This window comes from Tepidiphilus margaritifer DSM 15129 (assembly GCF_000425565.1).
Classification (GTDB): Bacteria; Pseudomonadota; Gammaproteobacteria; order Burkholderiales; family Rhodocyclaceae; genus Tepidiphilus; species Tepidiphilus margaritifer.
Window position 1 is genome coordinate 113140 of record NZ_AUDR01000015.1, and the last position, 55043, is coordinate 168182.

Consider the following 55043-nt stretch of genomic DNA (forward strand, 5'->3'; position numbering starts at 1 on the left):
CATAGTCCTTGTTCGGCCCACAGCCGCGCCCCTCGTTGATCTCGGTGACCATGGCACGGGCAACGACGTCGCGCGAGGCCAGATCCTTGAGGTTGGGCGCGTAGCGCTCCATGAAGCGCTCGCCGTTGCAATTGCGCAGGATGCCGCCTTCGCCGCGCACCCCTTCGGTGATGAGCACGCCGGCGCCGGCAACGCCCGTGGGGTGGAATTGCCAGAACTCCATGTCTTCGAGCGGAATTCCCGCGCGAGCGGCCATCCCCAACCCGTCACCGGTATTGATGAAGGCGTTGGTGGAGGAATGATAGATGCGCCCCGCCCCGCCGGTGGCGAAGATGGTGGCCTTGGCGTGGAAAATCGCCACTTCGCCCGTCTCGAGTTCGAGCGCCGTAACGCCGAGCACATGCCCCTCGCTGTCGCGGATGAGGTCGAGCGCCATCCATTCGACGAAGAAGTGGGTGCGCGCGCGCACGTTGCGCTGGTAGAGCGCATGCAGCATCGCGTGCCCGGTGCGGTCGGCCGCGGCACAGGAGCGCATCACCGGCGCCTCACCGTAGTTCATGGAATGCCCGCCGAAGGGACGCTGATAAATCTTGCCCTCGTCGGTACGGTCGAACGGCATGCCGAAGTGCTCGAGCTCGATCACGACCTCGTTGGCCTTGCGCACCATGAACTCGATCGCGTCCTGGTCACCCAGCCAGTCGGACCCCTTGACGGTGTCGTACATGTGCCAGTGCCAATGATCCGGCGTGGAGTTGCCCAGCGAGGCGGCCACTCCGCCCTGCGCCGCCACGGTGTGCGAGCGCGTGGGGAACACCTTGGTGAGCACCGCCGTGCGCAACCCCGCCTCGGCCAGTTGCAGCGCTGCGCGCAGGCCGGCGCCACCGGCACCGACGATCACGGCATCGAAGGTATGCTTCGCGACTTTCACGGTCAGAGTCTCCACAGGATTTTGGCCGCCCAGCCGGCATAACCGACGAGCAGGAAGAGCGTGACGAGATGCAGCGCCAGGCGCAGACCCAGCGGCTTGACGTAATCCATCCAGATGTCACGCACGCCGACCCACGCGTGATAGGCGAGCGACATGAAGAAAAGGAAGGTGAGGAAGCGCATCAGGCCGCCCGAAAAGAGCGCCGACCAATGCGCATAATCCATCTTCGGCAGCGTGAGCGCCGCGAAGGCGAACACGATGGTGTAGAGCGCCATGTAGGTGGCGGTGGCACGCTGGGCGAGCCAGTCGCGCAGACCGTAGTGGGCGCCGACGACGAGACGTTTCACCATAGCCAGACTCCCAGGATCACGGTGAGGGTGAGGCTGACGATCAGCACCAGCCGCGCACTCTGACGCGCCTGCTCGAGCTCGATCCCCTTGTGCAGATCGAGCAGCAGGAAGCGGATGCCGGCGCAGAAGTGGTGCAGGTAGGCCCACAGCAGGCCGAAGAGGATCAGCTTCACCAGCGGATGGCCGACGATCGCCTTGTACGTGGCGAAGGTCTCGGGTGAAGACACGCTCAAGTCGAACAGATACAACAGGAACGGCAACAGCAGGAACAACCCGGCCCCGCTGATCCGATGCAGGATCGAGACGATCCCCGGCAACGGCAGCCGAATTTCCCGCACGTCGAGAAACTTGGGCCGCGCCTTTCGTGCCACGCTTGCTTCGCTCATCGCGCTTGCTCCCTTGGTCACACATACGCGCCCGCCCCGGCGGACGCACCCTCGAAAAAACGGCGCTCGCCGACCCGACTCAGGTCAGCTCGTTGTGGTAATGGTATTGCGTGGTGAGATAGCGCCCCCGGCGCCATTCCACCGGCCGATCGTTGTAAGTATAAGTCACGCGTTCCACCGATAAAAGCGGCGTCCCCTCCTTTACGCCCAGGGTTTCGGCGGCCATGCGGTCGGCGGCCACGGCACGGATGCGCTCCTCGGCCCGCAGCATGCGCACGCCGAAACGCGTCTCGAAGAAACTGTAGAGCGAGCCTTTCCACTCCTTGAGCGTATCGAGCGTGAGCCCCTCGAACACCTCGCCCGGAAGATAGATTTCGTCGAGCACCACGGGCTTGCCCGAAAATTTCAATACCCGCCTGAGGATGATGATAGGATCGCCCACGGGGATTTGTAGCACACGCGCCGCCTCTTGCCCCGCCTTGGCGCGCCAGCAGTCGAGCGGCACGCTCTGCGGCTGGGTCAGGCTGCCGTCGTCGGGCACGAGCCGGAGGAAGCGGAAGAACTGGCGCGGATCGTGGTGCGAGACCACGAAAGTACCTTTGCCCTGCTTGCGCACGAGCACGTTCTCCGCGGCCAGCTCATCGACCGCCTTGCGCACGGTGCCTTGGGAAACACCGAAACGGGCCGCCAACTCCTGCTCGCTGGGAATGGCCTCGCCCGGTCGCCATTCGCCGGATTCCAGCGCCTGGACGATCAACGATTTGATCTGCCGATACAACGGACTGAAGGTGGGTGCATTCGAGGCCATGTTTGTTATTTCAGCACAAAAAAGATAGGACGTCTACCATGTCCACCGTCTTATATAAGATATAAGACATGGATTGACAAGCATTGATCACCAGACTAGGATTCCAAGGTTATCGTCCACCACGGAGAGCACCGATGAGCAAAGCCCCCGTTCGCGTCGCCGTCACCGGCGCCGCCGGTCAGATCGGCTACAGCCTGCTGTTCCGCATCGCCAGCGGAGAAATGCTGGGCAAAGATCAACCCGTCATTCTACAGCTGCTCGACCTGCCCCAGGCGCAAAAAGCGGTCAAGGGCGTGATGATGGAACTCGAAGACTGCGCCTTTCCGCTGCTCGCTGGCATGATCGCCACCGACGATCCCAACGTTGCATTCAAGGATGCCCAGATCGCCCTGCTCGTGGGCGCACGCCCGCGCGGTCCCGGTATGGAGCGCAAGGATCTGCTCTCCGAGAACGCCAAGATCTTCACCGTGCAGGGCAAGGCGATCGCCGAACACGCCAATCCCGACTGCAAGGTGCTGGTGGTCGGCAACCCCTGCAATACCAACGCCTACATCGCGATGAAGACCGCCGAGAAAGTCGGTCGCATCCCCTCCAAGAACTTCACCGCCATGCTGCGGCTGGACCACAACCGGGCGCTCGCCCAGCTGGCAATCAAGACCGGCCGGCCGGTGTCGAGCTTCGAGCACATCGTCGTCTGGGGCAACCACTCCCCCACCATGTACCCCGACTATCGCTTCTGCACCTCCAACGGCGAGTCGGTCAAGGATCTCATCAACGACGAAACCTGGTACCGCGAAGTCTTCATCCCCACGGTCGGCAAGCGCGGCGCCGCCATCATCGAGGCGCGCGGTCTCTCTTCGGCCGCCTCCGCCGCCAACGCTGCCATCGACCACATCCGTGACTGGTGGCTGGGCACGAACGGCCGCTGGGTGACGATGGGCGTGCCCTCCGATGGTTCCTACGGCATCCCCGAAGGCATCATTTTCGGTTTCCCCTGTGTGTGCGAGAACGGCGAATACCGCATCGTCCAAGGGCTGCCGATCGACGACTTCTCCCGCGAGCGCATCCTCGTCACGCTCAACGAGCTCCTCGAAGAGCGTGAAGGCGTCAAGGATCTCCTCGGCTGAGGCAAACCCCGCCCAAAGCGTGTATCATGAAGGCACGGGCCGCCCGTCGCGGCCACGTGCCTTTTTCCATCTCCGCGTTCATCTCCGCGCCATGACCCAATCCAAGTTGCTGCGCCCCGCCCAGGTCCTTTTCGAACACGAACGCGAACTGCCCGACATCCCGGCCGTGGATCACTACGCAGGAAGCGAGAAGTTCATGCGCCGAGCGCTGGCCTTGCAGGCCGACATGGGGCCCGTGTTCGACGTCACGCTCGATTGTGAAGACGGCGCACCTGCCGGCAACGAAAAGGCCCACGCAAAGATGTGCGCCGAGCTCGTCGCCTCGAACGAAAACCGCCACGGCCGCGTCGGTGTACGCATCCACGACCTCACCCACCCGCATTGGCTGCGTGATCTGGAAACCATCCTGCCGATCGCCGCCTCTCGCCTTGCCTACCTCACCGTGCCCAAAGTGCGTTCAGCGCGCGACGTGCGCACCGTCCGCGAGGCGATGCGTCCGCTCCTGCCACCCGGCACTCGCCCCCCGCCGCTGCACGTGCTCATCGAGACGCCGGAAGCCTTGGCCGAGGTCATGCGCATTGCCCGTGAGCCGGGCGTGGAATGCCTCGACTTCGGTCTGATGGATTTCGTCTCCTCACACCGCGGCGCCATCGGAGCAGAGGCGATGCGCTCGCCCATGCAATTCGAGCACCCCCTGATTCGCCGCGCCAAGGCCGAGATCTCGGCCGCCGCCCATGCCGCGGCCATCGTGCCAGCGCACAACGTGTGCACCGAGCTCGAGGATGTTTCCCTCGTCTATGCCGACGCCCATCGCGCCCGCACCGAATTCGCCTTCCTGCGCATGTGGAGCATCCACCCCAACCAGATCCGCCCCATCCTCGAAGCGATGCAGCCCAGCGCCACGGAGATCGAAGACGCGGTGCGTATCCTCGGCGCCGCCCAAGACGCCGCCTGGGGCCCGATCCGTGACCAAGGTCGGCTTCACGATCGCGCCTCCTACCGCTATTATTGGTCGGTGCTGCAACGCGCCCGTCGTACCGGCATCGCACTCACCAACGACGTCCTGCATCGCTTTTTCGGATCCGACTCGTGAATCGCCCAACCCCCTTCGCGCAACGGCGCTTTCCCCGCTGGATCGTTCCCTTGCTCCTGTCGCTGCCGATGGCAGGCGCCAACGCCCAATCCTATTATCCGCAGCTTTCCGAGGATGAATTCCGCGCCTGCCTCGAGCGCCTCGCCCCCGAAGCCGAGCAACGCGGCATTCCTGCCGACCGATTCCTCTCCCTCACCGCCGCACTCAGCCCCGACCCGAGCGTAATCGCCCGTCTGGATCGTCAGCCAGAATTCGTCACGCCCATCTGGCAGTATCTCGCCAATCTCGTCGATGGCCGACGCATCCAAACGGCCCAGGACAAGCTGCGCGAGAATGAAGGCTTGCTGCGCTACGTCGAAGCCACCTACGACGTCGACGCTGAGCTCCTCGTCGCTTTCTGGGCGGTGGAGAGCAATTTCGGACAAAATCTCGGTCGCGACGACCTGCTGCAATCGCTCGCCACCCTGTCGTGCTTCGGCAGACGCCAAAACTACTTTCGCCCCGAATTCCTCACGGCGGTCAATATCCTGGAGCGGGGCGACACGGGGCAGGCGCGACTGCGCGGTTCATGGGCCGGCGCCTTCGGACAGACGCAATTCATGCCCAGCACCTTCGAGCGCTATGCCGTCGATTTCGACGGCGACGGCAAGCGTGATCTCTATCACTCCCTGCCCGACATCTTCGCTTCCACCGCCAATTTCCTGAAACAGGCCGGCTGGCGCCGCGGAGAACCCTGGGCGATCGAAGTCGTACTGCCGCCCTCGTTCAATGCCCAGCTCGCCGGCCGCACGAAAAAACGCCCGACGAACGAATGGCTCGCCATGGGCCTTACCCGCGCCGATGGCAAGCCCTGGCCGCGCGCTTTGCCGGAAAAAGCCGCACTGCTTTTGCCTGCCGGCCGCCAAGGTCCGGCGCTGCTGGCTTTTCCCAACTACGACGCGATCTTTCGCTACAACGCGGCCGAATCCTACGCCCTGGCGATCGGCCTCCTCTACGACGCGCTGAAAGATCCCCTGAAAGCCGCCCGGTTCGATCCCAAGCAGCCGTTCGTCCAGCCCTGGCCCACCGACGATCCGCCGCTCACCCGTTCGGAAACGCTGGAGTTGCAAGAACGACTCTCCGCCCTGGGCTATGATCCGGGCAACATCGATGGCGTGGCCGGCTCCCAGACGCGGGAGGCACTGAGCCGTTTCCAACAGGAATGCGGCGGCCAAACCCTCGAAGCCGACGGCTGGCCCGGCACGAAGGCGCTGGAACAACTGCGGCGCTTCGAGGGCGGTTGCAACAAAACGCATTGACACCAAAGCAGGCCCATTGCGCTTCGCTTCGTTCGCCGTGATCGACTCACGAAAGGACTTTCACCTCCAAGAGTGCGCCCGTGCCGGGCGCACCAAAAAAAAGAAGCCACCCCGTGGGGTGGCTTCTCTGCTGCCAGGCGGTCCAACGTCCCGCCGCGGCGGGGCAGACGTCAGGCCTTCTGAATGTTCGACGCTTGCTTGCCTTTCGGCCCTTGCGTGACTTCGAAGCTGACTTTCTCGCCTTCCTTCAGGGTTTTGAAGCCGGGCATGTTGATCGCGGAGAAATGCGCGAACAGATCCTCACCGCCATCATCGGGGGTGATGAAGCCGAACCCTTTGGAATCGTTGAACCACTTGACAGTACCAGTTGCCATGATGAAGCTTCCTTCGTTACTACTCTATTGAAACGGGCCGGATGACCCACGGTGTGCCGAGCAGGAATCGCGAATCTCCGCAAGCGGTGAAGACGATGCGCGCTTCGAACACTGTCGCTACGATACGCGCCTTTTACCCCCACGTCAATACATTTTTCAGCGTGCGCGCAATTTTTTTACGTCAGCGCGCGCAGCAGCTTCACTGTGGCGAAACCGCCTGCCGTGGCCAGGAGCGATCCGCCCACATGCAGCACCATCGCAACGAGCGCGAGCACGAATCGTCCGTGCTGCAGCAGGGCGAAGACTTCGGCGCTGAAGGTGGAGAACGTGGTCAGACCGCCACAGAATCCCGTGGTCAGGAAAAGGCGCCACGCCGCCGGGATTCCCGGCCAGGTCGAGAATACCGCGATCGCCGCCCCGATCACGAACCCGCCGATCAGGTTCGCCGCGAGCGTCCCCGGGGGCAGTTCGGGAAACCAGGCATTGAGCCGCACACCCAGCTGCCAGCGCAACAAAGCTCCCAAGGCCGCGCCCAGGGCGATTGCCGCGGCTTGCGTCAGCACGCCCCCACCGTTCATCATGTTCTCCTGATGCCACAGGCTTGATCTTGCCGCGCGTCGATAGCCCCTGTTATCATTCCCCGCATGAGACTCACCCCTGCCCAAATCGAACGCATCCGCTCCCTCGTGACCGAACTCGCCGGAGCTCAGGCCACCGTGCGGCTCTTCGGCTCCCGGCTCGATGACTCAGCCCGCGGCGGCGATGTCGACCTGCTCGTCGAAGTCGTGGAACCGGTTGCCGAACCGGCCCTGCTCGCCGCCCGCATCGCAGGCCGGATAAGCCGCCTGCTCGATGGCCGCAAGGTGGACGTCGTGCTCGCTGCGCCGAACCTGAAAGAGCTTCCGATCCATCACGTCGCCCGCCGCGAAGGAATCATCCTGTGATCGCCGATCGCCGCGCCGCCGAACGCTTGCAGCAGTTGCTGCAACTGGCCGAACGTGAGCTCGCCCATCTTCTCCTCACCGACCAGCGCCTCTTCTCCAAGCCCTTTACCACCGCCAGGGCGCTGCAGCTGGAAACCGATCCCGACCTCGCCGAACGCGTCGATGCGTTCGTCGCCCGCTTCGGGCGCCTACAAGATACGTTGGGCGACAAAGCTCTGCCTGCCTATCTGGTCGCACACGGAGAGCGCATCGCCACCTTCATCGACAACCTCGACCGCGCCGAACGACTCGGTCTGATCCGCGATGCCCAACAGTGGATGGACATGCGCAAGTTGCGCAATCTCATGATTCACGAATACGTCGAGGATCCGGCGATGCTCGCCTCGGCGCTGCAAGCCGCCCACGATTTCGTGGCCGAGCTTGCCGCCGTGGTCGAACGTTTGCGCTTGGCCACTTCCTAATCCCCGCCCTCCTTCTCCCGCCGGCGCCAACGTCGGCGAAGCGGCGTTCCCTCTCCGGCGGCGGCGTGGATTTCGGCCATGCGGCGCAGCTGCGCCGCCACGGCCTCATTGACCGTGCGTGGCCGGCCGGTGGGAATACGCCCGTCGGGAGCACCGGCGGGCATACCGGTGAGCAAGGCCATTGCCTCGTCTACCGTGTCTACCGCCCAGATCGCGAATTTCCCTGCCCGTACGGCTTCGACCACTTCCTCGCGCAGCATCAGGTGGCGCACGTTGCCCCGCGGGATGATCACCCCTTGCTCGCCGGTCAGCCCTCGGCGAGCGCACAGGGTGAAGAACCCTTCGATCTTCTCGTTCACCCCGCCGATCACCTGGACTTCGCCGAACTGATTGACCGAACCGGTCACTGCCATCCCCTGCGCGAGCGGCAGCCCGGAGATGGCCGACAGCAATGCACACAGCTCGGCGAGCGAGGCCGAATCGCCCTCGACGAAGGCATAGGATTGCTCCATCACCAGGCTCGCCGACAGCGACAGCGGCTGATGGCGTCCGAAGCGCCCGGCAAGGAAGGAGGCGAGGATCATCACCCCCTTGGAGTGAATGGCACCGCCGAGTTCGGTCTCGCGCTCGATGTCGACCACCTCGCCCTCACCGCCCAAGCGCACCGTGGCGGTGATGCGCACCGGATAGCCGTAGCTTTGATGCGCGACGTCGACCACCACCAGGCCATTGATCTGCCCGGCCCTCGCGCCCTCGGTGGAAATGAGGAGTTCCCCCTCGAGCATCGCCTCGATCGTCTCCTCGGCGTGGCGCGCAAGGCGCCGCTCACGCGCCGCCACCGCCGCGCGCACGGCTTCCACTGTAATCTCCTGCGCTGCGTCGGCGTGCGACAGGGCGTCGGCCTCCCGCAGCAGATCCACCAGAGTCCGCGTGCGCAAGGTGAGCCGATGGGCATGCTCGGCCTCGCGGGCAGCCTGATCGAGCACGGCCGCGAGTGCCGCGGCCGACGGCGGACGCAAGGCATTCTCGCGCGCCAGATGCAGCAGCAATCGCGCCATGCTCGCCTCGGTTTCGAGCGTGCGCGGCACGTCGTCGGCCGCCTCGGCCGGAATCTTGAAGAGATCCTGGAAATCGTCGTCCAAATCGAACAAGGCATGGAAGGTCTCGGCCGAGCCGATGAGCACCACCTTGAGCGGACAATCGATCGGCTCGGGCTCCAGCATGCGCACGCTGCCCCAACCGGCCGCCTCGGGCGGCGGTTCGATACGCACCTCGCGCCGCTGAAGGGCTCGCTTCAAGGCGTCCCACGCCGCCGGCTGGGCCAGCAGCCGCTCGGCATCGAGCAGAAGAAAGCCGCCCCGCGCACGCGCGAGCGCCCCGGCGCGAATCAACTGGAAATGCGTGATGCGCTCACCGAGCTGCTGCAGCGTCTCGACCCAACCCACGAGATTGGCGTAGCTCGGGTTGTCTTCGAACACCACCGGGGCGCCCTCACCGGCCTCGTGCGCCACCAGCACGTGGATCTGGTAGCGGATGAGGGGAGAAAATGCGGCATTGCGCCCGCCCTCTTCGTCGTCCTCCAGCCACTCGCGCTCACCATCGAGGATGTCGCGCTCGATTTCGTCGAGCAGGCCGATCACCGCGGACAAACCGGCGTATTTCTCCCGCAAAGGGGTGAGCAGATGCCGTACCACCGGCTCGAGCGCTTCCCGTTCCGCTCGCCGGATCGCGCTGTAGAGCGCTTCTCGCCAGGCGGGGAATTCGTCGAGTACCTCGAGCAAACGCTGGCGCCAGCGCTCCACCGCCTGCTCGATGCGCGCCTTCTCCTTAGCCGAGAGAGCCTCGTAGCGCTCGGGCGCGAGCGGCTCGCCCGCCTCGTCCACCGGGACGAAGGCCCAGCCATCGCCGGTCTGCAGCAGTTTGAGCCGATCCTCGGCGCACGCCTGCACGATCGCTTCGATCGCCCGGCTCTCGCGCTCCTTGTGCGCCGATTCCAGCGCATCGATCCGCTCCTGATGGGCTTTCGCCTCGAAGGCCGCGTTTACCGCCGGCTCGAGCTGGCGCGTGAAATTCTGCAAGTCGTCGGCAAGCCTGCGCGCCGTGCCCGCGGGAAGTTTGAGCAGGCGCGGCCGTTGCGGATCGGAGAAATCGTAACGATAGGCGAGATCTTCCGGCGCCGGCAGGCGGCGAGCCGCCTCTCCGATGTGGTGCAAGGCGATCGCGTGCCGCCCCGTGCCCGGCAGGCCGAAGAGAAACACGTGATAGCCGCCCACGTGATTCATCGCCAGAGCAAAGCGCAGCGCCTCCTCGGCCCGTTCCTGCCCCAGTCCCACGGGCACCGCCTCGCCCGGCTCGGCCAGCACCGCCGCGATCACGGCCGGATCCGTTACCCGGCGTAAAGACTGCGCCGGCAAGCGATGATGCGCCCGCCGCATTTCCCCTGCGAATTCGTCCATCGCGCGCCGTCAATCCGCGAGCGGTTCGATGCGCAGCCGCGTGACGGCCCCCTGCACCGCCGACAGCGCCTCGATCGCCGCGATCGCCCGGTTCATCGCGGCTTCGCTCGCCTCGTGCGTGGTCATCACGATCTCCGCCCGACCACAGGCCGGCGCTTTCTGGATCATGGCCGCGATGGAGATCTCCTCGGCGGCGAGCACGCGCGTGATCTCGGCGAGCACTCCCGGGCGATCGGTCACCGCGAGCCGCAGATAAGAAGCGGTACGGCATTCCTCGATCGGCAAGGCGGCCACTTCGCGCACCTGATCGGGCTGAAAGGCGAGGTGCGGCACGCGGTGCTCGGGATCGGCCGTGTGCAGGCGCGTGACATCGACCAGGTCGGCGATCACCGCGCTCGCCGTGGGCTCCGCCCCCGCCCCTTTGCCGTAGAACATCGTCTGCCCGACCGCGTCACCCTTGACCAGGACGGCGTTCATGGCGCCGTTGACGTTGGCGAGCAGGTGATCTACCGGCACCAGCGTGGGATGCACCCTCAGCTCGAACCCGCCTTCGCGGCGCTTGGCGATCCCCAGCAGTTTCAGGCGATAGCCGAGTTCCTCGGCATAGGCCACGTCGCGCGGCTCGATCTTGGTGATCCCCTCCACGTAGGCGCGCTCGAACTGGATCGGCACGCCGAAGGCGATCGAGGCCATGAGCGTGGCCTTGTGCGCCGCGTCGATCCCTTCCACGTCGAAGGTGGGATCGGCCTCGGCATAGCCGAGCTGCTGCGCCTCGGTGAGCGCCTGGGCAAACGTCACGCCGCGCTCGCGCATCTGCGTGAGGATGTAATTGGTCGTACCGTTGATGATGCCGGCCACCCACTCGATGCGGTTGGCGGTGAGCCCCTCGCGCAGCGCCTTGATGATGGGGATACCGCCGGCCACCGCCGCCTCGAACGCCACCATCACGCCTTTCTCCTGAGCCCGGGCGAAGATCTCGTTGCCGTGCACGGCGAGCAGCGCCTTGTTGGCAGTGACCACGTGCTTGCCCGCCTCGATCGCCGCGAGCACGAGATCCCTGGCGATGGTGTAGCCGCCGATGAGCTCGACCACGATGTCGATGTCCGGCGCGCGCACCACCGCGAAGGCATCGTCCGTCACCTCCGCCGCCCCTGCGGTGAGCGCCCGGGCGCGCTCCACGTCGCGGTCGGCCACCCGCGTGATGCGGATCGGCCGCCCGGCACGGCGCGTGATCTCCTCGGCGTTGCGCTGCAGCACGCGCCACGTTCCGCCACCGACCGTCCCGATCCCCAACAGCCCTACCTGCATCGCCTTCATCGTCATTTGTCATCGATCCTTTTTCGCTGAACCCATCACCACCTGATGCCGTCGCCGGTAACGCTCCAGAAACCGCTCGATGCGGCCGATCGCCTCGTGCAGATCATCGACGTGCGGCAAGAACACGATACGGAAATGATCCGGCTGCGGCCAGTTGAACCCCGTGCCCTGCACCAGCAACACCTTTTCCTCCTCCAGCAAATGAAGGATGAACTCCTGGTCGTCGGCGATCGGATACACCTTCGGGTCCAGCCGCGGGAACATGTAGAGCGTCGCCTTCGCCTTCATCACCGATACGCCCGGAATGCGGCTCAAGAGCGCATGCGCCGTATCGCGCTGGCGCGTGAGCCGCCCCTGCGGCGCCACCAGATCCTGGATGCTCTGATACCCTCCCAGGGCCGTCTGGATCGCCATCTGCCCCGGCACGTTCGAGCACAGGCGCATCGAGGCGAGCATGTTGAGCCCCTCGATGTAGTCGGCCGCGTGCCGCTTCTCGCCCGAGATCACCATCCACCCGGCGCGATAGCCGCATGCGCGGTAGTTCTTCGAAAGGCCATTCATCGTGATGAAGAGCACGTCGTCGGCGAGCGAGGCAATCGAGGTGTGCGTGTTGCCGTCGTAGAGCATCTTGTCGTAGATCTCGTCGGCGAACACGATCAGCTGATGCTCGCGCGCGATCTGCACGATGCCTTCCAGGATCTCGCGCGGGTAGAGCGCGCCGGTGGGGTTGTTGGGGTTGATGACCACGATCGCCTTGGTATGCGGCGAAACCTTCTTGCGGATGTCGGCCAGATCCGGCAGCCAGTCGGATGCCTCGTCGCACAGGTAATGCCGCGGCTTGCCGCCCGCCAGGCTCACCGCCGCCGTCCACAACGGATAATCCGGCGCCGGCACCAAGACCTCGTCACCGTGTTCGAGCAGCGCCTGCAGACTCATCACGATGAGCTCGGAGACGCCGTTGCCCAGGATCACGTCCTCCACGTCCACCCCGGCGATGCCTTTTTGCTGCGTATAGTGCACCACCGCCTTGCGTGCCGAGAAGAGCCCCTTCGAATCGGAATAGCCCCCCGCCTCGCGCAGGTTGCGGATCACGTCGACCACGATCTCCTCGGGCGGTTCGAAACCGAAGGGCGCGAGGTTGCCGATGTTGAGCTTGATGATCTTGTGGCCGTCTTCCTCCATCTGCTTGGCACGCGCCAGCACCGGCCCCCGGATGTCATAGCAGACGTCGTCGAGCTTCGACGATTTGAGGATACGGCGTAAAGACGGTGGCGCTGCCTCGACCACCGCCTCCGGCGTCTCTTGCTCCGTCTGCCCCTGCCGTACCGGCACCACGTTCCCGCTGCGCATTCCCATGTTTGCGTCCTCGCACGAAAGCGCCCGCCTTGCCCGGCCGGGCGCGAAACGGTAATCTTAGCCAAAAATTACCGCATTGCGGCAACTTCCCCGGGAAAAACGCATGGAATTGCGCCTCGAACACCCCCAAGACATCCGGCTCGTCACCGCCCACGGCCCCGGCTGGGTCGAGATCGACCGCGAGCGCCATGAAACCAACCTCATCCTCACCCCCGAGACCGTCGCCCCCTGGTTCGCCGGCGGGTTCGACGCGCTCGACGAAACGGCGCTCGATGCCCTCTTCTCCTCCCGGCCCGAGCTCGTGCTGATTTCCACCGGCGCCACGCTGCGCCGCCCGCCCGTGGCGCTGCTGCGCCGGCTCGCCGCCGCGGGCATCGGTTTCGAATTCATGACGCTCTCGGCCACCTGCCGCACCTATAATGTCACCGCCAGCGAAGGCCGCCGCGTCGTCGCCGGCCTCATCCTCACCTGATACGGCAGGAGACGATCATGCTCGAACCCGGAACCCTCGCCCCCGACTTCACCCTGCCCGCCACCGGCGGCCAAGAAATCACCCTCTCGGCGCTACGCGGCCGCCCCGTCGTCCTCTACTTCTACCCCAAGGACAACACCCCCGGCTGCACCAACGAAGCCATCGCCTTTCGCGACCTCTACCCCGAGTTCTCCGCACTCGGCGCCGTGATCCTGGGCGTGTCGCGCGACAGCGTCAAATCCCACGAGAACTTCAAGGCCAAGTACCAGCTCCCCTTCGAGCTCGTCTCGGATACCGAGGAGCTCGCCTGCACCGCCTACGACGTCATCAAGAACAAGACCATGTACGGCAAACCCGTGCGCGGCATCGAACGCTCCACTTTCCTCATCGGCCCCGACGGGCGCATCCTGCACCTGTGGCGCGGCGTCAAGGTCGATGGCCACGCCCAGGAAGTACTCGCCGCCCTGCGCCAGGCCCTCTCCTGACCCTTCCGAGGAACGCCGATGCCCCGCCGCCGCCCGAACGCCGCCGAGCGCAAGCTCTACGTCATCGACACCAACGTGCTCATGCACGACCCCACGGCGCTCTTCCGTTTCGAGGAACACGACCTCTTCCTCCCCATGGTGGCGCTCGAAGAGCTCGACACACACAAGAAAGGGCTCTCGGAAGTCGCGCGCAATGCCCGGCAGGCGAGCCGCGAACTGGAAGCCATCGTCAGCGGCCAGGAATCCGCGCTTGCCGAAGGGTTCGACCTCTCCGCCCCCTCCGGCGGGCAGGCCACCGGCCGGCTCTACCTCCAGACCGAAGCCCTGGAAGCCGAACTCCCCACCAGCCTGCCGCTGTCGCGCGCTGACAACCAGATCCTCGCCGTGGTCAAGGCGCTCGCCCAGCGCCTCGCCCCGCGCCCGGTGATCCTCGTCTCCAAGGACATCAACCTGCGCATCAAGGCCCGCGCGCTGGGGCTCGCCGCCCAGGATTACCGCAACGACAAAATCCTCGAAGACACCGACCTCGTCTATCCCGGCGTGCGGGCGCTGCCGCCCGACTTTTGGGAGACGCACGCCAAAGGGCTCGAATCCTGGCGCGACGCCGGCCACGACTGGTACCGCATCCAGGGGCCGATCGTGCCCGAGCTCCTGCTCAACGAGTTCGTCTACCTCGAAGGGCCGCAGCCGCTCGAAGCCCGCGTCGTCGCCCTGGAGGGCAAGCGCGCCGTGCTGCGCACCCTCACCGACCGCCGCCACGAGAAAAACGCCGTCTGGGGCATCACCGCGCGCAACCGCGAGCAAAACTTCGCCCTCGACCTGCTGCTCGACCCCGAAATCGACTTCGTCACCCTGCTCGGGCAGGCCGGCACCGGCAAGACGCTCCTCACGCTCGCCGCCGCGCTCGCGCAAACCTTCGAGCAGAAACGCTACACCGAAGTCATCTTCACCCGCACCACCGTACCGATTGGCGAAGACATCGGCTTTCTTCCCGGCAGCGAAGAAGAAAAGATGACCCCCTGGATGGGCGCCCTCGAAGACAACCTCGAAGTGCTCCTGGGCGGCGCCCACGAAGGCGGCGACTGGGGCCGCGCCACCACCGGGGACCTGGTGCGCAGCAAGGTCAAGGTGAAGAGCCTCAACTTCATGCGCGGACGCACCTTCGTGCGCAAGTTCCTCGTGCTCGACGAAGCGCAAAACCTCACGCCCAAGCAGATGCGCACGCTCATCACCCGCGCCGGCCCTGGCAGCAAGGTGGTATGCATGGGCAACCTCGCCCAGATCGACACCCCCTACCTCACCGAAGGCAGCTCCGGGCTCACCTACGTGGTGGAGCGCATGAAAGGCTGGCCCCACGGCGGCCACGTGCTGCTGTCGCGCGGCGAACGCTCCCGGCTCGCCGATTACGCCGCCGAGGTGCTGTAGGCGTCAAGCCCAGGAAAACGGCAGGCATAACACGACCCTTCGTGCTCCTTGCATTCTTCGTCCGACAGCGTCATAATATCTGCCACGTATCGGCAAGGAGCACGGCAATGCGCCAACCCGCCCGCCGCGGCGCGGGGTTCAGCCTCGTCGAACTGATGGTCACGATCGCAGTGCTGGCGATCCTGCTGGCAATTGGCATTCCCAGCTTCGCCTCCCTCATCGCCGCCAACCGCCTCACCTCCGCCACCAACGAACTCGTCGCCTCCCTGCAAACGGCGCGCACCGAAGCCATCCGCCGCAACGCCCGCATCACCGTCTGCCCCGCCGCCCCCACCGCCACCGCGTGCTCCGGCAACTGGCGAGACGGCTGGATGGTCTTCCTCGACCAAACGCCCGGCAATGCACCCGCCCCCGAGAGCGCCAACGACATCCTCTTTCGCGGCGGTCCACTGCCGGCCGGCATCGTGGCGGTCGCCAACGCCCCCCTTTCCTCCTACGCCTCCTTCACTGCCGACGGCGCGAGCAAACAACTCAACGGCGCCTTTCTCGCCGGCACCCTGCGCGTGTGCTCCATCAGCACCGCGCTCACCAACGATCGCCGCGCGCGCGATCTGGTGCTGATCGCCTCCGGGCGCATCGTCCTCACCACCCCGACGGGCGTTGCTTCAACCTGCCCGTCGCCTTGAGACTCCATGCCATGCCTTTCCGCGCTCACCCATTCCGACAACGCGGCTTCAGCCTCCTCGAAGTGCTGATCGCCGCCCTCATTTTCGCCATCGGCCTGCTGGGCCTGGCGGGACTGCAGGCTCGCATGCTCGCCGCGGCCAACTCCAGCTACGAACGCTCCGCCGCCGTCATGTCCGCCTATACCATCCTCGATGCCATGCGCGCCGCGGTGATGAGCACGACGGACCCAGGAACCCGCTCTACCCTCGCTGCTGCCTACGTCTCATCGGATTGGCGCTGCTCTTCCCCCAGTGGCTCGACGCTCCCTCTCGCCGACCTCAAAACCTGGATCGACAGCATGCGCGGCACCTCGACTAATCCCCCATTGGTACACCCTTCCGCCTGCGGCCGTGTCACCGCCATCGACGCCAACACCTTCACCTACCGCGCCGAAGTCTGCTGGAACGACAGCGCCGGCGGCGACAATACCGACGGCGGAAACTGTCTCGGCGGCAAACCGGCTACCATCATCTCGGTCACGAGTCGTGTATGGAGTCGTCTATGAAAATCCCCTCCCATGCTTCCCGGCGTCAACTCGGCCTGACCCTCGTCGAGCTCATGGTCGCCCTCGTGCTCGGCCTTGTCGTCATCGGTGCGGTCGTCAATCTCTTCCTCACCAACCGGCAAACCTACCGTACCACCGAGAACCTCGCCCGCATGCAGGAAAACCTGCGCATCGCTTTCGAACTGATGGCCCGCGACGTGCGCGAAGCCGGGGCTACAGCGTGCGGCATAGTCTACGATACGAACAAGAAGTACGTCGTAGCCAACGTCTTTAACGGAGCCTCCTTCACTTGGGTTTGGCAAGAATCTCCTCTCTTTGCTTATGAGCCTGGGGCTACCATTCCTTCACCCCCAGACAAAGTCGCCGCCGGCAGCCCCGTGCTCTCCATTGTCAAGGCCAGCGATCCAGCCAATGAAGTCCACGTCGTTAAACATGATGAATCTTCAGACCTTCTGACCCTCTCCTCTACCGCCAACCTTGAAGCCGGTGATATCGTTTTCGTGTGTAAAGCTCCTTATGCTGCCATTTTTCAAGTGACCAACGATCCAAATCCAAGTCGCCGGACCGTCTCTCATGCTACTCCAGCAAATTGTATTGACTATTTCGTCTCATACTCTTTTACTTGTAAAAATAAAGCAAGTGATAATGCTAAAGTTTCTTTTTCCGACGGGACTATCGTGAAACTCCAACGGATCTTTTGGTATGTCGGCACCAACGACCGTGGCGGCACCTCCCTCTATCGCAAAGTCGTCAATAACGACCTCGATAAAAACGCCCCCGTGGAAATGGTCCCCGACATCGACCAGCTCACCCTGAGTTTTCTCTCCACCGGCGGCACGACCTACCAACCCATCGCTAGCGTCGCCGATTGGACCCAAGTTGTAGCCGTTCGCATTCTGGTACGCAGCGTCTCCACGGACAATATCGGCACCGACAGTCAGCCCCTACGCCGTGAATACCCCTTCACCATCGCCCTGCGCAACCGCGAGAGTCTGAACCGATAAAGGTTTTCGCCATGGCACCCTCATCCCTTCGTCCCCCGTCGCCCGAAGCGCCCCCCGGACAACGCGGAGCCGCGCTCGCCACCACCCTCATCCTGCTGGTGATTGCCACCCTCCTCGTCCTTGGCGCTACCCGATTCGCCGCCCAGGAAGAAAAAATGGCCGGCGCCATCCTCGATCGCGCCATCGCTTTCCAATCGGCCGAAGCCGGATTGCGCCGCGCCGAAGAGCTTGCGCTACGAAGCACCCCGCCCACGGAACAGCCGGATAATACAGACGGAATATGCAAACAAACTTCATGCAGTGGTGGCCTATGTGCCCCTCCCGACGCCGATTGCCCGCCCCGGTGGCAAGATCCCTCTTTCACTGGCTGGATTCCCATTCTCAGCCCACCGGAGGTTCCCCTACCGGTTGAAGGTTTCTATGAATACCTCACCAAGTTCCCCTTAAATCCTGGTGAAAGTGATCCCACTATCGACGTTTTCCGCTACCGCGTCACTGTCCGCGCCGTCCGTACTCCAGGCTCTACCGTGATTCTCGAAAGCCAATACCAAGTGTTCTAAGAAGGAAACGGACATGTCCTGCATCTACCGCCTCGCCTTCGCCGCCACCCTCGTCCTCCTCTCCACGGTCGCGGTTGGCAGCCCACTAGACATCCCCAACGTCCCTCCGGAGACGAGCTCGAGCGTCGACCCCAACATCATGTTACTGCTCGACGATTCGGGATCGATGCAGTTCGAAATCCTTCCCGATTCTTTGACTGAGCTTACTTCACCGGCGACCTACTTCCTCTTTCCCCGCCCTACCGATCCCTATGGGGGATCTACTTACAATAAAGCCTACCTCGACTTGGACGACAAAGAAGACACTAACGTTACCCTTCGTTCCTCTAAGCGAAACGCACTCTTCTACAATCCTAGCGTCACCTACCAGCCCTGGCGTAAAGCAGATGGCAGTTCCTATCCTACTATCAATCCTGAAAGCGCTTCTTACGACCCGGCAGGAAGAAACAACTGCAAAATCAACCTGAAAACAGGGGACATGACGGGAAGTGACTGTTCGAAAACCACTTTATCTTACCCCATCACATTCTATGTCTATGTCGGCAGCGGCGATGACACCAACCGGACGAACTACATCCGCTATCAATACCGTTCCGGTGTCATGTATCAATGGAGAGTCGGAACCACGCGCAGAGAATGTACAACATGGTGGAATTGCCAAAATGTACCAGATGAGAAACGTGCCCCCGATCCCCTGCCCTGGGGCCGCTCCGTCGCCGACGAAGTGCAGAATTTCGCCAACTGGTTCAGCTACCACCGCTCGCGTATCCTTGCGACCCAGGCAGGGGTGACCCGCGCCTTCGCCGAGCTCGGTGAAAACTACCGCGTCGGGTTCTGTACCATCAACACGTGCAAGAGCTCGAGCGCCACCCCCACCGTGCCGATACCCCACGACAAATTTACCGGTTCGACCAAAGCAACTTTCTTTGACAAAGTCATCAACGTGCCAATACCCGCCCAGGGAACCCCCCTGCGTGGCGCCCTCGATTGGGCTGGCCAATATTACAAAAAGACGGAAGATAGTGGCCCCTGGGGCCCCAAAGTCACGGTTCAAGGCAAGCAGAAACAACTCTCCTGCCGCCAATCCTTCACCATCCTCACCACCGATGGGTACTGGGACAATACTGACAATTTCTCCGGCGCAGGAAACGTCGACAATGAATCGGGATCGAAAATCGAATCATCTGACGGCAAGAAGACTTATACCTACCAAGCCAAGGCCCCCTTCAAAGACGACTATTCCAATACCCTAGCCGACGTGGCGATGAAGTACTGGAAAGAAGATCTGCGCACCGACCTTCCCAACGATGTTCCCGCCGCCTCGTCCAACTTGGATGTGTGCAACGCCAACTCTCTGGATCCCACCTTCCCCGATCCTGCCTTCTGGCAACACATGACCACGTTCACCCTCTCTCTCGGCGTAAGCGGTACGCTGCCCCGCACGCCCGAGACCGTGGCAAAGCTGTGCAATGGCACGCAATCCTGGACCGACCCCACCAGTGCCAACGAAAAAAAGATCGACGACCTGTGGCACGCCGCCGTCAATGGCCACGGCAAGTTTTTCGCCGCCCAGAACCCGGACGAATTCGCTACAGGGCTCAAGGAAGCGCTGGGGGCCATCTCCACCCTGGTAAGTTCGGCCAGTAACGTGGCGGTCAATTCCAACCGTATCGATGGCAATACACTCACATTCTATGCCCGCTACTACCCCGGTGACTGGTACGGCGAGCTCCTCGCCTACCCTGTCACCGCCACGGGCATCGGCGATACCCCGAAATGGTTTACCAGCATCCCCGCCGTCGGTTCGCGCAAAATTTTCACCTCGAACGGCAGCAACGGTGGTATTTCCTTCGAGTGGAGCTCCCTTACTGCGGCGCAAAAAACTGCCCTCGGTTCCCAGACCGACGCCGTCAAGCAAGACATCGTCAACTACCTGCGTGGCGATCAAAGCAAGGAAATGCAAAACGGAGGGACATTGCGCAGCCGCAAGAGCCTGCTCGGCGACATCATCCACTCCTCTCCGGTGTTCGTCGACAACCAGCAAAGCGGGACGGCGCGCGCGCAGACCGTCTTCGTCGGCGCCAACGACGGCATGCTGCACGCCTTCGACGCCACCAACGGTCAAGAGATTTTCGCCTATGTCCCAAATCTCCTCATCGGTTCCAACCTCGCCACGCTTTCTGATCCGGCCTACACCCACCGCTATTTCGTCGATGGGCCGATCTACGTTTCCAATTCCACACTCACACCCAACAAGCAAATCCTGGTCGCCAGCCTCGGCTATGGCGGCAAAGGGCTTTTCGCGCTCGACGTGACCAATCCAAAATCTTTCTCCGCCACCAACGTCAAATGGGAATTCGGCAACGATGCCGACTTGGGTCTCGTAATCGGCGACATGCTGCTCACCAAGACCAATGACGGACGCACCGCGGTGATTTTTGGCAATGGCTACAACAGCACCAACGAACATGCCGTGCTCTTCGTCGTCGACCTCGACACGGGCGCACTCATCCGGAAAATAGATACCGGCGTGGGTCCTTCGAATGGGCTTTCTGCCGTCCGCGGTTGGGATAGCAACGGCAACGGTACTTTTGACTACATCTATGCCGGTGACTTGCAGGGCAACCTGTGGAAGTTCGATCTCTCGAACAAGGATCCCAGTAAATGGGATGTCGCCCTCAAGCAGGGCAACCAAAAACAGGCGCTTTTCCAGGCCCAAGACAAGAACGGCAAGGCGCAGCCCATTACCGGCCGCGCTTCGATCGGCCTCAATCCAGCCGACGGCAGTCTCTGGGTTTTCTTCGGCACGGGGCGCTATCTGACGACGACCGACGTCTCCGACACGTCGACCCAAAGTTGGTACGGCATCATCGACGATGGAAAGAATGCCGTGACCCGCAGTCAACTCAAGGAACGCAAGATCGTGGCGCGGGGAACGGACCCCACGACGGGCAACCCGGTTCGGGCTTTTGAACTCGCCACCAGCGGCGATATGGCCAATGAAAAAGGCTGGTACGTCGACCTCGACCCCGGCGAGCGCATCATCAGCTCGTCCCAGTTCTACGGTTCTGTCCTTATTGCCAGCAGCATCATCCCGAGTGACGACCCCTGTACGCCTGGGGGGACGGGCTACCTCAACGCGATCGATCCCTTCACGGGCTCGGCGACTGGATTCTTCACGGATTATGGCACCGTGGGTGACAAGAAAATCCCCGTAGGGTCTATCAATCCCAGGATAGGCATGCTCAGTCAGCCGGTGGTCGTAGCGAATCCTGATAATGGTGGCGTCACCGTGCTTACAGGTGGTAGTGATAATCAACCATCTATATCTGGCAATCCACCACCTATAAACGACACTAGTGGCAACCTAAACATCCGAATCGGCCGCATCAACTGGCGCGAACTCATCCGGGAGTAATCCACCATGCTCCGTATTCCACGCCGCAGCCGCGGCTTCACCCTGATCGAGCTGATGATCGTGGTTGCCATCATCGCCATCTTGGCCGGAATCGCCTACCCCAGCTACCAGCGCCACGTGCTGCAGACCCGCCGCACGGCGGCGCAGGGGTGTCTGATGGAATTGGCCCAATGGATGGAGCGCTATTACACCACCAAAATGACGTACAAGAATGCGAAGCTACCGGATCTCTCGTGTACGACCGAGTTGAGCAGCTTCTATACCTTTGCCTTGGACGGGACACCGTCCGACACGAGCTATAAACTGAAGGCCACGGCCAAAGGAGCACAGACGCGGGACACCGACTGCACGCCGCTCACCCTGGATAGCGCCGGCACCAAGGGCCCGGCCGGCTGCTGGCGCTGACCCCACACGATGGAGTGCGCTTTACAGGGCCAGGCTCGAGGGGCGGTACGGGGTACAATGGCACGGCCACATTCGACGAGTCGAGCATGACCCCATCCCTGCCATCCCGCGCGCTTTTCCTCGCCGCCACCCTTGCTGTGGCGGCGCTGCTCTCTTTCGGCCTCTACCTGCAGCACGGCCTCGGGCTCGAGCCCTGCCCGCTGTGCATCCTGCAGCGCATCGCCTTCTTCGGGGTAGGATTCTTCGCGCTCCTGGGCACGATGTTCGGCACCCGCAAGCTCGCGGCCCGGGCCTGCGCCGGTGCCATGCTGCTGTGCGCCCTGGCCGGGCTGGGCACGGCGCTGTGGCAGAGCTGGCTGCAGCGGCACCCGCCCAGCGACCCGTTCGCCTGCGGTCCCGGGCTCGATTACCTAATGGAGACGCTGCCGCTCGCCGAGTGGCTGCCCAAGGTGTTCGCCGGCGAGGGGCAATGCACGGCCATCGATTGGACCTTCCTCGGGCTTACCATCGCCAACTGGTCGGCGCTGTGGTTCGCGCTCTTCGCCGGGTTCGCGGCGTGGCTCGCGCTGCGCCGCGGCTGAATCAAGAGAGAACCTCCACGATCCGCCCGCCCAGCTCGCAGCGCCAGGAGCCGCCTTCGAGTCCGAGGCAGCGGCGCACTTCCAGGCGTACGCGCAGCGGGCGCGCCGGCATGCCATGCACCCCGCCGGGCTGCTCGAGCTGGACGGCAAGGATTTCCTCGGCGGAGGGGACATAGTTGGTACGTAGCGCCATGCCACCGACCGAAAGATCGAAACAAATGGCGTCGTGCACTTCCCCCTGCGGGGAGAGCACCCGGGCAGGAATGCCGCCGGGCAGAGGGATGCGGCGCTCGCAGCGCCGTTCGATGAACTGGCCTACCATGAAGAAAACCTCCCAAGCCAACGAGATGCAGTTTAGCTTGGGATGCGGGGGAAGGCAATGCGGAACAAAGGAAAAAAGGCTTACGCGAGCGATCACGTAAGCCTTTCGAATTCTTGGTCGGGGCGGCGGGATTTGAACTCGCGACCCCTTGCACCCCATGCAAGTGCGCTACCAGGCTGCGCTACGCCCCGACGAGTTCGCCATTATACCCGAGTCGGCGAAAAATACAACAAGGCCAGAATTCCTGCTGCAGCGCACAGAGACGGCATGTTATCCTTGCACGCATCCAATGCGACGCTCGAACAAGGAAAGCAGTAATGGCACTTTATGCCTTGGGCGACAAACGCCCGCAGCTCGGGCCAGATTGCTGGGTGGCCGATAGCGCCGAAGTGATCGGCGACGTGCGGCTGGGGCACGAAGTCTCGATCTGGTTCAATGCCGTGCTGCGCGGCGACAACGAACCGATCATCATCGGTAACGGCACGAACGTGCAAGACGGCGTGATCCTGCACGACGACGAAGGAATCCCGCTCACCATCGGCGCCGGCGTGAGCATCGGCCACATGGCCATGCTGCACGGGTGCACCGTGGGGGACGGCTGCCTCATCGGCATCAACGCGGTGATCCTCAACCGGGCAGTGATCGGGGCGCAGTGCATCATCGGCGCGAATGCACTCATCCCCGAAGGCAAAGTCATTCCTGATCGCAGCCTGGTGGTGGGCTCGCCGGGACGGGTGATCCGCACCCTGACCGACGAAGAAGTCGCGCGGCTACAGGCCAACGCGGCGCACTACCGCGAGGCGGCGCAGCGCTACCGCACGGCGCTCACACGCATCGGCTGAAGTTCAGGGAGTCGTCGCCTTGGACGGCAGGGTGAGGAGCACTTCGTCGGGGCGCAGGTAGTTGAGCGAGCCGCGCGCCACCGCTTCGAGCGCCTCACCACCGTTTTTCAGCTCTTCGATTTCGGCCGCGGCGGCGGCGTTGCGCGCCGCGAGCGCTTCGTTGCGCTGGATGATCTCATTGAGGCGGGCGTCGAGCCGCTGTCGGTGCAGCAGACCGTCGCGGCCGAGCCACAGCTGATACTGCACGACCGCAAGCAGTACGACGAGGATCAGCCGCACCCACAGGCTCACGCCCCCTCCCGCCTCATCGAGTGCGCAGGTTGTAGAACGCCGCCAGCCCCGGGTAGCGGGCGGTATCGCCGAGGTCTTCCTCGATGCGCAGCAGCTGGTTGTACTTCGCCAGGCGGTCGGAGCGCGACAGCGACCCGGTCTTGATCTGGCCGGTGGAAAGCCCCACGGCGATGTCGGCGATGGTCGAATCTTCCGTTTCGCCGGAGCGGTGCGAGATCACGGCGGTGTAGCCGGCGCGCTTGGCGAGTTCCACGGCGGCGAAGGTCTCGGTGAGCGTGCCGATCTGGTTGATCTTGATGAGGATGGAATTGGCCACACCCTCGCGGATGCCGCGCTCGAGCAGTTGCGTGTTGGTGACGAAGAGATCGTCGCCCACGAGCTGCACTTTCTTGCCCAGGCGCTCGGTAAGGATCTTCCACCCCGTCCAGTCGCCCTCGGCCATGCCGTCCTCGATCGAGACGATGGGGAATTTGTCGACCAGCGCCGCGAGATAGTCGGCAAAGCCCTCGGCGGAGAGCTTGAGCCCTTCACCGGCGAGCACGTATTCGCCGTTTTTGTAGAATTCGGAGCTGGCGCAGTCGAGCGCGAGCAGCACGTCGCGCCCCGGCTCGTAGCCGGCGGCGGAGACGGCTTCCAGGATGAGTGAGAGCGCCTCTTCGGTATTTTTCACGTTCGGCGCGAAGCCGCCTTCGTCGCCCACGGTGGTGGGGTGCCCCTTGCGATCGACGAGTTTCTTCAGATGCTGGAAGACTTCGGCGCCGCAGCGAAGCGCCTCGCGGAAAGATTCCATGCCCACCGGCATGATCATGCACTCTTGGATGTCGAGGCTGTTGTTGGCGTGCGCCCCGCCGTTGATGACGTTCATCATCGGCACCGGCATCTGCTTGGGCCCGGAACCGCCGAAGTAACGGTAGAGCGGCAGCCCCGCCTCCTCGGCTGCGGCCTTGGCCACCGCCATCGACACGGCGAGCATCGCGTTCGCCCCGAGGCGGGATTTGTTCTCGGTGCCGTCGAGCTCGATGAGGGTCTGGTCGATGAAGGTTTGCTCTTCGGCATCGAGCCCCAGCAGCGCTTCACAGATCTCGGTGTTGACGTTCTCCACGGCGCGCAGTACGCCCTTGCCGAGGTAGCGGGCGGGGTCGCCGTCGCGCAGCTCGATGGCCTCGCGCGAACCGGTGGAGGCGCCGGAAGGGACGGCGGCGCGCCCCATGATTCCGGATTCGAGCAACACGTCCGCTTCGACGGTGGGATTGCCGCGGGAATCGAGAATCTCCCTCGCGACGATATCGACGATCGCACTCATTGCATGGGCTCCAAGGAAGAAAGAAAACTCAACGCATTAGTTCGTGTTCGACGAAACCGCGCGCCTTGACGATCCGATCGAGCGCGACGAGGGTCTCGAGCAGTTCGGCCATGCGCGGGATGGGCCAGGCGTTGGGGCCGTCGGAGAGGGCCTTGTCGGGATCGGGGTGCGATTCCATGAAAAGCCCGGCGATGCCGGCGGCCACCGCCGCCCGGGCGAGCACGGGCACGAATTCGCGCTGACCGCCCGAGACTTGCCCTTGCCCGCCAGGCAGCTGCACCGAGTGAGTGGCATCGAACACCACGGGACAGCCGGTGGACCGCATGATGGCGAGCCCCCGCATGTCGACCACGAGGTTGTGGTAGCCGAAGCTCACGCCGCGCTCGCACACGAGAATGGTGTCGGCTCCGCCGTTGGCTTCCCTGGCCTTGGCCACGACATTGACCATGTCTTCGGGGGCGAGGAACTGCCCTTTCTTGATGTTGACCGGCTTGCCGCTCGCGGCCACGGCCTGGATGAAGTCGGTCTGGCGGCAGAGGAAGGCCGGCGTTTGCAGGACGTCCGCCACTTCGGCCACCGGCGCCACTTCGGCTTCGGTGTGCACGTCGGTGAGCACCGGCACGCCCACGCGCTCGCGCACTTCGGCGAGGATCTCCAGCCCCTTGGCTAGCCCCAAGCCACGGAAAGACTTGCTGGAAGTGCGGTTGGCCTTGTCGTAGCTCGACTTGTAGATGAAGGGCACGCCGAGCGCGGCGGTGATTTCCTTGAGCGCCTGCGCCGATTCGAGCGCGAGGGTGCGCGATTCGATCACACAGGGGCCGGCGATGAGAAAGAAGGGGCGGTCGAGCCCGACTTCGAATCCGCAAAGTTTCATGCCGTCTCCTTGGCCGATGCGATCGCCGTGGGACGCCCGGCGCGGCGGCGCGCTTCCAGCGCCGCCTGCACGTAGGCGATGAAGAGCGGATGGCCTTCGCGCGGGTTGGACGTGAATTCGGGGTGGAACTGGCAGCCGACGAACCAGGGGTGCACATCCTGCGGCAGCTCGATCATCTCGCACAGATCGGTACCGGGCGCGCGGCCCGAGACCACGAGCCCTTTCTCCTGCAGCAACGGCAGCAGACGGTTATTCACCTCGTAGCGGTGGCGGTGGCGCTCCACCACCTGCGGCGCGCCATAGATGCGACGGGCGAGCGTTCCTTCGGCGAGCAGGCACACCTGGCCGCCCAAACGCATGGTACCGCCCAGGTCGGATTCCTCGGTACGCCGCTCGATCTTGCCGCTGCGATCTTGCCATTCGGTGATGAGGCCGACCACGGGATACGGCGTTTCGGGGTCGAACTCGGTGGAGTGCGCGCCTTCGAGCCCGGCGACGTGGCGGGCAAATTCGACCACGGCGAGCTGCATGCCGAGGCAGATGCCGAGGAAGGGGATGTGATGCTCGCGCGCGTACTGGATGGCGAGGATCTTGCCCTCGGTGCCGCGCCGCCCGAAACCGCCCGGCACGAGGATGGCGTCCATGTTCGCGAGCGCCGCGCAGCCTTCGTCTTCCAGCACTTCCGAATCGATGTAGTGGATGTTCACGCGGCAGCGGGTGTGCAGCCCGGCGTGGGTGAGCGCTTCCACCAGCGACTTGTACGACTCGGTGAGATCGACGTACTTGCCGACGAAGGCGATGTCGACCTCGGTGCGCGGGTGTTCCCAGGCGTCGACGATGCGCTGCCACACGGAGAGATCCGCCGGGCGGGCGAGGATGTCGAGCTTGTGGCAGACGATCTCGTCGAGCATCTGCTCGTGCAGCAGCAGGGGGATGCGGTAGATGGTGTCGGCGTCGCGCGACTCGATCACCGCTTCGGGGCGAACGTTACAGAAAAGCGCAATCTTGCGCCGCTCTTCCGCGGGAATGGGCCGGTCGGCGCGGCACAACAGGATGTCGGGCTGGATGCCGATCTCGCGCAATTCCTTCACCGAGTGCTGCGTGGGCTTGGTCTTGAGCTCGCCGGCGGCGGCGATGTAGGGCAGCAGCGTGAGATGGATGTAGCACACGCCGTGCGGCCCCAGCTCGATGCCCATCTGCCGGATGGCCTCGAGGAAAGGCAGCGATTCGATGTCACCCACCGTGCCGCCCACCTCGACGATGGCCACGTCCGCCCCTTCGGCGCCGCGCTCGATGAATCGCTTGATCTCGTCGGTGATGTGCGGGATCACCTGCACGGTCTTGCCGAGGTATTCGCCACGGCGCTCCTTGCGGATGACGGATTCGTAGATCTGGCCGGTGGTGAAGTTGTTGCGCCGGCTCATCTTGGCGTGGGTGAAACGCTCGTAGTGACCGAGGTCGAGGTCGGTCTCGGCGCCGTCTTCGGTGACGAAGACTTCACCGTGCTGGAACGGGCTCATGGTGCCCGGATCGACGTTGATGTAAGGATCGAGCTTGATGTGGGTGATGCGGATGCCACGCGACTCGAGAATGGCCCCGAGCGAGGCGGCGGCGATCCCCTTGCCGAGCGAGGAGACCACGCCGCCGGTCACGAACACGTACTTGGTCATGGGAACGCGGATTGGCTGGAAAAGCGAATGATAGCCGATCCCGGCCGCTTCGCGAACGCTCCGCGCCTCAGCGGATCAGGGTGCGCAGCACGTCGCGGAAGACGTCCGTGCCGCCGCGCTCGAGCCATTCGAAGGCCACCATCTCGCGGCAGACCACCACGGCCCCGGCCTGACGCATCCGCTCGAGCGCGAGCAGACGATCCGCGGCGCGGCGCGAGCCGACCACCTCGGCCACCACGAAAACCTGCTTGCCCGCCTCGAGCAGATCGAGCACCGTCTGCAAGACGCACACGTGGGCCTCGGTGCCGGCCACGACCACCTGCCCGGCACGCTCCACGGCGGTGCCCTCGAGCACCCCGTCGCGCACTGCCGAAAAGGCGGTCTTGCGCACCCGCTCGGCCGCGGGCGGCAGCGCTTCGAGCAATTCCGGCACCGTCTCGCCGATCTTGTCGGGAAAATGCTCGCTCACCACCACCGGCACCTGCAGCTTGCCGGCGAGCCGCAGCAGCCAGGCGGCGGCCTCCTGCACCCGCTCTTTTTGCTCGATCACCGGCAGCAGGCCGCTCTGGATGTCGACCACGAGCAGGGCGCTTTCCCTGACATGCATCTTCATCCTCGCCCCCTCAATCGCGCAGTTCGGGACGATCGCGGAAGTGCTCGAGCGCCTCGGGATTGGCGAGCGCCTCGACGTTTTTCACCGGCTGACCGTGCACCACCTGGCGCACCGCGAGCTCGACGATCTTGCCGCTCTTGGTGCGCGGGATGTCGGGCACCTGCACGATCTTGGCCGGAACGTGGCGCGGCGTGGTGTTGTCGCGGATCACGCGGCGGATCTTTTCCTGCAGCGCCTCGTCGAGCACCAAGCCTTCGCGCAGGCGCACGAAGAGCACCACGCGCACGTCGCCCTGCCAGTCCTGACCGATGACGATGGATTCCTCCACCTCGGGCAGTTTCTCCACCTGGCGGTAGATCTCGGCCGTGCCGATGCGCACCCCGCCGGGGTTGAGCGTGGCGTCCGAGCGGCCGTAGATGATGAAGCCGCCGTGGATCGTTTCCTCGCAGTAATCGCCGTGGCACCACACGCCGGGGAAGCGCTCGAAGTAGGCGGCGCGGTACTTGCTGCCGTCCGGGTCGTTCCAGAATCCCAGAGGCATCACCGGGAAGGGACGGGTGCACACGAGCTCGCCTTTCTGCCCGACGACGGGGTTGCCGTTCTCGTCGAACACCTGCACCGCCATCCCCAGCCCCTTGCACTGGATCTCGCCGCGCCACACGGGCAGCGTCGGGTTGCCCAGCACGAAACAGGAAACGATGTCGGTGCCGCCGGAGATCGACGACAGGCAGAGGTCGCGCTTGATGCGGGTGTAGACGTAATCGAAGCCCTCGGGCATGAGGGGGCTGCCGGTGCTGAACATCGTGCGCACCGTGTCGAGTCGGTGCGTTTCGATGGGTGCGAGCCCTTTCTTCGCCGCCGCATCGAGGAATTTCGCCGACGTACCGAAATGCGTCATGCGCTCGGCGTCGGCGTAGTCGAAAAGGATGGTGCCGTCCTTGACGAAGGGCGAGCCGTCGTAGAGGAGCAGCGTCGCCTCCGAGGCCAGGCCCGAGACGAGCCAGTTCCACATCATCCAGCCGCAGGTGGTGAAGTAGAAGAGCCGGTCGTCGGGCTTGACGTCGCCGTGCAGCTTGTGCTCCTTGAGATGCTGCAGCAGCACCCCGCCGGCGCAGTGCACGATGCACTTGGGCAGCCCCGTGGTGCCGGAGGAATAGAGGATGTAGAGGGGATGATCGAACGGCAGGCGCACGAAGTCTATCTCGGTCGCGTCGCGGTGCGGCGCGGTGAACTCGGCCCAGCCCTGCGCGCGGTCGATCATCGAGAGATCGGGCAGCGCCTCCAGATACGGCGTGACCACCACCCGGCGCACCGAAGGCAGACCAGCCACCACCTCGGCCACCTTGCCGCGGATGTCGACCACCTTGCCGTTGTACCAGTAGCCGTCGACGGTGAAGAGCACCTTGGGCTCGGTCTGGCCGAAGCGATCGAGCACCCCTTGCACGCCGAAATCGGGGGAAGCGGAGGTGAAGATCGCCCCCAGACTCGCCGTGGCGAGCATGGCGATGATCGTGTGCGGCATGTTGGGCATGTAGGCCGCGACCCGGTCGCCGCGCGTCACCCCCGCTTCGGCCAGGGCCCGGGCCACACGGGCCACTTCGAGATACAGCTCTTCCCAGCTCCAGCGCTGCTTGACCCGGTCCTCGCCCCAGAACACCATCGCCTCGCGCCCGTCGCGCCGGCGCAGCAGGTTCTCGGCGAAATTGAGCCGCGCCTGCGCAAACCAGCGCGCCCCAGGCATCTTGTGGCCATCGACGAGCACCACCTCGCCGCGCTCGCCGATCACGCCGCATTCGTCCCACACCGAAACCCAAAATTCTTCGGGATGTTCGATGCTCCAGCGGTGCAAGGCCGCATACTCGGGAAAACTCCGGTTCCAGCGCGCTTCGGCGCGGCGGGTAAACGCCGTGATCGTGGCGCTCGCCACCCGTTCGGCCGAAGGGACCCAGATGGGGTTCGTCTCGCTCATGTCCTTCCTCCTCTTTCGTGAATTTATTATGATTTTTTGCCAGCTGCCTCAGCCGGGAATACTCGTCAACGCCCGGCGCAGGTCGTCGGGCAAGGGCGTGGAGCGGCCGGTGGCGGCGTCCACCCACACCATCTTACCGGAACCCGTGGCGTAGAGGGTCTCGTCGCCCACCAGGCGCAGCTCGTACCAACTCGTCACGCTGGAGCGTCCCGGCTCGCCGGCATACACCGTGACCTCGCACACGGCCGGATAGGTGACCGGCTTGAGGAAATTGCAGTCTGCATGCACCAGTACCGGCGAGGGCGACACGCCGGCCACCACCCGATAGCCCAGCGCCTCGAGCCATTCCACGCGCGCCTGTTCGAAATAACGAAAATAGATCGTATTATTCACATGGCCGAAGGCGTCCATGTCGCCCCAGCGCACGGGGATGGTGGTCGTCAAAACTTTCCGGGCATGGACCGGGCGGTGTGTCATGATCGCTCCTCCTCGAACGTGTGATTGATCGTCGGCCCTTTTTCTGCCAACATACGGCAGCGTATGGCCTCTCATCCTATTGTAGCGCGAGGACTCCCGAAGATGGAACGAGAAGCGATGGAATTCGACGTGGTGATCGTCGGCGGCGGCCCGGCCGGGCTCGCGGCAGCGATCCGCCTCAAGCAGCTCTGTGCCGAGAAAGGACAGGATTTCTCGGTATGCGTGATCGAGAAAGGGGCGGAATTGGGGGCGCACACGATGTCGGGCGCCGTGCTCGATCCGCGCTCGCTCACCGAGCTCATCCCCGACTGGAAGGAACGCGGCGCGCCGGTAAAAACCGCGGTGCGCGAGGATCGCTTCCTCTTCCTCAAGGAAGGCGGAGCGATGAAAGTGCCCAACGCCCTGTTGCCACCGTGTTTCCAAAACCACGGCAATTACATCATCCGCGCCGGATTTCTCGTCAAGTGGCTGGGCGAGCAGGCCGAAGCCATGGGCATCGACGTCTATCCCGGTTTTGCCGCCGCCGACGTGCTCTACGATGACGCAGGTCGCGTGCTCGGCGTGGTCACCGGCGACATGGGCCTGCAAAAAGACGGCACTCCGGGGCCCAACTACCAGCCGGGCATGGAGCTGCGCGCGCGCTACACGCTCTTTGCCGAAGGCTGCCGCGGGCATCTGGGCAAACGGCTCGAGCAGCGCTTCAAGCTGCGCGAAGGGCGCGATCCGCAAGCCTACGGCATCGGCATCAAGGAGCTGTGGGAAATCGACCCGGCCAAGCACGAACCGGGCTTGGTGATGCACACCGCCGGCTGGCCGCTCGATCCCGACACCTACGGCGGCTCCTTCTGCTACCACCTCGACGACGGCCCTCTGGTGGCGATCGGCTTCGTCGTCGGGCTCGACTACCGCAATCCCTATCTCTCGCCCTTCGAGGAATTCCAGCGGCTCAAGACCCACCCTGCCATCCGCTCCATGCTCGAAGGCGGCAAACGCATCGCCTACGGCGCGCGGGCGCTAGTGGCCGGCGGCCTGCAGGCGCTGCCCAAGACGGTCTTCCCCGGCGGCGCGCTCATCGGCGACGACGCGGGCTATCTCAACGCCTCGCGCATCAAGGGAATCCACGCCGCGATCAAATCCGGCATGCTCGCGGCGGAAGCCGCTTTCACCGCGCTCGCCGCCGGCCGGGCCCACGACGAGCTCACCGAGTACCCGCAGGCTTTCGAGCGCAGCTGGCTGCACGAGGAGCTCTACCGCGCCCGCAACTTCAAGCCGCTCATGAAAAAGGGCCTATGGGTCGGGTCCCTGCTCTTTGGCATCGACCAAATGGTCTTCCGCGGCAAGGCGCCCTGGACGCTGCACCGCGACACGCCCGATCACGCCCTGCTCAAGCCCGCCGCCGAATGCACGCCCATCGCCTATCCCAAGCCCGACGGCGTGCTCACCTTCGATCGGCTCTCCTCGGTCTTCCTCTCCAACACCAACCACGACGAAGACCAACCCTGCCACCTCGTGCTGCGCGATCCCAAAGTGGCGATCGACGTCAATTTCAAGATCTACGATTCCCCCGAGCAGCGCTACTGCCCGGCCGGAGTCTATGAGATCGTGCGCGAGGACGGCACGCCCCGCCTGCAGATCAACGCACAGAACTGCGTGCACTGCAAAACCTGCGACATCAAGGACCCGACGCAGAACATCGACTGGGTCCCCCCACAAGGGGGCGAAGGGCCGATCTACGTCGGCATGTGAGTCACGAGGCGCCGCACCCTTGCGGCGTCCTCGGCCTCATTCGAACACGCGCCGCGCGTTCAGCGGTTGAACGGGGCGGTTGTTGCGACCGGTGAGCGACAAGAAGGCGCGCAGCTGTTCTTCGCTCGCCTCGGCCGTTTCCGACATCACGTACCAGCGCACCCCTTCGGTACAGGGGGGCGTGGTAAGCGAGCCGTTGTAGCGGTAGAAATCAGTGGTGGGCGGCAGGAGCTTACCCGGATCGAGCGACACGCTCGCCCCACCTTTCTTCTGCGCGGCAGAGAGGATCTCGTCGAGCACCGGATTGGCCTCGCCGCGGCGGAACCAGATCGCCACCACCGCGACGTTGCCCTCCTTGTCCTGATGCAGCAGCTGCGCTTCCAGGGGATAGCGATTGCCGCCGTCGGTGTGCTCGCTGGGGGAATGGAACTGGATCGAGGTCAGCACGAAGCGGTGCTGTTCGTCCGTGATCGACGCCTTGCCGGAGACGACTTGCAGCGTCAGCACGCCGTTGTCACGCCTCGGCCGAACGGTTACCGGCCCGTAGGCGAAGTCGATCGCCCTCAGGTCGGTGGTGAGCACGTCCTCGCGCCGGATGTCGATCGGCGACTGGTTCTTGCCGATGCCGCACCAAAAATACTCCCGCGACAGCTTTGCCCACTGGGAAGGACCGTTGTTCGGGCCATACCCCCAGGCGGCGGACGAACGGGCCGATCGCTTGCTCTGCGCTGCCCCCGGCACGGCGGCCGGTTTCGTCGCCACGGGCGAGGACGATTTTTCCCCTTCGGGTGTCGCCGGCGCCTCGGTTTTGTGCTCCCCCCCGGACACGTCCGCTGCCGTCTCCTGGGCCTGCAACGGCAGCGCCGCTGCGAGGCAGACGATCCCCCACATCCACCGCTTCATACGGGAAGCCCCCAATGCCATGAGAAATTCTCCTGATCGAATGTGCCGTACGCGCAGGGGTACTGCCCCCCGCTCCATCTGGCGGCGAATTATCACCCATCCGCAGGGCGATTGTACCTCCCGCCCCCCTGAGCGGCCGATCCGGTAAAATAGGGCGATTGGCTCAAGGAACGACGATGACTTCCTCCCCCTATCCCCATCCGCTGATCGCCCGAGAGGGCTGGCCCTTCATTGCCGGGGCGATCCTGCTCGCCCTCCTCGTCCATGCCACGGCCGGCCTCTGCTGGGCTTGGCCCCTGTGGCTGCTCGCGCTCTTCGTGCTGCAGTTCTTCCGCGACCCCCCGCGCCCCATCCCTGCCGATCCGCTGGCGGTGCTCTCGCCGGCCGACGGACGCGTCGTCGCCATCGAACCCGCCCGCGACCCCTGGCGCGACTGCGACGCGCTCAAGATCAGCGTGTTCATGAACGTGTTCAACGTGCACTCCAACCGCAGCCCGGTCGACGGCACGGTGCTCGCGCGTTGGTACCACCCCGGAAAATTCCTCAACGCCGCGCTCGACAAAGCGTCCAGTGAAAACGAGCGCAACGCGCTGCACCTGCGCAGTGACACGGGGCACGAGCTCACCTGCGTGCAGGTCGCCGGGCTCGTGGCGCGCCGCATCCTCTGTTACGTCGAACCGGGCGATCGGCTCACTCGCGGACAGCGCTACGGCTTCATCCGCTTCGGCTCGCGCGTCGACCTCTACCTGCCGCCGGGCAGCCGCCCGCGGGTCGTCTTCGGCGAGAAAGTCAAGGCGACGAGCACGATTCTCGCCGAATTCCCCGCGGCAGAACACGAGGCCAGCCGATGACCGAAGCACACGAAACACACGAATGTGCCACGCCGCCCAAGCGCCGCGGCATCTACCTCCTGCCCAACCTCTTCACCACGGCGGCGCTCTTTGCCGGTTTCTGTGCCGTGGTGCAGGCCCTCGATGGGCAATTCCAGACGGCGGCGGTCGCCATCTTCGCCGCCATCGTGCTCGACGGGCTCGACGGGCGCATCGCGCGCCTCACCCACACCCAGAGCGAATTCGGCGCGCAATACGATTCCCTCTCCGACATGGTCTCTTTCGGCGTCGCCCCCGCCGTGCTGAGCTACACCTGGGGGCTGCACACGCTGGGCAAGATCGGCTGGATCGTCGCCTTCCTCTATTGCGCCGGCGCCGCCCTGCGCCTGGCGCGCTTCAACACCAACCTCGGCGTGATCGACAAGCGCTACTTCCAGGGCCTGCCCAGCCCGGCCGCCGCCGCCCTGGTGGCAGGATTCGTGTGGGTGGCCCACGACCTGGGCTGGGACGGAACCGAGCTGCGCTGGCCCGCCGCGCTCCTCACGGCCTTTGCCGGCATCACCATGGTCACCAACATCCTCTACTGGAGCGGCAAGAGCATCGACCTGCGCCGCTCCTTCCCCTTCTTCGCCGCCGCCAGCGTGGTGCTCGCATTCGCCCTCGTGTCGATCTACCCGGGGCTTCTCTTCCTCCTCTTCCTTGGCTACGCCCTCTCCGGCTACGTGCTCGCCTTCTGGCGCTGGCGCCACAAACGTCGCCCCAACGCGGACGTCTCATGAAAACGCTTGCTTCGCCGCAAATTTCCGTGTAGATTTTGCTGCATGAAGATGCAAAGCGCCCTCCTTCGCTCATTCCTCCTCACGGCCGGCCTACTGCTGGGCCCGCTGCTGCGCCTCGCGCGCTAAATACACACTCCCCTCTCCCCTGCCGTTTCCGTTCCTCGCCACGACCCGCCGGTCGCGGCCAAGGCCCCGTTTCGTCCTTTTTTCGTCCTTTTATCTCAGGAGCCGCACGATGAAAGACTCATTGATCATCTTCGACACCACTTTGCGCGATGGCGAACAAAGCCCCGGCGCCTCCATGACCAAGGAAGAAAAACTCCGCATCGCGCGCCAGCTCGAGCGCATGCGTGTAGACGTGATCGAAGCCGGCTTCGCCGCCGCCTCCCCCGGCGACTTCGAAGCGGTACGGGCCGTGGCCGAAGCGATCAAGGAATCGACCGTCTGCTCGCTCGCCCGCGCCAACGAAGCCGACATCGAGCGCGCCGCCGAGGCCATCCGCCCGGCCAAGCGCCAGCGCATCCACACCTTCATCGCCACCAGCCCCATCCACATGGAGAAAAAGCTGCGCATGGCGCCCGACCAGGTCGTCGCGCAGGCGGTCGAAGCGGTCCGTTTCGCCCGCCGCTTCACCGACGACGTCGAATTCTCGGCCGAAGACGCCGGTCGCTCCGAACTCGACTTCCTGTGCCGCATCTTCGAGGCGGTGATCGAAGCCGGCGCCACCACGCTCAACGTCCCCGACACCGTCGGCTACACCCTGCCGCACGAATACGCCGAGAAAATCCGCCGCCTCATCGAACGCGTACCCAACTCCGACAAAGTGATCTGGTCGGTGCACTGCCACAACGACCTCGGATTGGCGGTGGCGAACTCGCTCGCGGCCGTGCTCGCCGGCGCGCGCCAGGTGGAATGCACCATCAACGGCTTGGGCGAGCGGGCCGGCAACGCCGCGCTCGAGGAAATCGTGATGGCGGTGCGCACGCGCCAGGACGCCTTCCCTTGCGACACGCGCATCGACACCACGCAGATCGTGCCCACCTCCAAGCTCGTGTCCACCATCACGGGTTTCCCGGTGCAGCCGAACAAGGCCATCGTCGGCGCGAACGCCTTCGCGCACGAATCGGGCATCCACCAAGATGGCGTACTCAAGCACCGCGAAACCTACGAGATCATGCGCGCCGAGGACGTGGGCTGGACGGCCAACAAGATCGTGCTCGGCAAACACTCCGGCCGCCGCGCCTTCCGCGCCCGGCTCGAAGAGCTCGGCATCGAGATCGGCTCGGAAGAACAGCTCAACCAGGCCTTTGCCCGCTTCAAGGAGCTGGCCGACAAGAAACACGAGATCTTCGACGAAGACCTCTTCGCCCTCATGGCCGAAGAACCCGCACCGAGCGAAGGCGAGCGCATCCGGCTCGTCGCGACCGTGATCCATTCCGAAACGGGAGAAGCGCCGCACGCCAAGCTCACGCTCGCGATCGACGGCAAGGAATACGTCACCGAATCCGACGGCTCGGGGCCAGTGGATGCCGCCTTCAAGGCGATCGAATCCCTGGTGCATAGCGGCGCCGAGCTGGTGCTCTATTCCGTCAATGCCATCACGCAAGGGACCGACGCCCAGGGCGAAGTCACGGTGCGACTGAGCAAAGGCGGACGCATCGTCAATGGCCTGGGCGCCGACACCGACATCATCGTCGCTTCGATCAAGGCCTACATCAACGCGCTCAACAAGCTGCAGCACGACGCCGTGCGCATCAACCCGCAGCTGTGAGCCTTACGCTGCCTCGTCTTCCTGCCGCCGCCCCGCGCGGCGGGCGAAGACGAGCAGCACCGCGAAGAGCAGCAAGGCAAGGAACGTCTCCCCTTTGGCGAAGAACCCCACCCCCTGCGAATCGCCCCAGCGCATCACGCCCTCCGCGACGTAGAAAATCGTCACGAGCGAAGCCCACTGCGCCGTGTAACGCCGAGCGCGCCACAACCCCGGCAGGGCCGCGGCGATCGGCAACGCCTTGAGCGTGAGCCACGAACCACCGGGGCGCAGCGGCGCGAGCCACCCCTCCCACACCACGCACCACAGCGCCAGAACCAGCGCCAGCACGAAGGCCGCTCGTGCCCAGCATCGGATTTTTCCCCTACAATTGCCGTCCATTCCGTCCTCTTTCCAGTCCGCCGGAGCGGATGTGCCGATACACCCCATCTCTTTGCCCTCGCGCCACCGCATCGCGCGCTTCGCTCGCCTCTTCCTGGGCGTACTGCGCCGTGCCGACTGTCTGACGGTGGCCGCCGCGCTCACCTATACCACCCTGCTCGCGCTCGTGCCGCTGCTCACCATCACCGTGCTCGTCTTTCGCAATTTTCCCGCCTTCGAAGAAATCGGCCTCGCGCTGCGCGACTTCCTCAGCGCCAACCTGCTACCCGAAGCCGCCGCCAAACTCGTCACCTTCTACACCCGCGAATTCGTCGACAATGCCGCCCGCCTGTCGGTGATCGGCACCCTGATGCTCATCGTCACGGCACTGCTGCTGCTCGCGACCATCGAATCGGCCTTCGACCGCATCTGGCGCCTGCGCCGCCCGCGCCCGATCGCGGCACGGCTCGTCACCTACTGGTTCGTCCTCACCGCCGGCCCGCTGCTCTTCGGCTCCGGCGTCTATCTCACCACCCGGCTCGCCCGCGAATCGCTGCGCCTGGCCGGGCTCGGGGCGCTGGCCATGCCCCTCGTCTCTTTCTTGCTGATCTGGTCCTTCCTCTGGGCGCTCTACCAGCTCGTGCCGCGCCACCCGGTGCGTTCCCGCCACGCCGGCACCGCCGCCTTTCTCGCCACCCTTGCCTTCCTTCTGGTACAGCGTGGATTCACCGCCTTCGTCTCCCGCTTCGCCACCTACGACCTCGTCTATGGCGCCTTCGCCGCCATCCCCATCTTTCTCGTGTGGATCTACGTTCTGTGGGCCGTCATCCTCGCAGGCGCCGCCTTCGGCGCCACCCTCGCCCTCCTGCCGGATCAATCCTCGGGGAAGGGATCGACCTCGTACTGAAACACCTCCACGCAGCGCGTCTGCGCCTCGAAGCGGATGAATCGCACCTGGCTCAAGAGCCACTGCCCTGCCGCCGGCTCGCTCGCGATCGCCAACCGAGAGCTGGCAATCGTCCCCGTGGGGCAGATCAACGCCGGCTGCACCCGCAGCGGCGGCGTTTTGCGTACCGCCAGCGCCATCTGCGGCGGGAATCCGGGAGGAGCGGGTTTTTCATGGGTGAGCGCCACCACCTCCGGCTCGAATCCCAACGCCAGAATCCCCATTTGCAAGCCATTGGGATGCTGCCTGAGCGAGCGCACCAACGCCAGCACCCAGCGCAGGTCGCCCCCCACGCGTATCGCCACCACCTGCCCCGGAAAGAACAGGGACTGCTCTCGATCAATCCAACGCAGTTCATAGCCGCTCACACTGGCGTCGGTGACGCGCACGGGACGGATGTTGGCCGGAAATCCCATGCGATGCGCCAGCACGTCTTCCCAGCCCACCAGCAATTCGGCCATCGCATCGAACGGCTTACGCGGCAGGCGCCGCTGCCAGCCGTAGCGCCAGCGGTCGAGCAATTCGCGCAACAAGGCCACCCGCCCGTCGGCCGTCACCCCGCCTTCCACGCGGCGGCGCATGGTCCAGTCTACGCCGTCTAGCTGCCGTATCTCCTCCTCCGCCCGCTTGGCGAGCTCCTCCAGCGAGAAGAAACAGCTCGGTTCAGGCCCATTTGCCCGCTTGAAGAACCATTCCTTGGGTTCGGGCGGCTCGTCGAGAACCAAAGACATCACGAAGCCGTCGTTCTTTTCAACGCCAGGGCGATGCAGCTCGATCACCGGATCGGTCGACTGCACCCAGCGCAAGGCCCACAGCAGCTCGCGTGCGTCCATGAAACGGGGATCGGCCGCTGCGAGCGCGAGCAGCCAGGCAAGCTCACCCTTGATACCCTTATCCTCCCCTTGCAGGCGAGAAAGGCAAAATCCCGTCAAGGTGCGCCAGAAACCGGCCGGCAGGTCGATACGCGTCACCAACGCGAGCAGATAGATGCGTAACGCAAAAGCAGCAAAAATGCTCGCCACCCGCGGGTTGCGCCGCGCCTCATCCGCACCGTTCTCCAGCCGATCCATGGCCGTGGAAAAAAAGCGCTGCAGCGCCACTATGAGACCGGAAGACAGCGGAAAGGACAAATCCCTTGCACGATGCAAGGTCTCGTCGATGGAAGCGAGCAAGGGGCGCGCCTCTTCGGCCATCCAGGCCGGATCGTCCCGGATCACGACGCGCGCCATCCGCGCCCGTAATTCCTCGATCTGCTGTTCGTCGATCATGACAAAACCACATTACAGGGGATGCGACCGATTGTACCCCGAGCGTAATTTTTCGCTACAATCGCCGAGCGCACCGCCAGGGTGGTGAAATCGGTAAACACAGCAGACTTAAAATCTGCCGCCGAGAGGCTTGGGGGTTCGAATCCCCTCCCTGGCACCAAGGATTCGAAAAAACGAACCGATCCAAGCGAAGTGCAGTCAAATTTACAATCGAGTAAACGCCAACTCCATGGACCTCCTCACCCAAGCCCTCGACTTCGTCCTGCACCTCGACCGGCATCTCGCCGCGCTCGTCGCCCTCTACGGCCCCTGGATCTACGCCATCCTCTTTGCCATCGTCTTCGCCGAGACCGGCTTCGTCGTCACTCCTTTTCTTCCGGGTGACTCGCTCCTCTTCGTGGCCGGGGCGCTCGCTGCCGCCGGGGGCATGGACTTGGGCGCGCTCATCGTCACCCTCACCCTCGCCGCGGTGCTCGGCAACACGCTCAACTACCACATCGGCCGCTTCCTCGGCCCCCGCGTCTTCCACTGGGAACAATCGCGCTTCTTCAACAAGGAAGCGCTCCTCAAGACCCACGCCTTCTACGAGCGCCACGGCGGCAAGACCCTGGTGCTGTCGCGTTTCCTGCCGCTCATCCGTACTTTTGCGCCTTTCGTGGCCGGCATCGCCGCCATGTCCTACGCCCGTTTCACCTTCTACAACCTTGCCGGCGCGCTCGCCTGGGTGCTCTCACTCACCTTCGCCGGCTACCAGTTCGGCAACCTCCCCTGGATCCAGCGCAACCTCTCCGCCGTCATTCTCGGCATCATCGTCGTCTCGCTCCTGCCCGCCGCCATCGCCTGGTTGCGCCAGCGGCGCGCCGCAGCGGTGCAGGGTTGACAGCAAAATTTGATGTGCACCGCCCCCATGCGTCCAAGCTCGTTTTTTCTCCCATCGCGCCGCCAACGCAACTCATTGAAAAACAATAAATAAAAAATTTACTCTCACCCCCTTTACATCCCCGCCACCACCGCGCTACGCTCCACCTGCCGACGCACCCGTCGTGCGCATTCTTCTCACCGCAACAAGGAGATCCACCATGAAACGCATGCAACAAGGCTTCACCCTCATCGAGCTGATGATCGTCGTGGCGATCATCGGGATTCTGGCGGCCATCGCGCTGCCGGCGTATCAGGATTACACCATCCGTGCGCGGGTATCCGAAGCGCTGACTCTGGCTTCAGAAGCCAAAACCACCGTCAGTGAAAATATTGCTAATCTCAATAAAATTGACACTGGAGCCTGTAACGGGGTTAACACTTTTACTGCTGGCACAACTAATGTTGCTTCTTTGTCTTGCACTGACGCTACCGGCGTTATTGCTGTCGAAACTACGGATCGAGCCGGAGCTGTAACTATAAGTCTTACCCCCTCACTCGACAATACTACAGGAATCATCAAGTGGACGTGCTCTGTGGACAATTCCAATAAATATAAATACGTTCCCGCCGAATGCCGAAACACCGCAACTCAGCAAACTCAGCAAACTCAGCCATAATAGCTATATAGACAAGCCCCGGCCCCGCGCCGGGTTTTTTTCCATCCAGTCGAGACGGCTGGCAGCCGATGAAGACACCCTACCGACTCACTTACCTCGCCACGATCGCGCTCGTGCTCGGAGGCCATCTCTACTTTTCCTTCACGCACGATGTCTCCCCTCTGACCCCGCTGCTGCTCCTCCTCTTGCTCATGCCTTTCGCCCCCTACGGCTGGGCCCAGATCGCCAAGATCGGCATTAGCCACCAAGGCGTGGTCATCGAACGCATCAAGAACGAAGTCCGAGAAACTTTCGAGCGAGTCTGCATGGATCGGTCCATCGCGCCTCACGCCATCGACGATCTGTTCACCACCACCGAAAACAACGAATGGATGACCCTGATTCTCGCCCGCATGCTGATGCGCTACGGTCTGGGCAGGCTTTTGCGAGAGCAAGCCGGGGATCTCCACCACGACGACCCCGCCCTCGCCAACGCAATAAGGCGATGCTACGAACACCGGATCATCTCCGAAGCGGAACGGGAATCGCTGGAAAAACTCCGCCGCATCACCTATTATGCCGAATGGTGGCAAGGAACGCCGCCGACCTACGAGGAGTGGGACTGGGCGATCGAAAACGCCAAATCGATCATCCGCGCGCTCCTCTCCAAGCAGAAAATCACTCGATAGTCGAGAAAAAATGATTGATCTGATCATCGGCCCCGTCGCCGAATGGCTCGTCAAACAGGGCGCAGAACACATCAAAGAATCTGCCCAGTTCCGACATTCCCGTCTCGCCATCCGCGAAGCGATCTATCGTGAAGTGCGATTCAACCGTGCGCTACTCGACGAAGTCGAAATCGCGAACACGCAAAACCCGAATCAAGCGTCGTTCCTGCGCAGCATCGCCGACGAGATGAACTTCTCAGCCTTTTCCCATCTCGAGAATTCTTATATTCCGATCAGATTGTTCTTCGACGGCCCCCGGCCGACGATCGAAGAAGCTTCCGATAGTCAGTTCCACAAATGGTCGAACCGACTCAAGAACGAAGCCGAGTGGATCGAGCGCATCTACTTGCGTGCCCGCATCCTGCGTGCCCGCTGGCGCAGTCGCAACGAGGCGGCGCATAATCCATCCAGCCTCTATTACGTGCAATGGCTCATGACGCAGTGGATCAAGCAGTATCAGAGCAAGGACGAGATCACTTGATCCGCCATTGCGCTCGGCGATGATCACGCCACGCGATTCACCCTTCGAACACGTCTTCCAACCGCTGGGCATCGAGCACCCGGTCGAGCCAAGTTTCCAGCGCATCGGGCGTGGCATCCTGCAAGCGCTGCTGCACCCACTCGGGCAAGGGACCGAAGCGGCGCGCGAGCATACGCTGCAGCCCAAGCGCTTCGCCCTGCAATCCGTTCTGCAGCCCTGTGCGAGCGAGTCCTTCGACGTCGCGTTTGCTTTAGCGTTTCAAGTCGCGGCAGAAGTTCTCGTGGAGACCGACGGCTTCGAGATAGACCAAGCGAATGCCGTCATCTCGGGTGTAGCCCAAGAGGTAGAGCTGGCCGAGGCAGCGAAACTTGTAGACCCACAGATCCGAAAGGTCTCCTTTCTTCTTCTCGCCGATGTCGGGGTTTTGAGCCACGGTCTCGATGGCCGCATCGACTTCGGCCACCGCGTTGTCGTGTAGCTTTTTGTAGATGCGGGCAAAGCGCCGAGTTTGCCGAACACTCCAGCTCATGCCTTGGCTGCTGAGCGGGGGACGAAGGCGGTGCTGTCTTCGCGCGGTTCGGCCATGCTCATCAGGCTCTCGGCAATGAAGGATGCGGGCAGATCCGGGTTGTCGAGCGCGGCGCGACCTACTTTGGCCCAGAATTCCAGCTGGCCTTGGACGGTACGGAACTCGGCCTTGGCTGCAGCGCGTGCAGCGTTGACCAAGCGCTCATCGATACGCACAGACACCGTGCTCATCGCAATGCTCCATTGAATTTTCGGTTACCACAATTGTATTCATGCGCTATGATGTGGTCAAGGATTCATGTCCCGAAAACGTCTTCGAGGCACGAGGCGTCGAGCACGCGGTCAAGCCAGGTTTCCAGTTCGTCAGGCGTGGCATGCTGCAGGCGCTGCTGCACCCAGCCGGGCAGAGGGCCAAAGCGGCGCGTGAGCATGCGCTGCAGCGCTAGCGCTTCGCCCTGCAAGACGCCTTTTTGCAGCCCCTGTTGCAATCCTTTTTGCAGCCCCTGTTGCAGCGCGCTTTGCTCGCGCTGTTTCATCTGTTCTTTGATACGTTCGGCGAATTGCATGGTCACTTCCCCCAGGTCGTAGGATTCGGGCACGTCGAGCTCGGGTTTGAGGTCTCGTAGCAGGTACTCGCGTATCCAGAGCGCGAGAATACGCTGAAGTTCCGGATCGCCCGCGAACCAGGCGCGCATCGCCGCGCCCAGCCGAGCGATGTCTTCGGCCGTCTCTTGCCGCTTGAGCCGGATGGTGGCAGCCACGGCGTTTTGCAGGCTCGCGAGCACTTCGTCACTATAGGCGTTTTCATCGACGAGGAAGTAGGCAAGCCGCGGCAGGTAGTTTCCCAGAATCCCCGGCGGGTGCTCGGGCAGGAGCTCGGCGAGGTCTGTGGGGGCGCTCCAGCGCTCTTCGCCGGTGTAGAAGACGATCGGCAAGACCGGCGGTAGTTTCTTTCCTTGGACTCGTCCGCCCTTGATGAGGTCTTGGTAGAGCAGCCCCACGTAGGTGAGCATGCGCACGGCCATCCAGGGGTCTACGCTGCTTTGGAATTCGATCAGGAAGTAGAGGTAGAGCCAGTCTTCGCCCGTCTTCACCCGCCAGAGGACGTCGTCGGCGCGCTCGCGCAGGTCGTCGCTCACGTAGCTCGCGGGGACTTTTTCCAGGGTACTGAAGTCGAGCCGCCCCAGACCTTCGGCGGGCAGGAACCCTTCGATGAGGTGCTGCACCACCTTGGGCGAGGAGAAGAGATGCTTGTAGCTCGCGTCGTGACGGGCATTCATGTTTGCCATTGTAATACGGGTTGCCACGTAACGCACGTGCGCCCAGGCTCGATCAAAAGCTCACAGCCTGCCCTCCACCGCCTCCCTCGGCAGCATGTGTTTCACGTCATACACCACCCCGCCCGCCTTCAGCCACGCACGGATCGCCCCTGCTCCCATCTCGCGGTATTGGCGGTGCGCCACGGCGAGCACAATGGCGTCGTAGGTGCCGAGCTTTGGCTTCAGGGTGAGTTCGAGTCCGTATTCGTGCCGAGCTTCTTGCGGGTCGGCCCAGGGGTCGTGCACGTCGACGTTCATGCCGTAGTCTTGGAGTTCGGCGATGAGGTCGATCACGCGGGTGTTTCTGAGGTCGGGGCAGTTTTCCTTGAAGGTGAGCCCGAGCACGAGCGCGCGGGCGCCTTCGACGGGGCGGCGGCGTTTGATGAGGAGTTTGACCACGCGCCCGGCGACGTAGGCGCCCATGGCGTCGTTGAGCCGGCGCCCGGCGAGGATGATCTCGGGGTGGTGCCCGACTTCTTGCGCTTTGTGCGTAAGGTAGTAGGGGTCGACGCCGATGCAGTGCCCGCCGACCAAGCCGGGGCGAAACGGCAGGAAGTTCCACTTGGTGCCGGCCGCTTCCAGCACGGCTTGGGTGTCGATGCCCAGTTTATCGAAGAGGATGGCGAGTTCGTTGATCAGCGCAATGTTGACGTCGCGCTGGGTGTTTTCGATCACCTTGGCGGCTTCGGCCACCTTGATGCTGGGGGCCTTGTGCGTGCCGGCGGTGATGATTTCGCGGTAGAGGGCGTCGACGCGCTCGGCGGCTTCGGGCGTGGAGCCGGAGGTGACTTTCTTGATGGTGGGAAGGCGGTGCTCGGGGTCGCCGGGGTTGATGCGCTCGGGGCTGTAGCCGACGGTGAAGTCGCGGTTGAAGACGAGGCCGGAGGCGCGCTCCAACACCGGCACGCAGTCTTCTTCGGTGCAGCCGGGATAGACGGTGGATTCATAGATGACGAGATCGCCCGGTTTGAGCGCTTTGCCCACCGTTTCACTGGCCGCGAGTAGCGCGGTGAGGTCGGGGCGCTTGTGCCGGTCGATGGGCGTGGGCACCGTGACGATGAAGACGGTGCAGCGCGCGAGTTCCGCCGAGTCGTCGGTGAAGCGGAGGTGACGGGCGGCGGCGAGTTCTTCGGCGGAAACTTCGCGCGTGCGGTCGAGCCCGCGACGCAGTTCTTCGATGCGGGTGCGCTTGAGGTCGTAGCCGATCACGGGGCGGCATTTGCCGAATTCGACGGCGAGCGGCAGGCCGACGTAGCCGAGGCCGATTACCGCCAAGGGGGCGGCTGGAGAAGAGGGTTGGTCAGTGGGATGTGCGTTCATGGAGCAAATACGTCTTCGAGACGCTGCGCATCGAGCACCCGGTCAAGCCAGGTTTCCAGCTCGTCAGGCGTGGCATGCTTCAGGCGCTGCTGCACCCAGCCGGGCAGAGGGCCAAAGCGGCGCGTGAGCATGCGCTGCAGCGCTAGCGCTTCGCCTTCGAGGCGTCCTTCGATTTTTCCTTGTAGCAGCGCACTCTGCTCGCGCTGTTTCATCTGTTCTTTGATGCGTTCGGCGAATTGCATGGTCACTTCCCCCAGGTCGTAGGATTCGGGCACGTCGAGCTCGGGTTTGAGGTCTCGTAGCAGGTACTCGCGTATCCAGAGCGCGAGAATACGCTGAAGTTCCGGATCGCACGCGAACCAGGCGCGCATCGCTGCGCCCAGCCGAGCGATGTCTTCAGCCGTCTCTTGCCGCTTGAGCCGGATGGTGGCAGCCACGGCGTTTTGTAGGCTCGCGAGCACTTCGTCACTATAGGCGTTTTCATCGACGAGGAAGTAGGCAAGCCGCGGCAGGTAGTTTCCGAGGATCCCCGGCGGGTGCTCGGGCAGGAGCTCGGCGAGGTCGGTGGGGGCGCGCCAGCGCTCTTCGCCGGTGTAGAAGACGATCGGCAAGACCGGCGGTAGGCGTCTGCCTTGGACTCGTCCACCCTTGATGAGGTCTTGGTAGAGCAGCCCCACGTAGGTGAGCATGCGCACGGCCATCCAGGGGTCGACGCTGCTCTGGAATTCGATCAGGAAGTAGAGGTAGAGCCAGTCTTCGCCGGTCTTCACCCGCCAGAGGACGTCGTCGGCGCGCTCGCGCAGGTCGTCGCTCACGTAGCTTGCGGGGATTTTTTCCAGGGTGGTGAAGTCGAGCCGCTTCATCCAGTCGTCGGGGATGAAGCCTTCGACGAGGTGCTGCACCACCTTGGGCGATGAGAAGAGGTGTTTGTAGCTGGCGTCGTGTCGGGCTTTCATAAAGCATTATAACCGATCTTCATGAATTTGGCATGCCATTTTTCAACGTAGGCATCCGCTCCACCACCTCGCTCAGCCCCGAGACCCGTTGCGCTTCCGGCAAGGAGGAGAGATCCTTGTCCTGTCCTGGCGGCACGACGAGGTAGAGGGAAGGAATGCCCGCGGCGCGGCCGGCTTCGAGGTCGCTGAGCTTGTCACCCACCAGGAGCGAACGGGACAAGTCGATGCCGTGCTCTTGGGCAGCACGCAGGATCATACCGGGTTCGGGCTTGCGGCAGGAGCAGGCGATGGCATAGTCCGACACGCTGCCTTGAGGGTGATGCGGGCAGTAATAGATCCCGGTAAGCTCGATGCCCTGTTCGCGCAAGAAAGCACGCATCCGTTCGTGCAGGGCGAGGACGTCGGCTTCCGAGCACAGGCCGCGGGCGACGGCGGATTGATTGGTGATGACGACGAGGAGATAGCCTTGCTGCTGCAGCCGGCGCAGGGCATCGATCGCACCGGGCAGGAAGGAAAAGTCTTCCCAGCGATGGACGTAGCCGCGATCTTCGTTGAGGACGCCATCGCGGTCGAGGAAGACGGCCGGTTTGCCGTTCATGCTCGGTCTCAACGCCCCTGCCCTCCTCTCATCTGCTCGAAGAGCTTGAGCACGGCGATCGAATCTTCCTCGCCTAGACCAGCGCCGACGAGGGCGTTGAACCATTGCGCGGCCACCGCCGACAGGGGCGCGGGAACACCACTGCGGTGGGCTTCGTCGAGCACGATGCGCATGTCTTTTTGGTGCATCCAGGCCTTGAAACCCGGGCGGAAGTTGCGCTCGAGCATGCGGGCGCCATGGTTTTCCAGGACACGGGAGTAGGCCGAGCCGCCCAAGAGCGCCGTGCGCACGCGGCTGGGATCGACGCCTTCGGAGCGAGCGAGGTTGAAGGCTTCGGCCACGGCCACCACGGTGACGCCAGTGAGGATCTGGTTGCAGGCTTTGGCGACTTGTCCGGCGCCGCTTTCGCCGATCCAGGTGATGGTGCGCCCCATGGCTTCGAAGAGCGGTCGTACGGTGGCGAAGGCGGCTTCGTCACCGCCGACCATGAAGGTGAGCGTGCCCTCGATGGCGCCGATCTCGCCACCGGAGACGGGGGCATCGAGCAGGCACACGCCGCGCTCGGCCAGCCGCGCCGCGATGCGGCGTGCCGCTTCGGGCGCGATGGTGCTGCAATCGACGTGGATGTGCCCCGGCTGGGCACCGGCGGCCACGCCGTGTTCGCCCAGCGTGACTTCTTCCACATCCGGGGCGTCGGCCACCATGGAGAAGGTGATGCGCACGGCGCGGGCGAGTTCGGCCGGGGAATCCGCAGCAATCGCACCAAGCGCGATGAGCGGCGCCATCGATTCACTGCGCCGCGCCCAGACGTGCACCCGGTGCCCCGCGCGCAGGAGGTTGAGCGCCATGGGGCGCCCCATCAGACCGAGACCGATGAAACCGACGTCCATGAGATGTTCTCCTTCGTGCTGAAGCGAAATCAAGGCAAGGGAACGGGTTTGCCGACTGCATAACCTTGCAGAAAATCGACCCCGAGTTCCGTAAGGCAACGGGCGAGCTCGGGAGTGCTGACGAATTCGGCCACGACCTGCATCTCGGTTTCGTGGGCGAAGTGGACGACAGCGGCAACGACTCGTCGGACCTTGTCTTCTCGCACCACCTTGGTGACGAGCGAGCCGTCGAGCTTGAGGTAATCGGGCGAGAGTTCGACGAGCGTGGCCAGGTTGGAGTAACCGCTGCCGAAATCATCGACGGCGAGCTGCGCGCCGTAGCGCCGGATGTCTTCGGTGAAGGCGCGCACTCGGGCGAAATCCTTGATCGCCTCGCTCTCGGTAATCTCGAAGGTGAGCCGCTCTCCTTCGTGTTGCTCCAAGCGTTCGAGAAGATAGGCGTAAGTCTCGCCGTCGGCGAGGTCGATCGCCGAGAGGTTGACGGAAATTTGGCTGCCCGTGCGTCGGGCCGCTTCCAAGGCGAGGTCGAAGACACGCCGGGTGAGTCGACCGTAATGGGCCGTGGGTTTGATGATGTCGAGGAATGCGCCGGGACAGAGGATCTGACCATTGCGGTCGTGCAGGCGCACCAGCGCCTCGTATTTGGGCACGGCCAGGGTGGATCGCACGGGGACGATGGGTTGGAAGTAGCAAAGAATGCGGGATTCGGCCAACGCTGCCTTGACTTCGTTGATCCAGAAGCGGTTGTTGAGGTAGGACTGATCATGGGCGTTGAAGACGAGAATGCGGTCGCGCACTCCTTCTTCTTTGGCTTTGTGCAGCGCCGCCTCGGCAAGCGCGAGCAGGTGATCCTCGCCCACCGCCATGCCGAAATAAAGGTCGATGTCGACCTCCTCCCCGTCCATCCCCGGCATGGGCAGACTGCGCAAAGCGCGGCCGGCGGCCAGGAGTTCGGCCTCGAAGGCCGCAAGCGGCAGCCCCGGCGGGGGAATGAAGGCAAAGCCTGCGCCGTAGTCGCGATAGACGCGAATGCCGAGCGGTTTGAATCGCTGCTGCAGACGCACGGCCAGTTCGATGATCACCCGATCACCCGCTTCGAAGCCGTAGTAATCATTGATCGATTTGAAGGCGGCGACGTCGGCCAAGGCGAGGAGATGGCATCGACCGCGTTCGAGATCGTCGATGAGCTGGTTGCGGTTGGGCAGGCCGGTAAGGCGGTCGGTGCGCTGCTGCGCGAGGAGCTGCTGGCTGACGATGATCTCGGTGACGTCCTCGGCGATGCCGATGTATTCGACGATTTCGCCATTCTCGTCGAGCAGAGGGATGATGGTCGCCTTTAGATAGTAGGTGCGCCCTTCCTTGCTGCGATTCTGGATGATGCCGCGCCAGATCTGCTTGTCCGTGATGGTGCGCCACAGCTCTTCATAGACCGCCCGCGGCATGTCGGGGTGGTGCAGGAGGCGGTGGGTGTGGCCGATGAGCTCATCGGCCCGATAGCCGCTGACCCGCTCGAAGAGGGCGTTGACGTAGGTGATGCGCCCTTGGAGGTCGGTACGCGAGACGATGGCGCTCTGATCGAGGGCGTAGCGGTACTGCTCGAGAAAGGTGAGGGATTGGGAGAGCTCTTGGGCCGTGACGTCGCTGAGCCGGGCGAGCGCCCGCAGCGTGAGATTGGGTTCGGGAAGATGGCGCTGCAAGGGGATGGGATGCGGCTGGATCGTGTCCGTTTCGGCGAGCACCACCACAGTGCAGGTCATGTTCAGCAGGCGGTTGTCCCGCGGCAGATGGAAAAATTCGCCATAGGTAAAGAATCCCGCCGCCGGCGCCACGGCGGCAAGGGGAGCGAGTTCGAGCGGGGTGTGCTCCCCGAGATAGAGCCGCCGGCCGAGGCAAGAAAAAACGTAGACGGCCTCGGCGGGCACGCTGCGGGTGATCTGCTGCGCGGTGGCGTGAGCGCGCTCGAGGAGGGTGAAGATGTCGCCGACGCCGAAGCGCACCGGCTGTTCGGGGCGCAGGGTTCCGCCAAAGCGCAAGGCGCCATCCTCGCTCAACCCCACGGGAAGGCGGGCGACGTCGAGGCCGCGTTGGCGGGCGATGAGGGGGAACGAGGCCAGCGACAGAGGGATCTGCTGCAGGACTTCTTCGCCGAGGTAGTGGCGATACACGTCGAGCACGGGCTTGCCGTCGATCTCGTAGACGCATTCACCGCGACTGCGCGTGAGGCGCATGGGCTTGCCCGCCGGGGTGAAGTTGAGGAGCGACTCGGTGCGCAGGCGCAAGCGCTCCCCGCTCAGGGCGGCGAGCACCATGCCGCGGGAATGGACTTCATTGCCGTGGATGACGAAGGAGCTCCGAAAGAGGACGGTGTCGGCAGCGATGCCGCCGGCCACGACCAGATCGGGGGCGGTGCGTGCGAGCCCTTCGAGGAAGGCTTCGGGATTTTCATGCAGGATGTTGCCGAATGCAAGGAGCAGCCGAACTCCGCGGGCGGCGAGTTCGGCGCCGAGCCGCTCTCCGTCCGCGGCCTCGGCCTGGGGAAGGTGGTGCGTTTCGATCTCCGTGTGCTCGAAGATCGACACCGAGAGTACGATGCCTTCGTCGTGGATGTGCTCACCGCCGATCGCTCCGGCCGTGGACGCGCCGATCACGGCAAAACCGCGCAAAGCCTGCAGGCGGTCGAGTACGGGACGCAAGGTCTGCGGCTCGACCCCCGCGGTGAAGACCTGGACGAGCCCCCGCCGGCGGGCAAGGCCGTGCGTGTCGATGAACGCATCGAGTTCGGCGGCGTCGCGATAGACGTGGATGAGGTGTTCCATCGGGCTCTCTGGGGACGGGGATAGGCCCCCAACAAGGCGTAACTATACCCGACGAACGCCTACTTATCTTCTCATGGCATAAGGTTCACGCGCGGAAGGATTGCTGCAGCCCCTCTTCGGCCTGACGCGCGACTTCGAGGAGAAGTTTCGCCTTTTCTTCGCTGTCGCTCGCCCGCTCGGCCGCCCCGTCGGCCGCCTGTGCCGCCTGTTCGACCTGTTGGGCGAGCAGTTGCGCCGCCTTGGCTTGCTCCTCGATGGCGTGCGACATGGAAGAGACGGCCTCGCGCGCTGCGTCGATCGCCGAGGAGATGGCGCGCAGTTCGCCTTCGACACTGGCGGCGAGCGTCTCGCCCTCCTCCACCCGCTCGCGTACCTGGGCCATCTGGGCGCTGGCGTCGTTGGATTGCTGCTGGACCTGGTCGATGATCTCGCGGATCTCGCGGGTGGACGCGGCGGTGCGTTCGGCGAGCTTGCGCACTTCATCGGCGACTACGGCAAAGCCGCGCCCGTATTCTCCGGCCCGCGCGGCTTCGATGGCGGCGTTCAAGGCGAGGAGATTGGTCTGGTCGGCGATTTCCTGGATCGTCTGGGCGATCGAGGAAATGTGCTGCGCTTGTTCGATGAGGGCCGACACGGAAGTTCCCGCCCGTTGCGTGATCTCGACGATGTCGCGCATCTGGTGCGCCGTGCGCTCGATGATGGCCACGCCGGCCAGGCTGCGCTGCTGTGATTGTATGGCGCGCTCGTCGGCGAGGTGCGCCATTTCGTTGAGCCGGTCGATGTTGGCCGAGAGTTCCTCGATGGCGGCGGCCATCTTCTCCGAATTCTCGGCGGCCAAGGCGGCGGCACGACGGGCTTCGGCCGCGTCCGTGCTTTGTTCTTCCGCGGCGGAGCGTACCCGGGCCAAGACGGCCCGCTGGGCGAGGACCAGGTCGCGGATGGCGTCGCGCAGGCGCCCGATGGCGGCGATGATGCGGCCGAGTTCGTCGTCGGAGGCAGGCGGCAATACCGCGGTGAGATCGCGCCGATCGACCACCGCGCCCACCGCCTCTTCGGCCTCGGCCAAACGGCGGCGCAGCATGCGATCCATCACGATGCCCAACGCCAGCGCAAAAGCGACCAGCGCCGCAGAGGAGACCGTCACCAAGGTGGACCAGAACGCCGCTTCACGGCGATATTTTTCGAATTCCTCGTCGTTGGCCTTTTCACGCCAGACGATGCGTTGATCGAGCCTGGCCTTGATGTCGCGCCAGGCGGGATTGAGCTCTTGTAGCAGGATTTGGCGCGCCGCCTCGACGTCGCCGCGATCTACGGCCGCCTGCAGCCGCTGCACGGCCGGCACGACGCGGTTCTTCCAATCGGCGAGCATCCCTTGGAGGTCTTCCCGGACTTCCTTGCGCCGGGCCTTGGCGATGACTCCTTCGAGCAGGCGGGGAAATTCATCCACCCCTTTGCGCAAGTTTTCCTTGGCCTGCGCATCCTCAGGGAGCAGCACGACCCCCCTGGCGGCGGCCTGCAACTGGATGCCCGCGCGGTTCGCCTCGCGCATGTCGACGGTGTTGGGCAGAATGACCGTCTGCGTCGTGAGCAGGTGCCCGGCGAGCATGTCGCGCGTGTACCAGGAGACCCAGCCCGTGGCCCCGCTGCCGAGGACGATCGCCCCCATGCTGGCCATGAGGGCGGTTCGCAGTTTGATCGCCATCGCTTTGCTCCCAGAGATTCGAGGTTCTATCTACTTCGTTGGTTATCGACCACTGGAGGAAAAACTTGAGCCCCAGCCGGCCTTGGCACGAACTTTTTGCCTTGCCGCGGCATCTGAATGGTCAGGACGGCGCATGCTATGATTGATCGTTTCAATTCTCGCGGGGAATATCGGTGATCGTCGTCGATCTGCTGTGCGCTGCGGCGCACCGTTTCGAGGGGTGGTTCCCCTCGGCCGAAGCGCTGGAATCGCAACTGGCGCAGGGTGCGGTGCATTGCCCGCTGTGCGGCAGCCAGGAGGTGCGCCGCCTGCCCAGCGCACCCTATGTGCACACCGGCGAGCGCGGCGGAGAAATGCGCGAACCTTCCCTGCCAGCGGCCGCGCCGGCGCCCCCTCCCCCCGCCGAAGATGCGCGTCTGGCGCACCTGTGGCAGACCCTGCGTGCCCTGGGGCGACAAGCCGAGGACGTAGGGGCGCGTTTTCCCGAAGAGGCGCGCCGCATCCACCGCGGCGAAGCCGATGCGCGTCCCATCCGGGGTCAGAGTAGCGCCGAGGAATTTCTCTCCTTGCTCGAGGAAGGCATCGAGGTATTGCCTCTGCCGCCACTCGACGAAGACATGCATTGAGCCATAAGCGCCAAGCCTCAATGCGCCTCGGCATCGAGCCGTACCACCAGCGCCTGTAATTCCCCGGAGATTTCTACTGGGTAGGGTGGCGCGTCTTCCAAGGCACGCAACGGCTGCGGAAGCGTACTCAACTGGGCCGCAGCGTGCTCGCGCGCCGCCCTGAGCCCGGCGAGCGTATCGAGCCGACGTCCACCACGCATCACGGGAACGAGTAGCGGCTCCCCGTCGTTCACCTCGTGCGCCAGCCCCACCACGTCGCCCGCCATGCGTCCTTGGGCATCGTAGCGACGCCACACTTGTTTGCGTCCCGGCCAGGTCGCCTTGCCGGCGGAGCGTTTGCGGCGCGGTTTACCGGCGTATTCCTCGAGCTTGTAAGCGCAGTCGAGATAAGGGACGTCGGCAGAGGTGTCGAGCTTGGTGCCGATGCCGAAGCCGTCGATGGGCGCGCCCTGGGCGAGCAGCTCGCGCACGCGGTATTCGTCCAGATCGCCACTGGCGAAGACGATGGTGCGCTGCAAGCCCCCCTCGTCGAGGATGCGACGCACGCGGCAGGCGAGTTCACCCAGATCGCCGCTGTCGATGCGCACCCCCTGAATGCGGATTCCCTCGGGTTCGAGTTCCTTGGCGAGCGCCACCACCTTGCGCGCGGCGGCTTCCGTGTCGTAGGTGTCGATGAGCAGCACCACGTTGGCCGGCTGCGCTCGGGCGAAATCGCGGAAAGCCTCCATCTCGTCGTCGTGCGCTTGGATGTAAGAGTGCGCCATGGTGCCGTAGAGCGGAATGCCGTAGCGCTGGCCGGCGAGCACCGTGGCCGTGCCGGCAAAACCGGTGAGCCAAGCCGAACGCGCCGCGAGCACGCCAGCTTCGGCCCCATGCGCGCGGCGCAGGCCGAAGTCGACGAGGGTCTTTCCCGGAGCGACGAGCACCGAGCGCGCGGCCTTTGAGGCGATGAGGATCTGCAGGTGCAGCAGGTTGATGAGCCGGCTCTCGATCAACTGCGCTTGCGGCAAAGGCGCGGTGATACGCACCACCGGTTCGTTGGGAAAGAAGACCGTGCCTTCGGGCATGGCCTCCACGTCGCCGGTGAAGCGCCAGCCGGCCAGCCAATCGAGGAATTCCGGCGAGAATCGGCCGCTCGCGCGCAACCAGTCGACCTCGTCGGTGCTGAAACGGGCCTGTTCGAGCCATTCGACGAGCGGTTCGATGCCGGCGGCGACGAGGAAGTTACGGCCGGGGCGCAGTTTGCGCACAAAGAGTTCGAACACGGCGGTGTCGTGCATGCCGCGCTCGAAATAGCCCTGCAGCATGGTGAGCTGGTAGAGATCGGTCAAAAGCAGACTGTGTTCGCTGTCCATCAGGGGTCCTTTCTTTTGCTCATCCTTTGATGCACACGAGCGGCACGAGCTTGGCCACTTTGCGCGCGAGCCCGGCGCGATCGGCCGCATCGACCACGGCGCTCACGTCTTTGTAGGCGTCGGGCGCCTCTTCGGCCACGCCGCGAAACGAGGGGCTGCGCACGATCACACCGCGGCGCGCGAGCGATTCGACCACTTCCCTTCCCTGCCAGCGCTTGAGCGCCTGCTGCCGGCTCATCGCGCGGCCGGCGCCGTGGCAGGCCGAGCTGAACGCGAGCGCCTCGCTCTCTTTGGTGCCGACGAGCACGTAGGAGGACGTACCCATGCTGCCGCCGATGAGCACCGGCTGCCCCACCGGGCGCAAGGCCTCGGGCAGCTCGGGATGCCCCGGACCGAAGGCGCGCGTGGCCCCCTTGCGATGCACGTAGAGCGTGCGCCGGCGCCCGTCGACCTCGTGCGTTTCTACTTTGCAGGTGTTGTGCGAGACGTCGTAGAGGAGCGGCAGCGAGAGGCCGGGGAAGAATTGGGCGAAGACGCGGCGCGTGAGGTGCGTGAGGATCTGGCGATTGGCGAGCGCGCAATTGATCGCCGCGCGCATTGCGCCCAGATACCGTTGCCCGACGGGCGAGGTGATCGGGGCGCAAGCCAACTCCCGATCCGGCAGAACGATGCCGTAGCCCTTTGCCGCGAGCGCCATCTCCTTGAGATACTCGGTGCCGATCTGGTGCCCCAGGCCGCGCGAGCCGCAGTGGATGCTCACCACCACC

At 64.1% G+C, this 55043-nt stretch carries 58 protein-coding genes and 2 tRNA genes (2 of these 60 only partly in view); 27 read left to right on the forward strand and 33 right to left on the reverse strand.

Features of this window, described 5'->3' with window-relative positions; genetic code table 11:
• The 4 genes from sdhA to H607_RS0104675 form a co-directional block, all read right to left on the reverse strand.
• Positions 1 to 928, reverse strand: partial view of a succinate dehydrogenase flavoprotein subunit gene (sdhA, locus tag H607_RS0104660; protein WP_028874468.1) — the 5' portion only. It extends 866 nt beyond the left edge of the window; only the first 928 of its 1794 coding nucleotides appear in the window; its start codon is at positions 926 to 928; the stop codon falls past the left edge of the window.
• A 2-nt stretch (positions 929 to 930) separates the two neighbouring features.
• Positions 931 to 1278 carry a succinate dehydrogenase, hydrophobic membrane anchor protein gene (sdhD, locus tag H607_RS0104665; protein ID WP_028874469.1) on the reverse strand — a complete coding sequence of 116 codons (348 nt, stop codon included), beginning with the start codon at positions 1276 to 1278 and terminating at the stop codon, positions 931 to 933.
• Positions 1272 to 1664: a succinate dehydrogenase, cytochrome b556 subunit gene (gene sdhC / locus H607_RS0104670; RefSeq protein ID WP_028874470.1), complete on the reverse strand. Its 393-nt coding sequence runs from the start codon at positions 1662 to 1664 to the stop codon at positions 1272 to 1274. Before sdhC ends, sdhD begins: the two co-directional genes overlap by 7 nt.
• Positions 1665 to 1743: 79 nt before the next feature.
• Positions 1744 to 2472: a GntR family transcriptional regulator gene (locus H607_RS0104675; protein ID WP_028874471.1), complete on the reverse strand. Its 729-nt coding sequence runs from the start codon at positions 2470 to 2472 to the stop codon at positions 1744 to 1746.
• Positions 2473 to 2606: 134 nt separating this feature from the next.
• On the opposite strand from H607_RS0104675, the gene H607_RS0104680 reads away from it, so the two are divergent.
• The 3 genes from H607_RS0104680 to H607_RS0104690 all read left to right on the forward strand — a co-directional run bounded on the left by H607_RS0104680 (position 2607) and on the right by H607_RS0104690 (position 5990).
• Positions 2607 to 3599 (forward strand): malate dehydrogenase, encoded by a 993-nt coding sequence (locus tag H607_RS0104680; RefSeq protein WP_028874472.1) that lies wholly within the window; start codon positions 2607 to 2609, stop codon positions 3597 to 3599.
• A 91-nt stretch (positions 3600 to 3690) separates the two neighbouring features.
• Positions 3691 to 4692 carry an HpcH/HpaI aldolase/citrate lyase family protein gene (locus H607_RS0104685; protein ID WP_028874473.1) on the forward strand — a complete coding sequence of 334 codons (1002 nt, stop codon included), beginning with the start codon at positions 3691 to 3693 and terminating at the stop codon, positions 4690 to 4692.
• A gap of 68 nt (positions 4693 to 4760) precedes the next feature.
• Positions 4761 to 5990 (forward strand): lytic murein transglycosylase, encoded by a 1230-nt coding sequence (locus H607_RS0104690; RefSeq protein WP_037989695.1) that lies wholly within the window; start codon positions 4761 to 4763, stop codon positions 5988 to 5990.
• Positions 5991 to 6160: 170 nt separating this feature from the next.
• Here H607_RS0104690 and H607_RS0104695 read toward each other — a convergent pair whose 3' ends face one another.
• On the reverse strand, positions 6161 to 6364 hold the full coding sequence (locus tag H607_RS0104695; RefSeq protein ID WP_028874475.1) for a cold-shock protein: 204 nt from the start codon (positions 6362 to 6364) through the stop codon (positions 6161 to 6163).
• A 176-nt stretch (positions 6365 to 6540) separates the two neighbouring features.
• A complete protein-coding gene (crcB, locus tag H607_RS0104700) occupies positions 6541 to 6945 on the reverse strand; it encodes a fluoride efflux transporter CrcB (protein WP_245563169.1) in 405 nt (134 codons plus the stop codon).
• Between the two features lie 63 nt (positions 6946 to 7008).
• Between crcB and H607_RS0104705 the strand changes: the two genes are divergently transcribed.
• Both H607_RS0104705 and H607_RS0104710 read left to right on the forward strand, forming a co-directional pair.
• The gene (locus H607_RS0104705; protein WP_028874477.1) at positions 7009 to 7308 is read left to right on the forward strand and encodes a nucleotidyltransferase domain-containing protein; all 300 of its coding nucleotides are present in this window, start codon (positions 7009 to 7011) and stop codon (positions 7306 to 7308) included.
• On the forward strand, positions 7305 to 7769 hold the full coding sequence (locus tag H607_RS0104710) for a nucleotidyltransferase substrate binding protein (protein WP_028874478.1): 465 nt from the start codon (positions 7305 to 7307) through the stop codon (positions 7767 to 7769). The genes H607_RS0104705 and H607_RS0104710 overlap by 4 nt, the downstream gene beginning before the upstream one ends.
• Here H607_RS0104710 and H607_RS0104715 read toward each other — a convergent pair.
• Genes H607_RS0104715 through H607_RS0104725 form a run of 3 tightly spaced genes read right to left on the reverse strand, consistent with a single transcriptional unit; the run spans position 7766 to position 12898 of the window.
• Positions 7766 to 10225 (reverse strand): Lon protease family protein, encoded by a 2460-nt coding sequence (locus tag H607_RS0104715; RefSeq protein ID WP_088178693.1) that lies wholly within the window; start codon positions 10223 to 10225, stop codon positions 7766 to 7768. The genes H607_RS0104710 and H607_RS0104715 overlap by 4 nt on opposite strands.
• Positions 10226 to 10234: 9 nt before the next feature.
• Entirely contained in the window at positions 10235 to 11542 is a 1308-nt protein-coding gene (locus tag H607_RS0104720) for a homoserine dehydrogenase (protein WP_028874480.1), read from the reverse strand.
• Between the two features lie 9 nt (positions 11543 to 11551).
• Positions 11552 to 12898 (reverse strand): pyridoxal phosphate-dependent aminotransferase, encoded by a 1347-nt coding sequence (locus H607_RS0104725; RefSeq protein WP_245563170.1) that lies wholly within the window; start codon positions 12896 to 12898, stop codon positions 11552 to 11554.
• Positions 12899 to 13001: 103 nt separating this feature from the next.
• Here H607_RS0104725 and H607_RS0104730 point away from each other — a divergent pair, with 103 nt between their 5' ends.
• The 10 genes from H607_RS0104730 to H607_RS0104775 all read left to right on the forward strand — a co-directional run bounded on the left by H607_RS0104730 (position 13002) and on the right by H607_RS0104775 (position 22479).
• Complete coding sequence (locus tag H607_RS0104730) at positions 13002 to 13370, forward strand: Mth938-like domain-containing protein (protein ID WP_028874482.1); 369 nt, start codon at positions 13002 to 13004, stop codon at positions 13368 to 13370.
• Between the two features lie 17 nt (positions 13371 to 13387).
• Complete coding sequence (locus H607_RS0104735; RefSeq protein ID WP_028874483.1) at positions 13388 to 13855, forward strand: peroxiredoxin; 468 nt, start codon at positions 13388 to 13390, stop codon at positions 13853 to 13855.
• Positions 13856 to 13873: 18 nt separating this feature from the next.
• Positions 13874 to 15280 carry a PhoH family protein gene (locus H607_RS0104740; RefSeq protein WP_028874484.1) on the forward strand — a complete coding sequence of 469 codons (1407 nt, stop codon included), beginning with the start codon at positions 13874 to 13876 and terminating at the stop codon, positions 15278 to 15280.
• Positions 15281 to 15387: 107 nt separating this feature from the next.
• Entirely contained in the window at positions 15388 to 15966 is a 579-nt protein-coding gene (locus H607_RS11765; RefSeq protein WP_051240665.1) for a GspH/FimT family pseudopilin, read from the forward strand.
• An 11-nt stretch (positions 15967 to 15977) separates the two neighbouring features.
• Positions 15978 to 16511 carry a type IV pilus modification protein PilV gene (gene pilV / locus H607_RS11770; RefSeq protein WP_051240666.1) on the forward strand — a complete coding sequence of 178 codons (534 nt, stop codon included), beginning with the start codon at positions 15978 to 15980 and terminating at the stop codon, positions 16509 to 16511.
• Positions 16508 to 17515, forward strand: a complete 1008-nt coding sequence (locus tag H607_RS0104755; protein ID WP_028874485.1) for a prepilin-type N-terminal cleavage/methylation domain-containing protein — start codon at positions 16508 to 16510, stop codon at positions 17513 to 17515. Before pilV ends, H607_RS0104755 begins: the two co-directional genes overlap by 4 nt.
• 11 nt (positions 17516 to 17526) lie before the next feature.
• On the forward strand, positions 17527 to 18075 hold the full coding sequence (locus tag H607_RS13100) for a pilus assembly PilX family protein (protein WP_083961939.1): 549 nt from the start codon (positions 17527 to 17529) through the stop codon (positions 18073 to 18075).
• A 13-nt stretch (positions 18076 to 18088) separates the two neighbouring features.
• Positions 18089 to 21493 (forward strand): pilus assembly protein, encoded by a 3405-nt coding sequence (locus H607_RS11775; RefSeq protein WP_083961940.1) that lies wholly within the window; start codon positions 18089 to 18091, stop codon positions 21491 to 21493.
• Between the two features lie 6 nt (positions 21494 to 21499).
• Positions 21500 to 21898, forward strand: coding sequence for a type IV pilin protein (locus H607_RS13685; protein ID WP_028874486.1), 399 nt, complete (start codon positions 21500 to 21502; stop codon positions 21896 to 21898).
• A gap of 86 nt (positions 21899 to 21984) precedes the next feature.
• Positions 21985 to 22479, forward strand: a complete 495-nt coding sequence (locus tag H607_RS0104775) for a disulfide bond formation protein B (RefSeq protein WP_028874487.1) — start codon at positions 21985 to 21987, stop codon at positions 22477 to 22479.
• A gap of 1 nt (position 22480) precedes the next feature.
• Here the strand turns inward: H607_RS0104775 and H607_RS0104780 are convergent, their stop codons facing one another.
• Positions 22481 to 22801 carry a PilZ domain-containing protein gene (locus H607_RS0104780; RefSeq protein ID WP_028874488.1) on the reverse strand — a complete coding sequence of 107 codons (321 nt, stop codon included), beginning with the start codon at positions 22799 to 22801 and terminating at the stop codon, positions 22481 to 22483.
• 114 nt (positions 22802 to 22915) lie between these two features.
• Positions 22916 to 22992: transfer RNA gene (locus tag H607_RS0104785), tRNA-Pro, on the reverse strand.
• Positions 22993 to 23118: 126 nt separating this feature from the next.
• Between H607_RS0104785 and H607_RS0104790 the strand changes: the two genes are divergently transcribed.
• A complete protein-coding gene (locus H607_RS0104790) occupies positions 23119 to 23643 on the forward strand; it encodes a gamma carbonic anhydrase family protein (protein WP_028874489.1) in 525 nt (174 codons plus the stop codon).
• Positions 23644 to 23646: 3 nt separating this feature from the next.
• Here the strand turns inward: H607_RS0104790 and H607_RS0104795 are convergent, their stop codons facing one another.
• From H607_RS0104795 to H607_RS0104825, 7 genes are all read right to left on the reverse strand, one after another.
• Positions 23647 to 23934 (reverse strand): FtsB family cell division protein, encoded by a 288-nt coding sequence (locus H607_RS0104795; protein WP_051240668.1) that lies wholly within the window; start codon positions 23932 to 23934, stop codon positions 23647 to 23649.
• A gap of 13 nt (positions 23935 to 23947) precedes the next feature.
• Entirely contained in the window at positions 23948 to 25237 is a 1290-nt protein-coding gene (gene eno, locus H607_RS0104800; RefSeq protein WP_028874491.1) for a phosphopyruvate hydratase, read from the reverse strand.
• A 28-nt stretch (positions 25238 to 25265) separates the two neighbouring features.
• A complete protein-coding gene (gene kdsA, locus H607_RS0104805; protein WP_028874492.1) occupies positions 25266 to 26111 on the reverse strand; it encodes a 3-deoxy-8-phosphooctulonate synthase in 846 nt (281 codons plus the stop codon).
• Positions 26108 to 27781 carry a CTP synthase gene (locus tag H607_RS0104810; RefSeq protein ID WP_028874493.1) on the reverse strand — a complete coding sequence of 558 codons (1674 nt, stop codon included), beginning with the start codon at positions 27779 to 27781 and terminating at the stop codon, positions 26108 to 26110. Before H607_RS0104810 ends, kdsA begins: the two co-directional genes overlap by 4 nt.
• Before the next feature lie 67 nt (positions 27782 to 27848).
• On the reverse strand, positions 27849 to 28394 hold the full coding sequence (locus H607_RS0104815) for an isochorismatase family protein (protein ID WP_028874494.1): 546 nt from the start codon (positions 28392 to 28394) through the stop codon (positions 27849 to 27851).
• A gap of 10 nt (positions 28395 to 28404) precedes the next feature.
• Entirely contained in the window at positions 28405 to 30363 is a 1959-nt protein-coding gene (locus tag H607_RS0104820) for an acetoacetate--CoA ligase (RefSeq protein ID WP_028874495.1), read from the reverse strand.
• Positions 30364 to 30411: 48 nt separating this feature from the next.
• Positions 30412 to 30840 (reverse strand): acyl-CoA thioesterase, encoded by a 429-nt coding sequence (locus H607_RS0104825; protein ID WP_028874496.1) that lies wholly within the window; start codon positions 30838 to 30840, stop codon positions 30412 to 30414.
• Between the two features lie 102 nt (positions 30841 to 30942).
• Here H607_RS0104825 and H607_RS0104830 point away from each other — a divergent pair, with 102 nt between their 5' ends.
• On the forward strand, positions 30943 to 32586 hold the full coding sequence (locus H607_RS0104830; protein WP_028874497.1) for an electron transfer flavoprotein-ubiquinone oxidoreductase: 1644 nt from the start codon (positions 30943 to 30945) through the stop codon (positions 32584 to 32586).
• Positions 32587 to 32622: 36 nt separating this feature from the next.
• On the opposite strand, the gene H607_RS0104835 is transcribed toward H607_RS0104830, so the two are convergent.
• Positions 32623 to 33510: a carbonic anhydrase gene (locus H607_RS0104835; protein WP_157381270.1), complete on the reverse strand. Its 888-nt coding sequence runs from the start codon at positions 33508 to 33510 to the stop codon at positions 32623 to 32625.
• Between the two features lie 155 nt (positions 33511 to 33665).
• On the opposite strand from H607_RS0104835, the gene H607_RS0104840 reads away from it, so the two are divergent.
• The 3 genes from H607_RS0104840 to H607_RS0104850 all read left to right on the forward strand — a co-directional run bounded on the left by H607_RS0104840 (position 33666) and on the right by H607_RS0104850 (position 36869).
• Entirely contained in the window at positions 33666 to 34340 is a 675-nt protein-coding gene (locus tag H607_RS0104840; protein WP_028874499.1) for a phosphatidylserine decarboxylase, read from the forward strand.
• Positions 34337 to 35098 carry a CDP-diacylglycerol--serine O-phosphatidyltransferase gene (gene pssA / locus H607_RS0104845; RefSeq protein ID WP_028874500.1) on the forward strand — a complete coding sequence of 254 codons (762 nt, stop codon included), beginning with the start codon at positions 34337 to 34339 and terminating at the stop codon, positions 35096 to 35098. Before H607_RS0104840 ends, pssA begins: the two co-directional genes overlap by 4 nt.
• 235 nt (positions 35099 to 35333) lie before the next feature.
• Positions 35334 to 36869: a 2-isopropylmalate synthase gene (locus tag H607_RS0104850; RefSeq protein WP_028874501.1), complete on the forward strand. Its 1536-nt coding sequence runs from the start codon at positions 35334 to 35336 to the stop codon at positions 36867 to 36869.
• A gap of 3 nt (positions 36870 to 36872) precedes the next feature.
• Here H607_RS0104850 and H607_RS0104855 read toward each other — a convergent pair whose 3' ends face one another.
• Positions 36873 to 37196, reverse strand: coding sequence for a DUF2069 domain-containing protein (locus tag H607_RS0104855; protein ID WP_037989594.1), 324 nt, complete (start codon positions 37194 to 37196; stop codon positions 36873 to 36875).
• 82 nt (positions 37197 to 37278) lie between these two features.
• Between H607_RS0104855 and H607_RS11780 the strand changes: the two genes are divergently transcribed.
• Positions 37279 to 38133 (forward strand): YihY family inner membrane protein, encoded by an 855-nt coding sequence (locus H607_RS11780; RefSeq protein WP_051240670.1) that lies wholly within the window; start codon positions 37279 to 37281, stop codon positions 38131 to 38133.
• Here the strand turns inward: H607_RS11780 and H607_RS0104865 are convergent.
• Positions 38100 to 39440, reverse strand: a complete 1341-nt coding sequence (locus tag H607_RS0104865) for a hypothetical protein (RefSeq protein ID WP_028874503.1) — start codon at positions 39438 to 39440, stop codon at positions 38100 to 38102. The genes H607_RS11780 and H607_RS0104865 overlap by 34 nt on opposite strands.
• Before the next feature lie 75 nt (positions 39441 to 39515).
• Here H607_RS0104865 and H607_RS0104870 point away from each other — a divergent pair.
• The 5 genes from H607_RS0104870 to H607_RS0104890 all read left to right on the forward strand — a co-directional run bounded on the left by H607_RS0104870 (position 39516) and on the right by H607_RS0104890 (position 42166).
• Positions 39516 to 39600: transfer RNA gene (locus H607_RS0104870), tRNA-Leu, on the forward strand.
• 69 nt (positions 39601 to 39669) lie between these two features.
• Positions 39670 to 40320, forward strand: a complete 651-nt coding sequence (locus H607_RS0104875; RefSeq protein WP_028874504.1) for a DedA family protein — start codon at positions 39670 to 39672, stop codon at positions 40318 to 40320.
• A 199-nt stretch (positions 40321 to 40519) separates the two neighbouring features.
• Entirely contained in the window at positions 40520 to 40978 is a 459-nt protein-coding gene (locus H607_RS13690) for a pilin (RefSeq protein WP_028874505.1), read from the forward strand.
• A gap of 68 nt (positions 40979 to 41046) precedes the next feature.
• Complete coding sequence (locus H607_RS0104885) at positions 41047 to 41646, forward strand: hypothetical protein (RefSeq protein WP_028874506.1); 600 nt, start codon at positions 41047 to 41049, stop codon at positions 41644 to 41646.
• Between the two features lie 10 nt (positions 41647 to 41656).
• A complete protein-coding gene (locus H607_RS0104890; protein ID WP_028874507.1) occupies positions 41657 to 42166 on the forward strand; it encodes a hypothetical protein in 510 nt (169 codons plus the stop codon).
• Positions 42167 to 42203: 37 nt separating this feature from the next.
• Here H607_RS0104890 and H607_RS13695 read toward each other — a convergent pair whose 3' ends face one another.
• The 10 genes from H607_RS13695 to H607_RS12860 all read right to left on the reverse strand — a co-directional run bounded on the left by H607_RS13695 (position 42204) and on the right by H607_RS12860 (position 52295).
• Positions 42204 to 42338, reverse strand: coding sequence for a hypothetical protein (locus H607_RS13695; RefSeq protein ID WP_281168731.1), 135 nt, complete (start codon positions 42336 to 42338; stop codon positions 42204 to 42206).
• A 78-nt stretch (positions 42339 to 42416) separates the two neighbouring features.
• Positions 42417 to 42695, reverse strand: a complete 279-nt coding sequence (locus tag H607_RS0104900) for a type II toxin-antitoxin system RelE/ParE family toxin (RefSeq protein ID WP_028874508.1) — start codon at positions 42693 to 42695, stop codon at positions 42417 to 42419.
• A complete protein-coding gene (locus H607_RS0104905; RefSeq protein ID WP_028874509.1) occupies positions 42692 to 42925 on the reverse strand; it encodes a TA system antitoxin ParD family protein in 234 nt (77 codons plus the stop codon). Before H607_RS0104905 ends, H607_RS0104900 begins: the two co-directional genes overlap by 4 nt.
• Before the next feature lie 65 nt (positions 42926 to 42990).
• Positions 42991 to 43974: an Rpn family recombination-promoting nuclease/putative transposase gene (locus H607_RS0104910; RefSeq protein ID WP_037989597.1), complete on the reverse strand. Its 984-nt coding sequence runs from the start codon at positions 43972 to 43974 to the stop codon at positions 42991 to 42993.
• Between the two features lie 60 nt (positions 43975 to 44034).
• Complete coding sequence (tviB, locus tag H607_RS0104915) at positions 44035 to 45333, reverse strand: Vi polysaccharide biosynthesis UDP-N-acetylglucosamine C-6 dehydrogenase TviB (protein WP_037989598.1); 1299 nt, start codon at positions 45331 to 45333, stop codon at positions 44035 to 44037.
• Positions 45330 to 46289 (reverse strand): Rpn family recombination-promoting nuclease/putative transposase, encoded by a 960-nt coding sequence (locus H607_RS0104920; RefSeq protein ID WP_028874512.1) that lies wholly within the window; start codon positions 46287 to 46289, stop codon positions 45330 to 45332. The genes tviB and H607_RS0104920 overlap by 4 nt, the downstream gene beginning before the upstream one ends.
• A gap of 19 nt (positions 46290 to 46308) precedes the next feature.
• A complete protein-coding gene (gmhB, locus tag H607_RS0104925; RefSeq protein WP_028874513.1) occupies positions 46309 to 46887 on the reverse strand; it encodes a D-glycero-beta-D-manno-heptose 1,7-bisphosphate 7-phosphatase in 579 nt (192 codons plus the stop codon).
• Positions 46888 to 46895: 8 nt separating this feature from the next.
• Positions 46896 to 47777: an NAD(P)-dependent oxidoreductase gene (locus H607_RS0104930; RefSeq protein WP_028874514.1), complete on the reverse strand. Its 882-nt coding sequence runs from the start codon at positions 47775 to 47777 to the stop codon at positions 46896 to 46898.
• A gap of 29 nt (positions 47778 to 47806) precedes the next feature.
• Positions 47807 to 50593: a bifunctional diguanylate cyclase/phosphodiesterase gene (locus H607_RS0104935; protein WP_028874515.1), complete on the reverse strand. Its 2787-nt coding sequence runs from the start codon at positions 50591 to 50593 to the stop codon at positions 47807 to 47809.
• Positions 50594 to 50678: 85 nt separating this feature from the next.
• Positions 50679 to 52295: a methyl-accepting chemotaxis protein gene (locus H607_RS12860; protein ID WP_028874516.1), complete on the reverse strand. Its 1617-nt coding sequence runs from the start codon at positions 52293 to 52295 to the stop codon at positions 50679 to 50681.
• 173 nt (positions 52296 to 52468) lie between these two features.
• On the opposite strand from H607_RS12860, the gene H607_RS0104945 reads away from it, so the two are divergent.
• Positions 52469 to 52921, forward strand: a complete 453-nt coding sequence (locus tag H607_RS0104945; RefSeq protein WP_028874517.1) for a DUF1178 family protein — start codon at positions 52469 to 52471, stop codon at positions 52919 to 52921.
• A gap of 17 nt (positions 52922 to 52938) precedes the next feature.
• On the opposite strand, the gene H607_RS0104950 is transcribed toward H607_RS0104945, so the two are convergent.
• Together H607_RS0104950 and H607_RS0104955 are read right to left on the reverse strand one after the other, a co-directional pair.
• Positions 52939 to 54276, reverse strand: coding sequence for a nicotinate phosphoribosyltransferase (locus tag H607_RS0104950; RefSeq protein ID WP_028874518.1), 1338 nt, complete (start codon positions 54274 to 54276; stop codon positions 52939 to 52941).
• Positions 54277 to 54295: 19 nt separating this feature from the next.
• Positions 54296 to 55043 carry the 3' portion of an RtcB family protein gene (locus H607_RS0104955; protein ID WP_028874519.1) on the reverse strand. It continues 683 nt past the right edge of the window, so 748 of the gene's 1431 nt are visible here — the last part of the coding sequence; its start codon lies off the right edge, out of view — the gene reads right to left on this strand; its stop codon occupies positions 54296 to 54298.

Bases quoted from the DNA above. Each gene is read 5' to 3' on its own strand.
- H607_RS0104690 (WP_037989695.1), top strand. From the start codon at position 4,761: ATGGCAGGCGCCAACGCCCAATCCTATTATCCGCAGCTTTCCGAGGAT.
- H607_RS0104830 (WP_028874497.1), top strand. From the start codon at position 30,943: ATGGAACGAGAAGCGATGGAATTCGACGTGGTGATCGTCGGCGGCGGC.
- H607_RS0104885 (WP_028874506.1), top strand. From the start codon at position 41,047: ATGAAGACACCCTACCGACTCACTTACCTCGCCACGATCGCGCTCGTG.
- kdsA (WP_028874492.1), bottom strand. From the start codon at position 26,111: ATGAAACTTTGCGGATTCGAAGTCGGGCTCGACCGCCCCTTCTTTCTC.
- eno (WP_028874491.1), bottom strand. From the start codon at position 25,237: ATGAGTGCGATCGTCGATATCGTCGCGAGGGAGATTCTCGATTCCCGC.
- H607_RS0104705 (WP_028874477.1), top strand. From the start codon at position 7,009: ATGAGACTCACCCCTGCCCAAATCGAACGCATCCGCTCCCTCGTGACC.
- crcB (WP_245563169.1), bottom strand. From the start codon at position 6,945: ATGATGAACGGTGGGGGCGTGCTGACGCAAGCCGCGGCAATCGCCCTG.
- H607_RS0104680 (WP_028874472.1), top strand. From the start codon at position 2,607: ATGAGCAAAGCCCCCGTTCGCGTCGCCGTCACCGGCGCCGCCGGTCAG.
- H607_RS11765 (WP_051240665.1), top strand. From the start codon at position 15,388: ATGCGCCAACCCGCCCGCCGCGGCGCGGGGTTCAGCCTCGTCGAACTG.
- H607_RS0104695 (WP_028874475.1), bottom strand. From the start codon at position 6,364: ATGGCAACTGGTACTGTCAAGTGGTTCAACGATTCCAAAGGGTTCGGC.
- H607_RS13690 (WP_028874505.1), top strand. From the start codon at position 40,520: ATGAAACGCATGCAACAAGGCTTCACCCTCATCGAGCTGATGATCGTC.
- H607_RS0104865 (WP_028874503.1), bottom strand. From the start codon at position 39,440: ATGATCGACGAACAGCAGATCGAGGAATTACGGGCGCGGATGGCGCGC.
- H607_RS0104835 (WP_157381270.1), bottom strand. From the start codon at position 33,510: ATGGCATTGGGGGCTTCCCGTATGAAGCGGTGGATGTGGGGGATCGTC.
- H607_RS0104675 (WP_028874471.1), bottom strand. From the start codon at position 2,472: ATGGCCTCGAATGCACCCACCTTCAGTCCGTTGTATCGGCAGATCAAA.
- H607_RS0104950 (WP_028874518.1), bottom strand. From the start codon at position 54,276: ATGGACAGCGAACACAGTCTGCTTTTGACCGATCTCTACCAGCTCACC.
- H607_RS0104730 (WP_028874482.1), top strand. From the start codon at position 13,002: ATGGAATTGCGCCTCGAACACCCCCAAGACATCCGGCTCGTCACCGCC.
- H607_RS0104910 (WP_037989597.1), bottom strand. From the start codon at position 43,974: ATGAATGCCCGTCACGACGCGAGCTACAAGCATCTCTTCTCCTCGCCC.
- H607_RS0104890 (WP_028874507.1), top strand. From the start codon at position 41,657: ATGATTGATCTGATCATCGGCCCCGTCGCCGAATGGCTCGTCAAACAG.
- H607_RS0104875 (WP_028874504.1), top strand. From the start codon at position 39,670: ATGGACCTCCTCACCCAAGCCCTCGACTTCGTCCTGCACCTCGACCGG.
- H607_RS0104685 (WP_028874473.1), top strand. From the start codon at position 3,691: ATGACCCAATCCAAGTTGCTGCGCCCCGCCCAGGTCCTTTTCGAACAC.
- sdhC (WP_028874470.1), bottom strand. From the start codon at position 1,664: ATGAGCGAAGCAAGCGTGGCACGAAAGGCGCGGCCCAAGTTTCTCGAC.
- pilV (WP_051240666.1), top strand. From the start codon at position 15,978: ATGCCTTTCCGCGCTCACCCATTCCGACAACGCGGCTTCAGCCTCCTC.
- H607_RS13100 (WP_083961939.1), top strand. From the start codon at position 17,527: ATGGCACCCTCATCCCTTCGTCCCCCGTCGCCCGAAGCGCCCCCCGGA.
- H607_RS0104735 (WP_028874483.1), top strand. From the start codon at position 13,388: ATGCTCGAACCCGGAACCCTCGCCCCCGACTTCACCCTGCCCGCCACC.
- H607_RS0104755 (WP_028874485.1), top strand. From the start codon at position 16,508: ATGAAAATCCCCTCCCATGCTTCCCGGCGTCAACTCGGCCTGACCCTC.
- gmhB (WP_028874513.1), bottom strand. From the start codon at position 46,887: ATGAACGGCAAACCGGCCGTCTTCCTCGACCGCGATGGCGTCCTCAAC.
- H607_RS0104775 (WP_028874487.1), top strand. From the start codon at position 21,985: ATGACCCCATCCCTGCCATCCCGCGCGCTTTTCCTCGCCGCCACCCTT.
- H607_RS0104900 (WP_028874508.1), bottom strand. From the start codon at position 42,695: ATGAGCTGGAGTGTTCGGCAAACTCGGCGCTTTGCCCGCATCTACAAA.
- H607_RS0104790 (WP_028874489.1), top strand. From the start codon at position 23,119: ATGGCACTTTATGCCTTGGGCGACAAACGCCCGCAGCTCGGGCCAGAT.
- H607_RS12860 (WP_028874516.1), bottom strand. From the start codon at position 52,295: ATGGCGATCAAACTGCGAACCGCCCTCATGGCCAGCATGGGGGCGATC.
- H607_RS0104935 (WP_028874515.1), bottom strand. From the start codon at position 50,593: ATGGAACACCTCATCCACGTCTATCGCGACGCCGCCGAACTCGATGCG.
- H607_RS0104920 (WP_028874512.1), bottom strand. From the start codon at position 46,289: ATGAAAGCCCGACACGACGCCAGCTACAAACACCTCTTCTCATCGCCC.
- H607_RS0104815 (WP_028874494.1), bottom strand. From the start codon at position 28,394: ATGAAGATGCATGTCAGGGAAAGCGCCCTGCTCGTGGTCGACATCCAG.
- H607_RS0104930 (WP_028874514.1), bottom strand. From the start codon at position 47,777: ATGGACGTCGGTTTCATCGGTCTCGGTCTGATGGGGCGCCCCATGGCG.
- H607_RS11775 (WP_083961940.1), top strand. From the start codon at position 18,089: ATGTCCTGCATCTACCGCCTCGCCTTCGCCGCCACCCTCGTCCTCCTC.
- H607_RS0104740 (WP_028874484.1), top strand. From the start codon at position 13,874: ATGCCCCGCCGCCGCCCGAACGCCGCCGAGCGCAAGCTCTACGTCATC.
- H607_RS0104720 (WP_028874480.1), bottom strand. From the start codon at position 11,542: ATGAAGGCGATGCAGGTAGGGCTGTTGGGGATCGGGACGGTCGGTGGC.
- sdhD (WP_028874469.1), bottom strand. From the start codon at position 1,278: ATGGTGAAACGTCTCGTCGTCGGCGCCCACTACGGTCTGCGCGACTGG.
- tviB (WP_037989598.1), bottom strand. From the start codon at position 45,333: ATGAACGCACATCCCACTGACCAACCCTCTTCTCCAGCCGCCCCCTTG.
- H607_RS13695 (WP_281168731.1), bottom strand. From the start codon at position 42,338: ATGCTCGCGCGCCGCTTCGGTCCCTTGCCCGAGTGGGTGCAGCAGCGC.
- pssA (WP_028874500.1), top strand. From the start codon at position 34,337: ATGACCGAAGCACACGAAACACACGAATGTGCCACGCCGCCCAAGCGC.
- H607_RS0104840 (WP_028874499.1), top strand. From the start codon at position 33,666: ATGACTTCCTCCCCCTATCCCCATCCGCTGATCGCCCGAGAGGGCTGG.
- H607_RS0104725 (WP_245563170.1), bottom strand. From the start codon at position 12,898: ATGGGAATGCGCAGCGGGAACGTGGTGCCGGTACGGCAGGGGCAGACG.
- H607_RS0104715 (WP_088178693.1), bottom strand. From the start codon at position 10,225: ATGGACGAATTCGCAGGGGAAATGCGGCGGGCGCATCATCGCTTGCCG.
- H607_RS0104850 (WP_028874501.1), top strand. From the start codon at position 35,334: ATGAAAGACTCATTGATCATCTTCGACACCACTTTGCGCGATGGCGAA.
- H607_RS0104820 (WP_028874495.1), bottom strand. From the start codon at position 30,363: ATGAGCGAGACGAACCCCATCTGGGTCCCTTCGGCCGAACGGGTGGCG.
- H607_RS13685 (WP_028874486.1), top strand. From the start codon at position 21,500: ATGCTCCGTATTCCACGCCGCAGCCGCGGCTTCACCCTGATCGAGCTG.
- H607_RS0104780 (WP_028874488.1), bottom strand. From the start codon at position 22,801: ATGGTAGGCCAGTTCATCGAACGGCGCTGCGAGCGCCGCATCCCTCTG.
- H607_RS0104905 (WP_028874509.1), bottom strand. From the start codon at position 42,925: ATGAGCACGGTGTCTGTGCGTATCGATGAGCGCTTGGTCAACGCTGCA.
- H607_RS0104810 (WP_028874493.1), bottom strand. From the start codon at position 27,781: ATGACCAAGTACGTGTTCGTGACCGGCGGCGTGGTCTCCTCGCTCGGC.
- H607_RS0104825 (WP_028874496.1), bottom strand. From the start codon at position 30,840: ATGACACACCGCCCGGTCCATGCCCGGAAAGTTTTGACGACCACCATC.